Consider the following 56666-nt stretch of genomic DNA (forward strand, 5'->3'; position numbering starts at 1 on the left):
TCGGTCTCGCCGACGCTCACCCCGTCTTCGGTGAAGCCGCGGACGGTCACGCCGCGCAGGTAGAAGCCGTTCGCCCGGTCGGCGCGGATGCCGACCTGTTTCTTGCCTTCAATGATCACCGGGCCGCCGACGCCCTCGATCTGCAGGCCGGTCTGGCCGGTGACGCTGATCAGGCTCTGCAGGTGGGGGCAGGACTGCTGGTCGTCGTACGACAGGGGCGTGGCGTCGTCCAGCGATGCGCACCGGCCCTTCGGCTTACCGAGCGCGGACGGCTCGTGGTAGGTGCCGGGCAGCACGTAGATCGTCGTGCCGGGCGCGCGTACGGCGTCGACGGCGGCCTGGATCTCGTGGTAGCGGCACTCGGACGCGAGCTCGCGGGCCAGGCCGGTCAGCGAGCCGCCCGGACGGCAGACGACCAGGCGCGGCGAGGCTGCCGCCGCGCGGTAGGCGGGAACGGTGCCGGGAGACGACGTGGTCGCCCAGGCGGTCAGAGGCGTGACCGTACGCGCTTCAGCGGCCCAAGCCGATGAAGCGAACCAGACGGTGGTCACGGTGAAGACGATCGCGGCGAGAAAACGCCGCACGAACCGCCCCATTTTCCTCCCATACAGAGCCGCAGGATGCTCCCACGTGCATCATGCAGGGCCACCGGGAACATGTCGACGCCCGCTTTCGGCCACCCGAACCATGCAACCTGGTCAGAGCTTCTGGATCGGCGCGTAACGAAGAACGAAGCGCTTGACACCATAGTCACCGCCGAAGTCAACCGTGGCGGCGGCCTTCTCGCCCGCTCCGTCCACGGTCACGACGGTGCCGAGCCCGAACGCGTCGTGAACGACGCGGTCGCCGGTCGCCAGGGCGGGCACCGCGCGGTTGCCGGGCGAGCGCACGCCGGGCCGCTGGGCGACCGACGCCATCGCCGGGGCGCCCGAACTCTCCGAGCGCTCCCACTCGACCAGCGTCTCGGGGATCTCGGTGAGGAAACGTGACGCGGGGTTGTAGGACGGCGCGCCCCACGAGCTGCGCATCGTCGCACGGGAGACGTAGAGCCGGCGGCGGGCGCGGGTGATGCCGACGTACGCGAGCCGCCGCTCCTCCTCCAGCTGCTTGGGATCGCCGAGCGAGCGCAGGTGCGGGAAGACGCCGTCCTCCATGCCGGTGAGGAACACCACGGGGAACTCCAGGCCCTTCGCGGTGTGCAGGGTCATCAGCGTCACGACGCCCTCGTTCGCCCGCTCGCCGGGGGGCACGACGCCGTTGTTGCCGCCGGGGATCTGGTCGGCGTCCGCGACGAGCGCGACCTGCTCCAGGAACTCCACCAGCCGCCCCTCGGCGGGACGCTCGGCGGCCTGCGCGTCGTCGTCGCCGAGCACGCCCGTCGCCAGGCGCTCCTCGAACTCGGCCGCCACCGACTCGAGCTCGCGGAGGTTCTCGATGCGGGTCTCGTCCTGCGGGTCGCGCGAGGCCTCCAGCTCGGCGAGGTAACCGCTCTTGGTCAGGATGGCCTCGACCATCTCGGTCGGCGTGGAGGTCTCCACCATCTCGCCCAGCTCGTCGAGCAGCGCGACGAAGTCCTTGATCTGGTTGAGCGAGCGGGTGGCGATGGCGGGCGCCTCGTCGGCCCGCCGCAGCGCCTGCCAGAACGAGATGCGCTCGCGGCCGGCCAGCGCCTCGACGCAGGCCTCGGCCCGGTCGCCGATGCCGCGCTTGGGGACGTTGAGGATGCGCCGCAGGCTCACGGTGTCTTCGGGGTTGGCGAGGACCCGCAGGTAGGCCAGCAGGTCGCGGATCTCCTTGCGCTCGTAGAAGCGGACGCCTCCGACGACCTTGTACGGCAGGCCGACGCGGATGAAGACCTCTTCGAAGACACGCGACTGAGCGTTGGTGCGGTAGAAGACCGCGACGTCGCCGGGCTTGACGTCCTCGTCGTCGCTGAGCCGGTCGATCTCCTGCGCGACGAACGCCGCCTCGTCGTGCTCGTTGTCGGCGACGTACCCGGAGACCTTGGGCCCGTCGCCCTGGTCGGACCACAGCCGCTTGGGCTTGCGGTCGGCGTTGCGCTCGATGACGGCGTTGGCCGCGGACAGGATCGTCTGCGTCGAGCGGTAGTTCTGCTCCAGGAGGATGACGTTCGCGTCCGGGTAGTCGCGCTCGAACTCCAGGATGTTGCGGATCGTCGCGCCGCGGAAGGCGTAGATCGACTGGTCGGCGTCGCCGACCACGCACAGCTCGGCTGGGGCGAGCCCATCGTCGTCGCCCTGCTGCCCGACCAGCTCGCGGACCAGGACGTACTGGGCGTGGTTGGTGTCCTGGTACTCGTCCACGAGCACGTGCCGGAACCGCCGCCGGTAGTGCTCGGCGACGTCGGGGAACGCCTGCAGCAGGTTGACGGTCGTCATGATCAGATCGTCGAAGTCGAGCGCCCCGGCCTGCTGGAGCCGCGCCTGGTAGGTCTCGTACGCCTCCGCGAGCGTCTTTTCCAGATGGGTCGACGCCTGGGACTTGAAGGTCTCGTAGTCGATCAGCTCGTTCTTGAGGTTGGAGACCTGGGCGGAGAAGCCGCGGGGCGGGTAGCGCTTGGGGTCCAGGTCCAGCTCGCGGCAGACCAGGGCCATCAGGCGCTGGGAGTCGGCCTGGTCGTAGATGGAGAACCCGCTCGGGAAGCCCAGCCGCTTCGCCTCGCGGCGCAGGATGCGCACGCAGGCGGAGTGGAACGTCATCACCCACATGGCGCGGGCGCGGTTGCCGACGAGGGCCTCGACGCGCTCGCGCATCTCACCGGCGGCCTTGTTGGTGAAGGTGATCGCGAGGATCTCACCGGGCTGCGCGCCGCGCTCGCCGAGGAGGTAGGCGATGCGGTGGGTGAGCACACGAGTCTTGCCCGAACCGGCCCCGGCCACGATCAGCAGGGGGCCGCCTCGGTGCACGACCGCCGCGCGCTGGGCGTCGTTGAGACCGTCGAGCAGGGGATGGCTTACGAGCGTGGACACTCAAAGAAGCCTACGGCCTATGGCCGACAGCGCGCTGCCGGCCGCGACAACGAACCCCCGCGGGACGGGCGCGGCCGTGCTTTACGGTGAACGTTCCAGGCGCGCGGAGGTCGGCGAGTTCGCGGCAGCTTGTCAGGCCTTGCGGAACTCCCAAGCCTCGTGGGCCGCCTTGGTCACGGCGGCGACATCGGCCCCGCCGGCCGCGGCGGAGGCCGCCGCCACCGCGCCCTCCACGAAGGGCGCGTCGGCCAGCGCGACCTCGGTCCCGGCGTCCTCCCAGTCCTCCAGGAGGGTCTTGGCCGTCAGTACCGAGCTGCCCAGGTCGCCGATGAGCACGACCCCGGCGCCCTCATCGGCCTCCCGGACCGCCGCCTCCACCAGGTCCAGGCTCGTGCCCAGCCCGCCGTCCTCGGTGCCCCCGGCGGCACGTACGGCGACCTGGCCGACGCCCATCTGCCGGGCGAGTTCGGCGGCGCCCTCGGCCAGGGTCCGGCTGTGCGAGATAAGGACGATTCCCACGTTGCTCACATCACGATGATCCCTCATCACGGCCGACAGGGCGCCCATCGCACCCGCCGACGCGCGGTGTCGGCGGGCCCGACCGGTCGGAGCCGTTGAGCGTCCGTACCGCCGCCCCGTGGTCCGGACCGGTTCCGCCAGAGCGGCGGCGTCTCGCCTGGTAGAGCCGCCTAAGATCAAACTTGCGCGAAACGCGCAGACTATTGACATATTGCGTACATCGCGCACTATGCTGCCCAGCACCTCTGAGCCGGAATGCCTGTTGGCCGGGCATGAGGACCGCCGTAGTGGCCGTGGCAGACAGGAGACGTCGTGGCAGTACCGATCAAGAAGACGCTGGACCGCATCCCCGGCGGGATGATGATCGTGCCGCTACTGGTGGGAGCGATCGTCCACACCGTCTTCCCGACCGCCGGCACCTTCTTCGGTTCGTTCACCGGCGCGCTGTTCAGCGGCTCGTTGAGCATCCTCGCCGTGTTCTACGTGTGCGTGGGCGCGACCATCGAAGTGCGCAACACGCCGTACATCCTGAAAAAGGGCGGGGTGCTGCTCGGTTCGAAGATCGCCGCATCCGTGATCATCGGCGTGGTCCTCGGCCATTTCCTCGGTGAGGCCCCGGTCGGCTCCGGGATGTTCGCGGGGGTGTCGACGCTCGCCGTGGTCGCGGCCATCAACGACACGAACGGCGGCCTCTACATGGCGCTCATGGGGCAGTTCGGCAAATCCCGCGACGCCGCCGCGTACTCTCTGATGTCGATCGAGAGCGGGCCGTTCCTGACGATGGTGACCCTCGGCGTCGCGGGCCTGTCGGCCTTCCCCTGGCAGACGCTGCTCGGCGCCCTGTTGCCACTGCTGGTCGGTGCGCTGCTGGGCAACCTCGACCGCGACATGCGCGAGTTCCTGAGCCGGGCGACTCCCGTGATGATCCCGTTCTTCTCGTTCGCGCTCGGCGCCGGCATCAGCCTGTCCAGCGTGTGGAACGCGGGGCTGCTCGGCCTCGGCCTCGGCGTGGCCGTCATGATCGTCAGCGGCACGATCCTCTTCATCGCCGACAAGGTCACCGGTGGAAACGGCGTGGCGGGTCTCGCCGCGGCATCCACCGCGGGGAACGCCGCGGCGGTCCCGGCGATCGTGGCGACCGCGAACCCCGCGTACAAGGCGGCGGCCGCGCCCGCGACGGTGCTGGTCGCCGCGTCCGTGGTGGTGACCGCCATTCTGGTCCCGATCGTCACCGCCTGGCGGGCCCGGCGGGTCGCCGGTCCGGCGGCGGAGGCTGAGATCACGGAGGAGAAGGCCGAGGCGCGCTCATGACTCCGACGAAGGAGGGTTCATGACCGAGCGGAGCGAGGGAATCGAAGGCACGGCCCCGTGGGTCACGCCCTCCGACGAAGGAGGGCTCATGACCCGATTGGTCATCGTCGCGGACGACCTGACCGGCGCGGGGGACAGCGCGGCCCCGTTCACGGCGCACTTCAGCGTGGCGATAACGGTCGCGGCGGAGGCGGGCTGGCCCGCGGCCGACGTCGTCGCGGTCGACACCGACAGCCGTTACGCCACCGCCGAGGTCGCCGCCGCGCGCGTCACCGCGGCCCTGCGGCGGGCCTCCGACGGTGGCGCCCGTGTCTTCAAGAAGATCGACTCCTTGCTCCGCGGCAATGTCGGGGCCGAGGTACGGGCCGCGGTGACCGCCCTCGCCGGGTCGCGCCGTCCCGCACTGGCCGTGGTGTCGGCGGCCTTCCCGGCGACCGGCCGGACCACCCGGAACGGCGTCGTTCATGTCGACGGCCGGCCGCTGACGGGCCGCCGCGACGGTGACCTCGCCAGGGTGCTGGCCACCGCCGGCCTGACGGTACGACGGGCCGGACCGGCGCAGGTGCACGACCCCGACCTGGCTGCGCGGTTCGCGCAGTACTGGAGGGAGGGCGTCGGCGCGGTGGTGTGCGACGGTGAGACCGACGCCGATCTGGCCGCCGTGGCCGCGGCGGCCGAGGCCGCCGAGCGGGCCGGAACCCCGATACTTCTCGTGGGCACCGGCGGTCTGGCCACCGCGCTGAGCGCGAGGGCGGCCGGCCGGGCCACGACCGCACGGCCGGCCGATCCGGCGGGCGAGACCGGGCGGCGGCCTGGGAACGGCGCGGCCCTGACCGTCATCGGCAGCCATGCGAAGGAGGCACGCGCCCAACGTCTGGCTCTCATCGACGACGGCTGGATCCCCGTCGTGCTGCCCGCGGACGGCGCGGACGTTCGGGAGGCGCTGGCCCGCGGCAGGGTCGTCCTGTCACCCGACCCGGAGGCTCCGGTGGACCGCGCCGACGCCCCCCGCGTCGCGCGCGAACTGGCCGCGGCGACCGCCACGGTCGCCGGGGACCTCTCCGTCCTGGCGGTGACGGGCGGCGAGACGGCCCATGCCGTGCTCGACGCGCTGGGCACCACCGAGATCCGCGTCAACGGCGAACTGGAACCCGGCGTCGTCGCCGGGCGCCTGCCCGGATATCCGGCCCTGTTCGTCACCAAGGCGGGAGCGTTCGGCGACCCGGGAACGCTCGTCCGCGTTCTCACGCACGCAGCCGTCGCGGTGCGATAGACGGCAGAAAGGAAAGACCATGGGACGCCCGATCATCGGGATCACGATGGGCGACGCCGCCGGCGTCGGACCGGAGATCATCGTCAAGGCCCTGTCCGTATCGACGGTCTACGCGACGAGCCGGCCGCTGGTCATCGGCGACGCGGCCCGCCTGCGCAAGGCGGCCGGCATCGTGGGCGCCGATGTGGAGGTGCGCGTCACGGATGCCCCGGAGAAGGCCGCGTTCACCCACGGTGTCATCGACTGCGTCGACCTCGACTGCATCCCCGACGACCTGCTGTTCGGGCGGCTGAGCCCGGTGGCGGGCGAGGGCGCCTACCGGTTCATCGAGCGGGCCGTGAGCCTCGCGGTGGACAACCGGATCGACGCGATCTGCACGGCGCCGCTCAACAAGGAGGCGCTGCACGCGGCCGGCCATCGGTACCCCGGCCACACCGAACTGCTCGCCACGCTCACCGGCACCGAAGAAGTGTCGATGATGCTCAGCGCGCCGAAGCTGCGGGTGATCCACGTGACGACCCATATCGGCCTGGTCGACGCCGTCGAGCGCATCGACGACGGGCTGGTCGAGCGTACGGTCCGCCGTGGGCACGCCACGCTGGTCAAGGCGGGCATCGCCGAGCCGGTCATCGCGGTCTGCGGGATCAACCCGCACGCGGGTGAGAACGGCCTGTTCGGCCGGGGCGAGGAAGAAGACAAGATCGTCCCGGCGATCGAGCGGCTGCGTGCCGAGGGGATCGACGCCCATGGCCCGCTGCCGGCCGACACGGTGTTCTTCCGTGCCGTCCGGGGCGACTTCGACCTGGTCGTGGCGATGTACCACGATCAGGGGCACGGGCCGGTGAAGGTCCTCGGCCTGGAGGCGGGAGTCAACATCACCGTCGGCCTCCCGGTGATCCGCACCAGCGTGGACCACGGGACCGCGTTCGACATCGCCGGGACCGGCCGCGCCGACCACGCCAGCATGCTGGAGGCCATCCGGCAGGCGGTGGAGCTGGCACCCGATCGAGAGCGGGACAATCGACGGTCGTGAAGACCTCCGAGCGCCGTACCCGCATCCGCGACCTGCTCAGGACCCGGCCGACCAGCGTCGACGAACTGGCCGCGCTGTTCGAGGTATCGCTGTCGACGATCCGCCGCGACCTGGCGGTGCTCAGCGACCAGGGCGAGATCGTCCGCACCTACGGCGGCGCACTGTCGGCCACGCCCGGCGAGCCGACCCTGCATGAGCGGGAGACGTTCGCGCAGGCGCAGAAGGCGGCGGTCGCCCGGGAGGCCGAACGCTTCGTACGGCCTGGGCACATGCTGCTGCTCGACGCCGGCACCACGGTCGGTGCCCTGGCCGGACGGCTGTCGACCTGGAGCGGGATAACCGTCATCACCAGCGGGCTGACGAGCTTGAACGCGCTCGCCGACAGCGAGGGCGTCGAACTGATCGTGCTGGGCGGCACGGTCCGCCACGTCAGTCTCGGACTGATCGGCCCGATCGCGGAGAGCACGCTGCGAGGCGTCACCGCGGACGCGGTCTTCCTCGGCGCCGACGGTGTCACCGCGGATCGGGGTCTCTGCGAGACGACCGCCGAACAGGCGGCGCTGAAGCGTCTGATGGTCGAACAGGCCGATGAGGTCTACGTCCTGGCCGACGCGTCGAAGATCGGCCGGACCAGCGGCCACTGGTGGACGGCCCTGGACCGCCCATGGACCCTCGTCACCGACGCCGGTGCCACCGAAGAGGCGCTCGCCCCCTTCCACGCCCGGCCCGAGATCACCGTACGGATCGCCCCCCTTCCCCGGCGCTGACGTGGGCGCGCGGACGGCCGAGCGTCGCCGTCGGCCCGTCGTCTGGGAGACCGGTCGAATCGGGTGTCGATCGGGCCGGGAAGCGGCCCGGCCCGATCGATGCCTCACCGGTGCGGGCCGGCCGCCGCGGTCGGCGACGTGGAGTGCGCCTCACCCGTCGGTGGCGTCGGCGAGGGCGCGGAACAGCAGCACCGTGGAGGCGGCGCCCGGATCCAGGTGGCCGACGCTGCGTGGCCCGAGATAGCTGGCCCGGCCCTTGCGCGCCTGGAGCGGCACGGTCGCCTCGGCGCCCTTCTCGGCCGCGTCGAGGGCGGCCCGCGCCGCCGCCGCGAGACCCTCGCCGGCCGCCGCCTCGAAGGCCGCCACCGCCGGAGCCAGGGCGTCGACCATGGTCTTGTCGCCCTCCTCGGCCTTGCCCAGTTGCTGGACGCCCTCCAGCGCGGCGCGCAGGGCCGCGCCCAGCTCGGCCGCGCCGACCTCGGAGGCGTCGCCCAGGGCCTTGCCGGCGCGCCGGAGCGCGGTGCCGTACAGCGGGCCGGACGCCCCACCGGTCTTGGAGACGAGCGTCCGCCCGGCGGTGATCAGCACCTTCCCCGGCGGCAGGTCCTTGCTCAGGGCTTCGGCGGCGGCGCGCAGGCCGCGGTCGAGGTTCGAGCCGTGGTCGCCGTCGCCGATCGCCGAGTCGAGCCGGGTCAGCCGCTCGGCGTCGGCGGTCACCAGCTCCGAGAAACGGATCATCCATGCGTACGCGTCCATCAGCGCCCCCACCGCAGGCCCGGGGTCTCGACCGGCGCGTCCCACAGCTCGGTCAGCCGGGGCGTGAGCCGGCACACCGAGATCATGCAGCCCGCCATCTCCAGGCTCGTCACATAGTTGCCCACCAGCCGGCGGGAGACGGTCGCGCCGTGCCCGGCCAGCCACTTCTCCGCCGCGGCGTACGCGCCGTACAGCTCCATCAGCGGGGTCCCACCCATGCCGTTGACCATGACGAGCACCTCGGACCCGGACAGCGGCATGTCCGCCTCGATCGCCGACAGCGCGGCGTCGACGATCTCGGTGGCGGTCCGCAGCTTCGTCCGCTCGCGGCCGGGTTCGCCGTGGATGCCGATGCCCAGCTCGATCTCGTCCTCGCCCAGCTCGAACGTCGGCCGCCCGGCGGCCGGGACCGTACAGGCCGTCAGCGCGACGCCGAACGACCGGCTCCGCTCGTTGACCTCCTTGGCCACGCCGGCGACGTCGGCCAGCGCGCCACCGGACTCGGCCAGCGCACCCGCGATCTTCTCGGCGAAGACGGTGGCGCCGGTGCCGCGGCGGCCGGCCGTGTACGTGCTGTCCTGTACGGCGACGTCATCGTCGATCACCACCGGGACGACCTCGATGTCCTCGTCCTCGGCCAGCTCGGCGGCCATCTGGAAGTTGAGCACGTCGCCGGTGTAGTTCTTCACGATGTGCACGACGCCCGCACCGCCGGAGACGGCGGTCGTCGCGGCGAGGATCTGGTCGGGCACCGGTGAGGTGAACACCTCGCCCGGACACGCCGCGTCGAGCATTCCGTACCCCACGAACCCTCCGTGCAGCGGCTCGTGCCCGGAACCCCCGCCCGAGACCAGCCCCACCTTGCCCGTACGCGGGGCGTCGGCCCGTACGATCACGCGCTGCTCCAGGTCCACGCGCAAGGAGGGGTGGGCCGCGGCCATGCCGCGCATCGCGTCGACGACGACGTCGTCAACGGCATCGATCAGTTTCTTCATCTGTCCGGGATACCCCGTGGCCACGCAAAACGCCAGAGCTGTACGGGCAGAGCGCGCAAAGGGCGAAATGTCGTTGATCGTCCTAGGATGTGACGGTGATCGAAGATGTGACGCGCGCGCTCGTGGTGATGGCCCATCCCGACGACGTCGACTTCGCCGCGGCGGGCACCGTCGCGACGTGGACCGACGCAGGCATCGAGGTCACCTACCTGCTCATCACCGACGGTGACGCGGGCGGCTTCGACGACGACCTGCCGCGCGAGGAGATGGCGCCGTTGCGGCGAGCGGAGCAACTGGCCGCCGCCAAGTGCGTGGGCGTCACCGACGTCCGCTTCCTCGGGTACCCGGACGGCCGCGTGGAGGCCACCCTCGACCTGCGGCGCGACATCGCCCGGGTCGTCCGGCAGGTACGGCCCGACCGCGTGATCGTGCCGAGCCCGGAGCGCAACTACCGGCGTATGGCCCCGAGCCACCCCGACCACCGGGCGGTCGGCTCGGCGGCGCTCGACGCGATCTATCCGGACGCGCGCAACCCGTACGCCTTCCCCGAGCTGCGGGCCGAGGGCCTGGAGGCCTGGACCGCCCGCGAGGTGTGGATCTCCGGCGGCGGCCTGGCGGAGGACCATCTCGTCGACGTCACCGACGTGTTCGACCGCAAGCTGGCCGCACTGCGCTCGCACGTCAGCCAGGTCGCCGGCAACGACGACCTCGAAGGCATGCTGCGCGGCTTCCTGTCCGCCAACGCCACGCGGGGCGGCCTGCCCCCGGGCCGCCTGGCCGAGGTCTTCACGATCATCCCGGCCGAGTGAACCCCCAGGAGACTTGGTGAAACCCCGGATCCTGCTCGACTGCGACACGGGCATCGACGACGCACTCGCCCTGCTGTACCTCGCCCCGCTGATCAAGACCGGTGAGGTCGACCTCGTCGCCGCCGGTACGGTGCACGGCAACGTCGCCCCGGAGGTCGGAGCGCTCAACACCCTGCGGGTGCTCGAAGACGCGGGCGTGCGCGACGTGCCGGTCGCGGTCGGCGCGGCCCGGCCGATGGCCCAGGCGGTGAGCCTGGCCGCCGAAGTGCACGGGTCCGACGGGCTCGGCGAGATCGGCCTGGGCGATCCGGAGGGCCGGCCGATCGGGATCTCCGCGCCCGAGCAGATCGTCCGGCTGGCGCGCGAGAACCCCGGCGAGCTGACCCTCCTGGCGATCGGACCGCTGACCAACCTGGCCATCGCGCTCCTGCTGGAGCCCGCGCTGCCCCGGATGTTCCGCGAGGTCGTGATCATGGGCGGCGCGTTCGCCCACCAGGGCAACGTCACCGGCCACGCCGAGGCGAACATCTGGCACGACCCGGAGGCGGCCGAACTGGTCTTCGCGGCCGGCTGGCCGATCACCCTCGTGCCCCTCGACGTCACCCATGCGACCGTGGTCGACGGTGAGTGGCTCGACCGGCTGGCCGCGGGCGAGACCGACCGGGCGCGACTGGCCACCCGGATCCTGGTCTTCTACGCCGAGGCCTACCGTCGGCAGTTGGGCACGCGCGGCGTCGTCATCCACGACGCCCTCGCCGCCATGCTCGCCCTGGACCCGGCGCTCGGCGAGTACGCCACCCGTCCGGTCCGCGTCGAACTGCGCGGCGAACACACCCGCGGGACGACCCTGTGGGACCGCCGCCTGCACGCCGACGACGGCGACCGGCCTCCGGTGAAGGTCGCCGTGAACGTCGACGTCAAGACCTTCCGCGAACGGCTGCTCGCGAGCCTGCTCTGACGCGCTTTGACTTCGGAACATATTCCGAACTGGTGTGAGGTCGTGTCCACTCTTGTCGTCTCGTTCTCCGAACTCTCGAAGAACTCCAAACGGGTCGCCGAGGCCGTCGAGCGTGCTCAGCGCGTGCATGTCACGCGACGTGACGGCGAGGATCTCTACCTCACCACCGAGCATCACGACCGGCAGCGGGAAGAGACCGCCGACGTCACCACCCGGTTGTTCACCGCGCTGATCAGCAGTGACGAAGGTGCTCGCGCGGTCCTGCTCGCGCTTCCTCAGGTGTTCCCCTGGGCGCGGCACCTTTCGGCTGCGGAGGTGCGCGAGTTCGTCGTCGATCTCGTGGACGCCATTCGCGACGCGGCCGACCTGGATGTCCACTCCAACGTGCATCGCGTGATCGTGGAGTGGCGGGCCACCGCCAGGATTCTGGCCGATCCCGAGCTCACGGCCCGGCTCACCACACCGCTGGCCGATGAGGATCACGGCGAGGTGCCCGCCCCGTGAGCCCGAAACGCGGTGACGACGTCCCGCCGCCACCGGTCGGCGACGAATGGCGTCTCCGTTTCGCCACGAACGACGCGGCGAAAGGCTGGGCGGAGCTGTGTCACGATGCCGCGGGCAACACCCGGCGTCGCTACGAGGCGCTGCGTTACGACCCGACCTCGATGCGCGACCCCGATCGGCAACACCGACTGCGCGGCCGCCTCGCCACGGCCACGCTGGGCGGCATCGAGTACCCGCAGCGGGAATACGAGGTGACCGCCGGCGGGCGCGTACGCTACCTCGTCGACCAGGCGAGACGGACGGTCTACTTCGTCTACGCCTCACCACGGCATCCGAAGGACACGGACACGTGAGTGGATCCGGCCGCTTGCCGGGCGTTCCGGGCGAGGGCCGCCCGCTCGCGCTCTTGCTGGGTACGGCTACCCTGCGAAGAGGCTGAGCACCCCGGTAGGAGGCAGGAATGGCTGGTCCGATCCGCGTCGTCGTCGCCAAGCCCGGTCTGGACGGTCATGACCGAGGCGCGAAGGTGGTCGCCAGGGCACTGCGCGACGCCGGCATGGAGGTCATCTACACCGGGCTGCACCAGACGCCCGAGCAGATCGTCGAGGCGGCTCTGCAGGAGGACGCCGACGGCATCGGCCTTTCCATCCTGTCCGGCGCCCACATGACCCTGTGCGCCAGCCTTCTCAACCTGCTGAAAGAACGCGACGCGCTCGACATCCCGGTCTTCGTGGGCGGCATCATCCCGGACGCCGACATCCCCGAACTCGAGAAGCTCGGCGTGGCCCGTGTCTTCACCCCGGGCGCCACGACCCAGGAGATCGTCGAGTGGGTCCGCGCCAACGTGGGCGAGGACGCCCGCGAGTCCGTCGCGGAGAGCTGAACGCTCTCAGGCCGGAGGGGTCGGCAGTACGGTCTGGTTCGCGGTCAGGGCGAGGACGACCAGGGCGGAGGTCCAGCCCAGCGGGGCGACGCCGGCCTGGTTTCCGTGGGCGTCGACCTTCTCCGGGAACGACCCCAGCGTCGACCGGTTGTCGATCAGCCAGTCCAGCCAGCCCTTCGCCGCGGTGAGGTCGCCCGACGCCGCGGCCGCCAGGGCGAACAGGCCGGTCTCAGGGGTCCACGCGACGCTCGCGCCGTAGCCCTCGCCCGGCACGACGCCGCCGGTCGGCAGCCGCAGGCGGTCGCCCGTCCTCGTCACCGCGGCCAGCACGGACGGGGACGCCGGGGCGAACGGCGGCGCCAGGAACGTCACCGACGAGTCCAGCAGGCCGCCGGCGATCGGCGAACGCGGATAGCCGTACGGGCCGAAGCGGCGTTCGATGCCCTGCGCCAGACGGTCGGCGTCGCGGCTCCAGCGCTGCGCCGCGTCGTTGTCGCCCCGTACGGCCGCGAGCGACGCGGCGGCGCGCAGGCCGGCCAGCAGCGGCGCGCACACGCCGAGAGTGGCCACGTGCGGCGCCTGCTCGCGCGACGTGCCGCGCTCCCAGTAGTCCGGCGACGGCGGGGGCAGGCCGTCGGAGCGCAGGGAGTCGGCCGCCCGGTCGGCGGCGCGGCGCACCATCGGCCACAGCGTGTCCAGGTTGGCCGCCTGCGGCGCCGTCTGGTGCAGGAACCAGGTCGCCCACAGCACCCAGCCGAGGCTGTCGAGCTGCACCTGCCGCCCGTCCGCGACCGCCGTACCGTCCGGCTGGTAGCGCGCCGCCCACAGGCCGCCGTGGTCCTGGGCGCGGGCCAGGAAGTACAGGACGCGCTGGGCGTCGTCGCCGTGCCCGGTGACCGCGAACGCCGCTGCGGCGAACGCGCCGTCGCGCGGCCACATGTAGTTCCACGCGCCGTACCACGAGGCCGTCGACGCGCCGTTCGGCAGCGTCAGCATGCGCAGGTCGAGCAGGGCGCGGCCGGCGGCGTCGCGCTCGGCCGACGTCATGCCGGGGACGATGCCGTCCGCGAGCCACGCCTGGTCGGCCCGTACGGCCTCGGTCACGCGCGGGTCGTCGCGTGGCAGCGTCACCGGATCGTTCAGTCCGAACGGGATCAGCCGCGCCTTACCGTCGGGAAGGGCGAGAACGGAGCTGCCCGGGATGTACGAGGCGCCTTCGGCCTCTTCCTGCGGAACCGCGGAGCGGGAGAACGGCCAGCCGCCGCTGCCGATGAGACCCGGACTGCGCCAGTCGGGCCGCCCGTCATCCGGGATGGAGGCGGCGCAGGTCGCGGTGAGTGCGGCGACGAGCAGGAGAGAAGCGACACGGCGAACATCCCGTGCCTTGTTCCCGCTCACCGGCGACTCCCGAAAATCATGGCACCCAGTACACCAAAGACCGGCAAACACCTGTAGTTCACGTAGTCATTACCCGAGCGTCACCGTGACGCGTCCGGGGAAGTCCGGTCCGAGCTGGAATCCTTGTCCCTCAGGGCGTGAAGCGGTCGATGATGCGAAACGCTCCTTGGGACCCGGCGGTCAGCCGTGTAAGCCGTAGCGACTAGGCTGCCTGGTCGGAGCGGACCGCTGGACGCGGTCGCAACCCTGTCGATCCCGTTAAGGACGGACCCCCGTGGACCTGTTCGAACATCAGGCGAAGGAGCTCTTCGCGGAGTACGGCGTCCCGGTCCCTGCCGGCAAGATCGCTACGACGCCGGAGGAGGCTCGGGCGATCGCTGAGGAGTTCGCCGCCGCCGGCACTGCGCGCGTCGTTGTGAAGGCGCAGGTGAAGACCGGCGGCCGTGGTAAGGCCGGAGGTGTGAAGCTGGCCGATTCGCCCGCTGACGCCGAGGAGAAGGCGCGGCAGATTCTCGGCATGGACATCAAGGGCCACACGGTCCACAAGGTGTTGGTCGAAGAGGCGAGCGCCATCGCCCAGGAGTTCTACTTCTCGTTCCTGCTCGATCGTGCGAACCGGACGTTCTTGTCGATCTGTTCGGTCGAGGGTGGGATGGAGATCGAGGAGGTCGCCGCGACCAAGCCCGAGGCGGTCGCGCAGATCCCGATCAACGCGCTGGCCGGTGTCGACCGGGTCAAGGCCCGGGAGATCGCGGCCGCCGGGCGGCTGCCGGCCGAGGCGCTGGAGGGGGCCGCGGAGCTCATCGAGCGGTTGTGGGCGGCGTTCGTGGATGAGGACGCCACGCTGGTCGAGGTGAATCCGCTGATCCTCACCGCCGATGGTCGGGTCAAGGCGCTGGATGGCAAGGTCACCCTGGATGGGAACGCGGCGTTCCGTCAGCCCGAGCATGAGGCGCTGGAGGACAAGGCGTCGACCGATCCGCTGGAGGCCAAGGCCAAGGCCAAGGACCTGAACTACGTCAAGCTGGACGGCAGCGTCGGGATCATCGGTAACGGCGCGGGTCTGGTGATGTCGACCCTGGATGTGGTCGCCTACGCCGGTGAACGGTACGGCGGGCAGAAGCCGGCGAACTTTCTGGACATCGGTGGTGGTGCCTCGGCGGAGGTGATGGCCAACGGTATGGAGATCGTGCTGGGTGACCCGAGCGTGAAGAGCGTGTTCATCAACGTGTTCGGCGGCATCACTTCTGGGGATGCGGTCGCGAACGGGATCGTGCAGGCGGTCAAGCTGCTGGGTGATCGGGGCGAGACGGTGGATCGTCCGATCGTGGTGCGGCTGGACGGCAACAACGCCGAGGAGGGCCGCCGGATTCTCAATGAGGCCGCCATCTCGGTCATCGAGCAGGTCGAGACGATGGATGAGGCGGCGCGGCGCGCCGCTGAGCTGGCTTCGGCGGGGGTGTGAGATGGCGGTCTGGCTGACCGAGGACAGCAGGGTCATCGTGCAGGGGATGACCGGTTCGGAAGGGTCGAAGCACACCGCGCGGATGCTGCGGGCGGGTACGAACGTCGTGGGTGGGGTCAACGCCCGTAAGGCGGGGCAGACGGTCGCGTACGAGGGCCGGGAGTTGCCGGTGTTCGGGTCGGTCGCTGAGGCGATGGCCGCCACGGGGGCTGATGTGTCGGTGGCGTTCGTGCCGCCGAAGTTCTCCAAGGACGCGGTGATCGAGGCGATCGATGCGGAGATCGGGCTGTGCATCGTGATCACCGAGGGGATCCCGGTGCATGATTCGACGGCGGCGTGGGCGCATGCGGTGGCCAAGGGCAACAAGACCCGGATCATCGGCCCGAACTGCCCGGGGGTGGCCTCGCCGGGGAAGTCGAACGCGGGGATCATCCCGGCCGACATCACCACGCCGGGGCGGATCGGGCTGGTGAGCAAGTCGGGGACTTTGACGTATCAGATGATGTACGAGCTGCGGGACATCGGTTTTTCGACCTGTATCGGGATCGGTGGTGACCCGGTGATCGGCACCACCCACATCGATGCGCTGGAGGCGTTCCAGGCCGACCCGGAGACCGATGCGATCGTGATGATCGGGGAGATCGGCGGGGACGCCGAGGAGCGCGCGGCGGCTTACATCGAGGCGAACGTGACCAAGCCGGTGGTCGGGTATGTCGCCGGGTTCACCGCGCCGGAGGGCAAGACCATGGGTCATGCCGGTGCGATCGTGTCGGGTTCGTCCGGTACCGCCGAGGCCAAGAAGGAAGCGCTGGAGAAGGTCGGTGTCCGGGTCGGCAAGACCCCCAGCGAAACCGCCCGCCTCATGCGCGAGATCATGTCCCGCTGACGCGAACGCAGAGAGCCCCGGCCGCCGTTCTCATGGCGCCGGGGCCTCCGCGTGTTTCGCGGCTTTCGAACGCCAGTGACGGCGCCGGGGCCTGGTCGAGTGAGAGCCTGCGCGGGCCCTAAAGGTGCTCGACCAGGAACCTGGTGGTGGCGTCGATGCACGCGTCGCGTACGGACGGCACGTCGTACACGTCGTAGTGGCCGCCGCTGAGCTCAAGGAGCTGCTTGGGCTTCCGTACCCGGTCATAGATCTCCCGGGCGACCTCGGGCGGGGTCGTGGTGTCGGCCTCAGCCAAGATCATAAGCAGCGGGATGGGACTGATGTCCTCGGCGAACGCGCCCGGGTCATAGGGCACTATCCGGTCGAGTGAGTGCGCGGCGATCCAGTTGTGGAACGTCTCGTGCTCCTTTTCGTTGCGCCGATGCCAGTCGAGATCGGTCGGGCCGAGAACCGACTCGGTGTCCTCATCGGCGGTGATGGCGAGCGGGCGGGGCTCACCGGTGCGCGCGTACGCCAGCCGGTCGGCGAGGGTGGAAGCGAGGAAGCGTTCCCGTACGGCCGGTTCGCTGCGCCGGAAGTATCGCCATAGGCCGATGGCCGGCACCTGGGCCACCACGGCCGTGACCCGGCGGTCGAGAGCGGCAACGCGCAGGACGTGGCCGCCGCCGAACGACGTGCCCCACAGGCCGATCCGTTCGGCGTCGATCTCGGGCCGCTCCGACAGCCAGGTCAGGGCGTTGCGCAGGTCGTCGCACTGAGCCTCGGGCAGGACCTGCTGACGCGGCAGCCCGCCGGACTCGCCGAGGTAGCGGTAGTCGATGGTGAGCACGGCGATCCCGGCCGCGGCGAACGCGGTGGCGAAGGCGGGCAGGTACATCTGGCGGATGTTGGCGAACCCGTTGCCCATCACCAGGCCGGGCAGCGGGCCGGTGGCGTCGGCCGGCGCGTACAAGGAGCCGGCGCAGTCGACGCCCTCGCTGCGGAAGCTGATCTCCTCAACGCGCACGTTCATGCCGGCACTCCGGTCTGGCGCGTGGCCCGCCGTGCGCTCTGCTGTGCCGTCTGTTGGGCATCGACGAAGTCGGTGATTATCGAGAAGAGCCGGTCCGGGTCCTCGAACGGCAGCCCGTGCCCGCCCGGTACCTCTAGGTATCGGCTGTCGCCTATCGCCTCCGCCAGCTCTCGCTGGTGGTGAGTTGGGATGACCTGGTCTTCGGTGCTGGCGAGCACCAGCGTGGGCGCCAGAACCCGCCCGACGCTGTCGCGCAGGTCGATCCGGCCGTCCAAGTCGATCTGAGGGAGGATGTGCTCGCCGAGCGTTGCCGCGAACCCGGCGGCGAACTCGGCGAACTGCTCGTCGTTGAGCGTGCCCAACAGGCCGGGACCCGTCGCGGTCAAGATCAGATGCCGGGCCAGCAGCACCGGATCGGTGCGCAGCAGCCGCGCCCACAGGTCGACCATGAACACCTCCCGGGGCCCGGTCGTCACCCAGCCGGCGTGCAGCAGCAGTGAGGTCACTGCGCCCGGTTCGCGCGCCGCGACGGCGGTGGCGATCACCGCACCGAGCGAGTGCCCGACCAAGTGGAACCGCTCCAGGCCGGCCGTATGGACGGTGGCGAGGACCTGGTCGGCCAGCTCGTCGAGATCGAGTGGACCGTCCGGCGCGGGAGTGCCGCCCGCGCCGGGCAGGTTCGGCGCGACGATCGCGTAGCGATCGCTCGCCGCTTCGATGAGAGCTCCCCAGTTCGACGCCGCGTCGGCGCCGGTGCCGTGGATCAGGACGAGTCCCGGACCGGTGCCTGCAGCGATGTGATCAAGAACGGTGGTCATGAGAACCTCTCTGGTCGTTCATTTGCCAGGGAGCGTATATGTGACAGAGCTCTGATAACAAGTAGAGGTCTGTCAGTAGGTAGAATCCGGCTTATGAAGATGCCGCCGCACGAACGCCTCGGCATGCACATCAAGCGCGTCGAGCAGGAACTGATGGCGGCCAAGCACGCGGCGCTACGCCGGTTCGGTCTGACCGTGCCGCAGTACGGGGTCCTGTACACGCTCGCCGAGCACCCGGGGATCTCCGCCGCCGCGCTGGCCCGGGCCTGCCTCGTCACCCCGCAGACCATCGCCACCGTGCTCACGAATCTCCAGGCCAAGGCTCTGATCACCCGCCGGCCCCACCCCTGGCACCGCAAGGTGACCGAGGTGCAACTCACCGACGAAGGCCACCGCCTCCTCGAGAAGGCCGACGCCGAGGCGGCGGCGATCGAGCGAAAACTCGCCGATGCCTACACACCCGAAGAACGCGCCCAACTCGTCGAACTGCTGGCCCGAGCATCCAACCGCTTGGCCGACTCGGATCCCTCATCGCCGACCGACGCTCCTTCACCAGCCGCGACGTCGGATCAGAACTCTTAGGATTCCGACACGCCGGAGGCGCTGTCTCGGTTGGGGGGCTTGTGGCTGCGAGCATGGGTGGCGGTCTGTGCCCAGCCAGCCGAGGAGCGGTGACGACCCAATGAGCGACGTACGGGCACGCGTGTCCGGTGCGGATGCCGGTGACGAACCCGGTGGGGGCGAGCTCTCGGCCGAGCCCGCGGTACGGCCGCTCGCGGTCTCCGGCATCGTCGCCGCCGTCTGGTGCGCCGGGCTCGGGCTGACCACGCTCACCACGGTCACGCTCATCGGGTGGATCGCCGCGCCGCGTACCGCGCTCGGCACCGGGCTGCCCGGTGTGTTCCGTACCGCGGTGAACTTCTGGCTCGTCTCACACCACGCCGGTTTCTCGGTACCGCACGGCCGCGTCGGGCTGCTTCCCCTCGGTCTGACCGTGCTGCCGGGCGCGCTGCTCTTCCGTGGGGGCGGGTGGATCACCCGGACCGGCCGGGTTCGCGGGCGGTACCGCATCGGCGTCGTGCACGCCGCGCTCGCGCTCGCCGTCCCGTACGCGGTGCTGGCCTTCCTGCTCGCCCTCCTCGCTCGCTCCACGGTGGTGTCGCCGTCGGCGTGGCAGGCGCTCCTGGCGTGCTTCCTGCTCGCCCTCGTCGCGGGCGGGCTCGGTGCGGCGCGGGCCCTGGTCGCCTCGACCACGAAGCGCTCGCCGTGGGTGGCGATCTTCATGCTGCTGCCGCATCGCGCGCGGTCGCTCGCCGCCGGGGTCACCGGCGCCATGACCGTGCTCATCGCGTCCGGGTTGCTGATCTTCCTCGTCTCGCTGCTCTTCCACGTCTCGGAGCTGACCCACATCTACGGCATGCTCGGCACCGGGATCGTCGGCGGCATCCTGCTGACCATCGTCTCGATCACCTACCTGCCGAACGCCGCGATCTGGGCCGTGTCGTACGCCGTCGGCCCCGGGTTCGCGGTCGGCGCGGGCACGAGCGTGGCCCCGTCGGGCGTCTTCGTCGGCATGATCCCCTCGTTCCCGCCGCTCGCGGCGCTGCCGTCCCCCGGCCCGGCACCGCTGGTCTCACTGCTCGCCCTGGCCGTTCCGTTCGCCGCGGGCGTCGCCGGAGGCGTGCTGACCGTCCGGTCCCTGCCGAGCGCGGTGGGCGAGGCGGCGCCGCTGTGGGGCTTCGTCTGCGGCGTGCTGACCGGCGGCGTGGTGGCGTTCCTGGCGGCGCTGTCCGGCGGGCCCGTCGGCGGTCACCGCATGGCGGTCATGGGGCCCTCCGCCTGGCAGGTCGGCCTGATGGCGGCCCTCGAGGTCGGCGTCTCGGCCGCCATCGCCGCCTGGGCGGCCAACTGGCACCTGCTGCGCCGCATGCCGCCGGCCGAGGACGACGCGCCCGCGCCCGAGCCCGCCGCCGAACCCGCCAAGCCCTCCGACAAGGTGCAGTTCGAGGATCCGGAGCCGGTGCTGGCCACGGTAGAGGTCCCGCCGCCGTTGCCCGACGGTGTGACGCCGATCGGCGAGCGTCAGCGGCTGCCCGGAGTGCCGCGCCCGCGCAAGGAGGCCGAGCCCGGCTCGGTCTCCCCGATCCGCAAGCGCCCACCGCGCGACCGCCCACGCTGACGGCACGCGAAGGTCAGAACATCGAGCGGTAGCGGTCCATCGACCCCGCCGGCAGGTGGAGCTTGTGCTCGATCTTCGGGAAGTAGCGGTCCTGGCAGGTCTGCTTGTCGGTGATGGTCAGCGCGGAGGAGCGGCAGTTCTCGTAGTCGCTGAACTCCGTCGCGACCATCGCGCCGATGGCGATGCCGGCCACGGCGAAGCACAGCCCGACCGCCCCGACGATGATGCCCCCGATGGCGCCCGGCGCGCGGGTGAGGACGCGCTTGGCGCGGCGGCGGGCGCGTACGCCGGTGACGACGCCTGCGATCAGCAGCGCCAGGCCGAGCAGGGCGAGCCCCGGGATCGGCAGGAACAGCAGCAGCAGGCCGATGATGCTCAGCGACAGCGCGCGCATTCCGCCGCGCTCCACCGGGGTGGGCGGCAGCGGGGGCGGGGGTGCGGAAGGTGGCGGCCCGGGAAGCTGCGTCTGCGGTCCGCTCTCGCCCGGTCCTTGGGCGTCGCTCACGATGTCTCCTGGTTCGATCCGGCTGCTCTTGGGGGTCACGCTATGGCCTGCGGCTGGGGTGCGGGCGCCCGCGGGTGGCCGATCCCGGGCGGTGTGCGGCGCGTGAGGAGGGATTCACCTCGGTCACGGCTGCTGCCTCCTGGTGTCGGCTGAACCCGGCCGAGCACCGGCCGATAGGCTGGTACGGCCCGCCAACCCGTCTGTATCTCCTGGGAGTCACGGTGTCCGCCCGGCTCGTCGTCCTCGTCTCCGGCGCGGGGACCAACCTACAGGCGCTTCTCGACGCGTGTACCGATCCAGCCTACGGTGCCCGGGTCGTTGCCGTCGGCGCCGACCGTGACGGCATCGAAGGCCTGGCGAGGGCCGACCGTGCCGGAATACCGACGTTCGTGGCGCGGGTCAAGGACCACGAGACGCGCGAGCAGTGGGACGCCGCTCTGACCGAGGCGGTCGACAAGTACGACCCCGACCTGGTCGTGTCGGCCGGTTTCATGAAGATCCTCGGCGCGCGTTTCCTCGACCGCTTCGGCGGCCGGGTGATCAACACCCATCCGGCGCTGCTGCCCGCGTTCCCGGGTACGCACGCCGCGCGCGACGCTCTCGAGCACGGCGTCAAGGTGACGGGCTGCACCGCGCATTTCGTGGACTCCGGCGTCGACACCGGCCCGATCATCGCCCAGGAGGCGGTGCCGGTCCTCGACGACGATGACGAAGACACGCTGCACGAGCGGATCAAGGACGTCGAGCGTCCGCTGCTCGTGCGGACCGTGGGCCGCCTGGTCCGCGAGGGATGGACCATCGAGAGCAGCAGGAGAGTGAGGATCGGGTGACCCGGATCGCGATCAAGCGCGCGCTGATCAGCGTCTATGACAAGTCGGGCCTGGAAGAGCTGGCCACCGGCCTGCACCGGGCGGGTGTCGAGATCGTTTCCACGGGGTCGACGGCGGCCCGCATCGCCGCCGCGGGCGTACCGGTCATGAAGGTGGAGAAGCTCACCGGCTTCCCCGAGTGCCTTGACGGGCGGGTCAAGACCCTGCACCCGAAGGTGCACGCCGGGCTTCTCGCCGACCGGCGCAACGCCGACCACGTCCAGCAGCTCGAGGACCTGCACGTCGAGCCCTTCGACCTGCTGATCTCCAACCTCTACCCCTTCGCGGAGACGGTCGCCTCCGGCGCCGGCCCCGACGAGATCGTGGAGCAGATCGACATCGGCGGGCCCGCGATGGTCCGCGCCGCGGCCAAGAACCACCAGAGTGTCGCCGTCGTCGTCGACCCCGCCTCGTACGGCGAGGTCCTGGACGCCGTGCGCCGCGGCGGCTTCGAGGCGACCGAGCGCAAGCGGCTCGCCGCGGCGGCGTACGCGCACACCGCCGCCTACGACGCCGCGGTCGCCTCCTGGTTCGCCAATTCCTACGCGCCCGACGAGGTCGCCGAGGAGAGCGGCTGGGCGCCGATCGTCGCGAGCGTGTGGGACCGCAAGGCCGTCCTCCGGTACGGCGAGAACCCCCACCAGCGGGCCGCGCTCTACACCTCCCACGCCGGGGGGCTGGCCGAGGCCGAGCAGCTCCACGGCAAGGAGATGTCCTACAACAACTACGTCGACGCCGACGCCGCGCGCCGCGCGGCGTACGACTTCACCGAGCCGTGCGTGGCGATCATCAAGCACGCCAACCCCTGCGGCATCGCCGTGGGCGCCGACATCGCCGAGGCGCACCGTAAGGCGCACGCCTGTGACTCGCTGTCCGCGTACGGCGGCGTGATCGCCACCAACCGGCCCGTCTCGGCGGAGATGGCGCGCCAGGTCGCCGACATCTTCACCGAGGTGCTGGTCGCCCCCGCCTTCGACGACGAGGCGCTCTCGCTGCTCACCGTGAAGAAGAACATCCGGCTGCTCGTCTGCCCGGAGGGCCCCGCGGGCGTCACGGAGTTCCGGCGCATCGACGGCGGCCTGCTGACCCAGAGCACGGACAAGATCGACGCGGCCGGCGACGACCCCTCCACCTGGGAGCTGAAGGCGGGCGCCGCGGCCGACGAGGCGACGCTGCGCGACCTGGCGTTCGCGTGGCGGGCGTGCCGTTCGGTGAAGTCCAACGCGATCCTGCTGGCGGCCGACGGCGCGACCGTCGGCGTCGGCATGGGCCAGGTCAACCGGGTCGACTCCGCACGGCTGGCGGTCACGCGAGCCGGTGACCGCGCGGCGGGCTCGGTCGGCGCCTCCGACGCGTTCTTCCCGTTCGCGGACGGGCTGGAGGTGCTCACCGAGGCGGGCGTGCGTGCCATCGTCGAGCCGGGCGGCTCCGTACGCGACGCCGACGTGATCGAGGCCGCGGAGAAGGCCGGGGTCACGCTGTACTTCACCGGCGTCCGGCACTTCTTCCACTGATGTGCGTCTCGGCGGCGCCGGCGCGGTTCACCGACACGATCCTGTATCACGGCCGCGTCCGGCACGCCGAGCACGGGCTCGTGCACGTGCTCGGGTACCAGAACGTCGCGGCCAACTACGCCACCGGCCCGAACGCCATGCTGCTGCACCTGCCCGGCGTCGGCATGACGCAGGACAACTTCGTCGACACGAGCGGCGCCCGTTACATCCTGCGGAACATGGTCCACGCGCTCGAACCGCCCATGCTGGCGTTCGCCGCGGCGCCGGGAAGTGCGCCGGCGGGCGCCGGGCCCCCGCCGGTGCAGGTGTTCGAGCACGACATCTACACCGTCGTGCTCGCGACGGACGCCTCGCTGATCCCCGACGCGCTCCGTCTCGTACCCGAGCATCGCCGCATCCCGGTCAACCGCCCGCTGTTCGACTTCTACGCCCAGAGCTATCCCGAGCACGCCATCGCGCTGTGCTGCTTCGACAACCGCGACGCGGCCCGCTCGGACCCGCTCCTGGTCTGGTACGTTCCGCGCGACCCCGACCGCCTCGAACTGCCCGCGGTCGACTCCCATACCGGCGGCATCCCGCAGATCGGCGCATCGGCGTGGACCGACCACTGGGTGATTCTCGGCATCGACGAACCGGTGCCGTCCTCGGGGGCCTGGAAGTCCGCCCCGATGTACTGGCTGGACGCCGAACTCCACGGCCCGGCGGGCGCCTTCCTGCCCCGCGCGATCGTCGGCCGGCCGTACTCGGGGATGCTCCCGAACGGCGACTTCATGATTCCGTACGCCGACCTGGCCGCGGGCCGGCTGGAGGCGATGAGCCGGATCGGGCCCGACGGGGAATCCCTGCCGCCGCTGCCCCCGCCCTCACCCCCGAACGTGCCTCCGCCGCCGCCCCCGCCGTCTCCGCCGCCCCCGCCTCTGCCGTACGCGGCTCCGCCTCCGCCGCCCCCGTTCGCGCCTCCGCCCTCGTTCCCGCCGCGGCGTCGCCGTCGCAGGTGGCCGTTCGGCCGCTGATCGCCGCCTGGAAGAATGGCGCACGTGACCGCACAGATACTGGACGGCAAGGCGACCGCGGCGGAGATCCGTACGCGGCTCAAGGAGCGGGTCGCGGCCCTGCGCGAGCGCGGCATCGTCCCGGGGCTGGGCACGGTGCTCGTCGGCGACGACCCGGGCAGCCACGCGTACGTCGCGGGCAAGCACCGCGACTGCGCGGAGGTCGGCATCGCGAGCATCCGGCGCGACCTGCCCGCCACGGCGACGCAGGCGGACGTCGAGGCCGCCGTCGACGAGCTGAACGCCGATCCGGCCTGCACCGGCTACATCGTGCAGCTTCCGCTGCCCAAGGGTTTGGACGAGCAGCGCGTGCTGGAGCGGATCGACCCGGCCAAGGACGCCGACGGCCTGCACCCGGTCAACCTGGGCCGGCTCGTGCTGATGCAGCCGGGCGCGCTGCCGTGCACGCCGCGTGGCATCGTCGAGCTGCTGCGCCGCTTCGACGTGCCGATCCGCGGCGCCGACGTCACCGTCATCGGCCGCGGCGTCACCGTCGGCCGGGCGCTCGGCCTGCTGCTCGGCCGCCGCACCGAGAACGCCACGGTGACGACCTGCCACACCGGCACCAAGGACCTCGCGGCGCACACGCGCGGGGCCGACATCGTCGTGGTGGCCGCGGGCGTGCCCGGCCTCATCAAGCCGGACATGATCAAGTCCGGAGCGGCCGTGCTCGACGTCGGCATCACCCGTACGGACGCGGGGCTGACCGGCGACGTGGACCCCGGCGTCCGCGAGGTGGCGGGCTGGCTGGCGCCGATGCCCGGAGGCGTGGGCCCGATGACCCGCGCCATGCTGCTCACGAACGTCGTGGAAGCCGCCGAGAAGGCCGTCTAGGCCTGTCTCAGTAGCGTGTTGAGTCAGACCTAGCTCGCCGCCCGGCGGTTGGGGGCGCCGGGTGCGGCGGGGCGCCTGGGGGCGGGCTGACGTGGGGCTCCGGTCGTTCCGCCACCCGGCCGGGGGCCGTCCGGGCGCCGCGCGGTCTCCGGCGTACGGCCGCCCTGGGGTGGCACGTGCACCGGCGGCAGCGGGCGTACGAGACCGAGCGCGATGACCTCGTTGGCCAGCCGGGTGCGCCGGTTGGCGCCCTCCGGGATGCGGAACTTCTGGTAGAGCCGCAGCAGGTGCTGCTTGACCGCGGCCTCGGTCACGACCAGGTCGGTCGCGATCTCGCGCGCCGTGGCGGGCGCCACGAACGCCTCGTCGGACAGCGCCGGCCGGCACAGCGACGTGAGCACGTCGATCTCGCGCCGGGTCAGGTCGGGTGCGACGGCCCGGCGAAGTTCGACGTCGGGATCGACGTCTTCGCGCGGGATGCCGCCCATCCGGCAGCGGGCGGCGCCGAAGCTCACGACGTCGCCGTCTTCGAGGACGCGCCGGGCGATCGGCCGTCCGTTGACACGTGTGCCGTTGCGTGAGAGTCCGAGGTCCACCACGTAGACGTACGGGCCACGCCGGATCAACTCCGCGTGCAGCCGGGAGACGCTGGGCTCGTCGAGCCGGATGTCGACACCCCGCCCCCGCCCGATCGTGGTCACCTCGGGTCGCAGCGGCAGTACGGTGCCGCTCTCCTCGATCCGTATGAACGGGCCCTCCACGGCGGTCCCTCCCAGCTAGTTAGCGACCCCTGTCTGGCGGGTTACCCGGACCGGCCATGGTCACACCATCCTACTCGTCGGTAGGTAAGAGTACGGCGGGAATCTTGGGGCATGACGAGCATTTTGGACCGGTAAGTGACGGCCGCATTGACACCCTCGTGACAACCGAGACAGGACCTCCCGACCGTATTGTCAGGGCCGCGCGGCGGACGCGGCCCGCCCGGCGCTGCCAAGATAGGAGCCATGTCAGAGCCGTACGGTCCGCCTGAACCGGGCGGGTCGACCCAGCAGCCGTACGTCCCGGAGCCGCGCTCGGGGGCGGCCGATTCCGGCGGGCCTGGAGGGGATCCGGTCGGCCCGCACCCGATGCCGGGGCCCTCGACTCCACCGTCCGCGCGCGGCGGTGACCGGGCGCGGCCACGTCCGGCGGTGCCGCGCTGGCTCGGCCGGCTTCCGTACGCCTTCGTCCTGTGCGGCGTGGCGGCGGGTCTCGTCGTCGTGGCCACTAATCACTTCCGGCGAGGGAGCATGCTCATCGCCGCATCGGTGTTCATCGCGGCGCTGGCGCGGCTGGTGCTGCCCGAGAGCCAGGTGGGCATGCTCGCGGTGCGCCGCAGGTGGTTCGACGTGTTCCTCATGACGGCCGCCGCGGTCGGTATCACACTTGTCGCATTTGTCGCAAAGGGGTCCAGCGGCTGAATTACGCCGGCGCTCCGATAGCCTCATCAGCGAGCCCTACGAAGGACTGCTGACCAGTGTGGAGCGCAAGAGCCGATCGTGCCCTCGCTACCACGACGTAAGAAGGGACAGCTACAGCATGCCCAAGATCAAGGTAGCGGGCCCCGTCGTCGAACTCGACGGCGACGAGATGACGCGGATCATCTGGCAATTCATCAAGGACCAGTTGATCCTGCCCTACCTGGACGTCGACCTGCGGTACTACGACCTGGGGATGGAGCATCGGGACGCGACCGACGACCAGGTCACCATCGACGCCGCCAACGCCATCAAGGAGCACGGCGTCGGCGTCAAGTGCGCGACCATCACCCCCGACGAGGCCCGGGTCGAGGAGTTCGGCCTGAAGAAGATGTGGCGGTCGCCTAACGGCACCATCCGTAACATCCTCGGCGGCGTCGTCTTCCGCGAGCCGATCGTCGTCTCCAACATCCCCCGTCTCGTCCCCGGCTGGACCAAGCCCATCATCATCGGCCGCCACGCCCACGGCGACCAGTACCGCGCCACCGACTTCGTCGTCCCCGGCCCCGGCAAGGTGACGGTCGCGTTCGAGCCCGCCGACGGCTCCGAGCCGATGGAGTTCCAGGTCGCCGACTTCCCCGGCGGCGGCATCGCGATGGGCATGTACAACTACGACTCCTCGATCCGCGACTTCGCCCGCGCGACGATGCGGTACGCCCTCGACCGCAAGTTCCCCCTCTACCTCTCGACCAAGAACACGATCCTCAAGGCCTACGACGGCCGCTTCAAGGACCTGTTCGCCGAGGTCTTCGAAGCGGAGTTCGAGGCAGAGTTCAAAGATGCAGGCATCACCTACGAGCACCGCCTCATCGACGACATGGTCGCGCAGGCCCTCAAGTGGGACGGCGGCTTCGTCTGGGCGGCGAAGAACTACGACGGCGACGTGCAGTCCGACGTCGTCGCGCAGGGCTTCGGCTCGCTGGGCCTGATGACGTCCGTGCTGATGACCCCCGACGGCCGTACGGTCGAGGCCGAGGCCGCCCACGGCACCGTCACCCGCCACTACCGCCAGCACCAGCAGGGCAAGCCGACGTCGACCAACCCGATCGCGTCGATCTTCGCCTGGAGCCGGGGCCTGGCCCACCGCGGCAAGCTCGACAACACCCCCGCGGTGACCGAGTTCGCCAACACGCTGGAGAGGGTCTGCATCGAGACCGTCGAGGGCGGCCAGATGACCAAGGACCTGGCGCTGCTCGTCGGCGGCGACCAGGGATGGCTGACCACCCAGGAGTTCCTCACCGCGCTGGACGAGAACCTCCACAAGAAGCTGGCCTGAGCGTGCAAAGCCCCCTCACCTGCGCCTTCGCCGTAGGTGAGGGGGCGCTCGTTACTCTGGGTCGTCTATGGGCTGCCACGTGTAGTGGATAGCGCCCTAAGGACGACACTCGTCATCGCCTCTCGGGTTGCCAGGTCATCTGGGCGATGTCGTGATCTCGAGGCGCACGTACTGCTTGCCGGCTCGGTCGACAACACTTTTTCCGCGAGCGTTGATCAACCCCTCATAGCCGGCGAGCTGGCCGACGGAGGTGTCGGCCTGCTTCTGGGTCAGCCCGCCAACGCCGAGTCCGTCGTTTACCCAGGCCTGGTCCGGGAGGGTCGGGCACTGGTTCTCCGTCAGGCGCCAATGGCCCACGCCGGACCAGAACCAGTTCTCGGACTTGCCCTGGCACCAGGTCGCCCACGCCACCTCCGTCTTGCCATCCTTCGCGATCACATGAGTTCACGCGCATCGGCGGTCGCGGTGGCGCCCGGTCCGCTCTTGGTCGCCGTGGCCGAGGGCGTGGCCCACGGATCACGCGGAGGCCTCGGGTTCACTTGATCGTCTTGACCGTCTCGGAGCGGACCTGCAGCGTGAACCGCGCGTAGAACCGCAGATCCACCTGGGAGGCATCCTGTGCGGCCGTCTTCGCGGTCATCGGGGCGACCAGGGCCCCCGTGTTGTCGTCCGTCCAGGCGCACACTGGATAGGTCATGCTCGTGCCGAGCTTCTTCTGCTGTAGCACTTCGCAGCTGACCGTGGGCGAGCCACTCTGGGTGAAGTCCTTCGGTCCCACGGCCACGGTCACGCCATCGGCCTCACCGGCGCCCTTGAGCATGTTGCCGCGGGCCTCGTCGGTGTTCTTGAACCGGCCGTACATGCCGGAGAGCACCAGCCCGCCCTTGGTCTGATCGCCGCCCAGGCTGTACTGGCCGACCACGGCGTCGGTGACCTTGGCGTCCCAGGCGCCGTTCGCCTCGTCCTTGATCTTCTGCCCCTTGGAGTCGGACAGGTCCTGGGCGAGTTCGAAGCGGCCGCCGATCAGGGTCTTGGGCAGCGTCAGGGCGAACTTCGCCTCCGGAAAGCCGCCTTCGGCGTTCAGGCCGATCAGCGCGACCACCACGATTGCCACGACCACGCCGACGCCGCCGCTCACGATGCCGAGGACGGGCCCGACCCGGCGTTTCTTTGAGGGCGGCGGCACCATCGGCGGGGCGCCCCAGGCCGGGTTGGGCTGCTGGGGGTACTGGGCGCCGTACGGCTGAGGGGCGGGCTGCTGGGGGTAGGGCGCCTGGTACGGCGACGGGGCGGGCTGCCCGCCGTATGGGGGCTGAGGCGGCGGAGGTGTGGACACGCCAGAACGCTACTTCACCCCTGCGAGCGGTCAGCGGAATTCGATGTCAACAATCTTTCAATAAGGATCGCCCGTGTGCAGATCGGCGGTCAGCAGGTGCACGGTGCTGTTGCTGAAGATCAGATGTTTGGTCACCAGGGGTCCATCGTGAGTTCGCCGTGGCAACGTGATCTCGGCCACGATGAGCCGGCCACATGTTCAGAGCTCGCGATCCCGATAACGGGTGCGTGGAACCGGCCCGGAGTCCACGGGGAGTTCCCCGACGTGCAGGTTCGCGAGGAACCGTAGGCCCAGGAAGGGGATAGCGGTGTCCCTGACGGATCTTTCTGGGGCCTTAGCAAGGGCTTGGCGGCCCTCTTCGCCAGATCCGACTCGAAGGCCTTTCTCACAGGCTTGGACTCGAACGCCTTGTTCACCGACTCTTCGAGGCTGTCGCCTGTGACGTGGGATACGCCGAGCGTGATCAAACTCATCATTGACTCGAGTGGTGCGGGATGTCGCTTTATGTGGACATCCAGGCGGTGGGTCGCAATGAGCGATGGTCCAAGCTCCGGCTACGCAAAGACACAGACCGCCGTCAGGGTGCTTTGGGCCGTGGAAGGGCGGCCGGGGGCGGCGGTCAACGACCGATGGCAACCGCTCGTACGCAGGTCAGCGCCTAGCGAACGTGTGGTGCCGCACGTGGCGGACTCCAATGATCGGTTCCTCCAGAAGAAGTCCGGCCTGACCTGGCTTCTCGCACTGCCGGGGACGCCGCGTCCGCCGCGGCGTCCCCGTTCGCGTACCCACGGAGACCGCCGGAAACGCCGCACGATAACCTGACTGGTGGAATGTCTCGACGGCGAGAGACCTCCACGGAGTTTCTGCGCTCGGCGAGGACCTCGTACCGCAGGAGAAACCAACGATGACCGTCAATGTGACCGTGACCGGCGCCGCGGGCCAGATCGGCTACGCGCTGCTCTTCCGCATCGCCTCGGGGCAGCTTCTGGGACCCGACACTCCCGTACGGCTGCGTCTGCTGGAGATCCCCGCGGCCGTCAAGGCCGCCGAGGGCACGGCGATGGAGCTGGACGACAGCGCGTTCCCGCTGCTGGAGGGCATCGACGTCACCGACGACGCCAAGCGTGCCTTCGACGGCACCAACGTCGCGCTCCTCGTCGGCGCCCGCCCGCGGACGAAGGGCATGGAGCGCGGCGACCTGCTCGAGGCCAACGGCGGCATCTTCAAGCCGCAGGGCGAGGCGATCAACTCCGGTGCCGCGAGCGACGTGCGCGTCCTGGTGGTCGGCAACCCGGCCAACACCAACGCCCTGATCGCCAAGAGCCACGCGCCCGACGTGCCGGCCGAGCGCTTCACCGCGATGACCCGCCTCGACCACAACCGCGCCATCGCGCAGCTGTCCAAGCGGCTCGGCGCCGCGGTCGCCGACGTCAAGAAGATGACGATCTGGGGCAACCACTCCGCGACGCAGTACCCCGACATCTTCCACGCCGAGGTCGGTGGCCAGAACGCCGCGCAGGCGGTGAACGACGCCGACTGGCTGCGCGACACCTTCATCCCGACCGTCGCCAAGCGCGGCGCCGCGATCATCGAGGCGCGGGGCGCGTCCTCGGCGGCCTCCGCCGCCTCGGCCGCGATCGACCACGTGCACACCTGGGTCCACGGCACCCCCGAGGGCGACTGGACCTCCATGGCGGTCGTCTCGGACGGTTCGTACGGAGTGCCGGAGGGCCTCATGTCCTCCTTCCCGGTCGTCTGCAAGGACGGCAAGTGGGAGATCGTCCAGGGCCTGGAGATCAACCAGTTCTCCCGCGAGCGCATCGACGCCTCGGTGCGCGAGCTGGAGGAGGAGCGCGACGCCGTGCGCAAGCTCGGCCTCGTCTGACGTCGCCGCGATCGTAGAGCGGGTAGGCCGCCGGGTCCGTCTGTTGGACCCGGCGGCCTCTTCGTTACCGGGGCGCGCGATCAGTGCGCGCGTCGGCGTGCCTGGAGGGATCACCGACCGGACAGGATGGAACGACCTGGTCGGCGACGCCGCGGGCGAACACGGGACTCTGGCGGTGATCGGCCGCGCGGGGGCCGTTCGCGTCATTCGGCCTGGTCGGCCGCTGCCCTGGCCCGGCGTGCGCGGCGCAGAAGGTAGACCGCGGTGACGAGCGGCCCGGCGATCGCCAGCACGAGCAGGGGGATCCCGACCCAGCCGGGGATCGTCGTGCCCGTGCAGTTCCCGACGCGGTCGGACGGGCCGTCGACGTAGACGCACGTCCGGGTCGGCGAGAAGGCGATGATCCCGACCGCGACGGCGAGCCCGCCGGGCCACACGAGCAGGCCGACGAGCTTGTCGCGGAGCGTCCACCGCCGCGAGACGAGCAGCATGACCGCCCCGGCCACCCAGCCGGCCACCGGGACGATCACACCTCCGACAAGGAGAAGGAACACCGTCAACGCGTCATACCGCCGCATGCGTCCCAGCATGGCGGCTCCAGCTCACCGGCCACGCCGGTTTCCAGTGATCGGCCGGCACGGAGAGAAGGCGGTCATTCTCGCGACCGCCCGTCCGATCCCGCGTGAACCCTGAGCGCCAATGCGCCGCCGGTCAGGGAGCGTCGGTGCGGGCCGCGGTGACCACCACGGTGGTGTAGTGCATCGTGAAGCCGCCTCCGAGCGCGTCGATGGCGGCGCCGACGGCCTCCAGCACCACCGCCAGCTTGTCCGCCGGGAGGCGGGTGACCGAGCCCTGGGTGGGGATCTGCTCCAGCCACTCGTCCCGGGTGTAGAACCGCTCCCACTCGAACGGCCACTGCTCCGGCTCGCCGAACGCGCCCGCCTGCCGGATGCTCTCGGCGGCCTTGTCGAACCCTCTCTGGTAGACGTCCAGGGTTCGCGTCGTCGCGGTGAAGTCGAACGGTGCGTCGGGCACGACCTGCTTGTAGGCCGTGCCGAACGCCTCCGCCACCTCGGGCGGAAGCTGGAACACGTGCCAGAACGGCGCCAGCCGGCCGCCGGGCCGCAGCACCTGCGCCGCCTTGGCCGCGCCGGCGACCGGATCCACCCAGTGCCAGGCGGTGCCGGCGATGACCGCGTCGAACTTCCGGCCGGCGGGATCCCAGTCCTCGAACTTCGCCACCTCGACCTCGAATCCGCCGCGCCGCGCGAAGTCGGCCATCCGCGCGTCGGGTTCGACGCCGAGCACCGTGCAGCCGGCCGACCTGAACTGCCGGGCCGCCGTGCCGGTGCCGCAGCCGACGTCGAGCATGGCCGGGCCGGGGCTGGCGGCGATGATCGCCTCCACCATGGCGTCGGGATAGCCGGGCCGGGTCCGGTCGTATCGCTCGGCGTCCGTGCCGAACGACTCCGCCATCTCCCGTGCCTGATGGGCCTCGCGAGGGGAAGCAGGTGATTGCTCAGAAGGTACAGTGGGCATGCGCCCACTGTAAGTGGGCGCATGCCCACTCGTCAACGGAGCGGCGTTCGACGCCGCGAGAGGGGAGACGCGGTGCCGACAGGCGTGGCAATCCGTGACGTGCGCGAGCAGCTGTTCGAGGCCGCCGAGCGAATCCTGCTCCGGGACGGGCCGAGCGCGCTGACCAGCCGGGCGGTCACCACGGAGGCGGGCTGTGCCAAGGGCGTCCTGCACCGGCACTTCGCCGACTTCGACGACTTCCTCGCCGAGCTGGTGCTCGATCGCGCGGGCCGGATGGCCGCCCAGGCGACCGCTCTGCGCGGTGCGGCCGGGACCGGCACGGTCGTGGGCAACATCGCCGACGCGCTCACGACGATCTTCCGATCGGTCGCCGTGGCGCTCGTCGCGCTGATCACCTTCCGGGACGAACTGCGCGCCCGGCTGCGCCGGACCTGGCCGGCCGGCGTCCCGCTCCTCGCGGAGGCGGTGATCATGGTCGCCGACTACCTCATGGCAGAGCGCGACCTGGGCCGCGTCGCGCCCGGCGCCGACGTCGGGATGCTGGCTCCCACGCTGATCGGGGCCGGGCACCTGCTGTTCGCCGATCGCCAGGCGTCCCCACCGGAGCCCGAGGCCGTCCGCACCATGGTGAGCACGGTCCTGTCCGGGGTGCTGCCGAACCCTCCGGCCTCCGGCGGTGGGTGACGCCGACGGCGGCAGCCGCGCCGTCCGGTCGGCGCTCAGCGCAGGCGGCGGGCTCCGGCGGACGGGGCGGCCTCCAGGAAACGCGGCTCGGCCCAGCCGCGTCGCGCGTAGGCCTCCGTCACCGCCTCGCGTACCCGTTCGGCGCGGGCGGCCGGCGCGAGGGCGATCACCGAGCCGCCGAAGCCCCCGCCGACCATGCGGGCGCCGCGGGCCCCCGCGCGTACCGACTCCTCGACCGCCACGTCGGCCTCCGGCCACGAGACCTCGAACTGGTCGCGCAGCGACAGGTGCGACGCCGTCAGCAGCGCCCCGACCTCCCCGACCACTCCCGCGCGCAGCAGGCCGACCGTGGCCTCCACGCGGTGGTTCTCGGTCACCACGTGCTGGGTACGGCGGCGCAGCACCGGGTCGCCGAGCCGGGACAGGGCCTCGCCCAGGTCGGTGACGTCCCGCAGGGCGGGCACCCCGAGCAGTTCGGCGGCCTTCTCACATGCCGCGCGGCGGTCGGCGTACCCGCCGTCCACCAGCTCGTGTTCGGCCCGCGTGTCGATGACCAGCAACGTCAGGCCGGTCAGGTCGAGCGGCGCCTGCGTCGACAGGCCGCTGCGGCAGTCGAGCATCAGCGCGTGGCCCTCGGTGCACAGCAGCGACGCCGACTGGTCCATGATCCCGCACGGCACGCCGACGAAGTCGTTCTCCGCGCGCTGGGCGATGCGGGCGAGCTCCGGCCGCGGCATCTCGACGCCGTACAGGTCGCACAGCGCCACTGCGACCGCGCACTCCAGCGCCGCCGAGGACGACAGGCCCGCGCCCTGCGGCAGGTCCGCGTCGACGAGCAGCGATGCGCCGCCGACCTGGTATCCGGCCTCGCGCAGCGACCACGCGACGCCGGCGGCGTACGCGGCCCAGCCGTCCACCGACCCCGGCGCCGGGTCCGTCACCTCGGCGGTCGCGGGCGACTGCAACGAGCGCAGCGCGAACACCCCGTCGTCACGCCGGGCGGCGGCCACCGTGACGCCCTGACGCAGCGCGAAGGGCAGCACCAGGCCGTCGTTGTAGTCGGTGTGCTCACCGATCAGGTTGACCCGGCCCGGTGCGTGCCAGACCCCGTCCGGCTCGCGCCCATAGGTCTCTCGGAAGCCCATTTCACCGCTCCTCGAATCGAGGAGCGATCATAGCGGCAGGCCGGCGGGGCCGGCGTGGCCCGCTCCGAGGTGACGCGCCCATTGACTCGGGCACTGACGGGGTCATCATCGAAGAAACTTCCATTGATAAGTGGGGGGCGGGCATGCCGGTCAGGTTGGCGGTGGCAGGGGCGGGCATCCGCGGCCGGAGCTATGCGCGCCACGCCGCGGCGGGCGGGCGCGCCCGGCTGGTCGCGGTGGCCGAGCCGGACGAGAGCCGCCGTACGGCCATCGCCGCCGAGCACGGCCTGCCACCCGAGAACGTCTTCACCGACTGGCGGGACCTCGCCGCCCGGCCCAGGCTCGCCGACGCGGTGATCGTCGCGACGCAGGACGCCCAGCACGTCGAGCCCGCGGTCGCCTTCGCCGATCTCGGCTACCACCTGCTGCTCGAGAAGCCGATGGCGCCCACCGAGGCCGGGTCGCGAAAGATCGCCGAGGCCGCCGAGCGGTCCGGCGTCATGCTCGCCGTCTGCCACGTCATGCGCTACTCCGCCTACACCCGCGCGCTCAAGGACCTGCTCGACCGGCGGCGGATCGGCGACGTGGTCAACGTCCAGCACCTGGAGCCGGTCGGCTGGTGGCACTTCGCCCACTCGTTCGTGCGCGGCAACTGGCGCAGCGAGAGCCTGTCCTCGCCGATGCTGCTCGCCAAGTGCTGCCACGACGTCGACTGGCTCGCCCACATCATCGGGCGGCCGGCGCGGCGCGTGTCCTCCTTCGGAAGCCTGACCCACTTCCGGCCGGAGAACCGCCCCGCCGGGGCCGCCGACCGCTGCCTGGACTGCGCGGTCGAGCCCGGCTGCCCGTACTCCGCCCCGCGCATCTACTTCCGCCTGGCCGGTGTCCCGGAGCGTGGAGACTGGCCGCACACCGCGCTCACCGCCGACACCTCGCCGGAGGGCGTACGCGAGGCGCTGCGCACCGGCCCGTACGGGCGCTGCGTGTACAGCGGGGACAACGACGTGGCCGACCAGCAGGTCGTCATGATCGAGTACGAGGGCGGCGTCACCGCCTCGCTCACCGTCACGGCGTTCACGCCCATGAGCTCCCGCCGCACCCGCGTCTTCGGCACACGAGGCGCCATCGAGGGCGACGGACACCGCCTGACGGTCCACGACTTCGTCACCGGGCGGCACGAGACCGTCGAGACCGGCGACGGCGAGGCGGTCCTCGACGGTGACCACGGCGACGCCGACCGGGCGCTGGTGAAGGCGTTCGTCGCGGCCCTCGCCGCCGGCGACCCGGCACCGCTGCTCACCGACGCGCGCGCCTCCCTCGACAGCCACCGGCTCGTCTGGGCCGCCGAGCGCGCGCGGCGTACGGGGACCGTCGTCACCATCCCCGAGCAGGCGCCCGAACCCGACGTCCCCCGATCGGAGTGACCATGAGCCCTGCACGCTGGGCCGCGGCGGGAGCGGCACTGGCCGTCCTCCTGGCCGGCGGCTGCTCGTCCGGATCGTCGGCGGACTCCTCCGGTCGCGGGCCGATCACCTGGGCCATGTTCAAGGAGCCGACCGGGGCGCTGACGAAGATCGTCGATGTGTGGAACCGCGCCCGGCCGCGCGAGAAGGTCAGGGTGGTCGAGCTGCCCGAGGCCGCCGACGCCCAGCGGCAGCAGCTCGTCCAGAACGCCCAGATCAAGTCCGACGCGTTCGACGTGGTCACGCTCGACGCCGTCTGGACCGCCGAGTTCGCCGCGAACCGCTGGGTCGAACCGATCGACACGAAGACGCTGCCCACCGGCGCTTTCCTCACGCCGTCGCTGCGCACCGGGGAGTACCGCGGCCGGCTGTACGCCGCGCCCTGGCTGACCGGCGCGGGACTGCTCTACTACCGCACCGACCTGCTGAAGAAGGCCGGCATCAGCCGGCCTCCGGTCACCTGGGGCGAGCTGACCGCCGACTGCGCCAAGGTCCGCAAGATCAAGGACATCGGCTGCTACGCCGGCCAGTACGACAAGTACGAGGGCCTCACCGTGAACTTCACCGAGGCGGTCGCCGGCGCCGGCGGCCAGGTGATCGACGCCTCGGGACGCCCGGCCCTCGGCACGCCCGAGGCGCTCAAGGGCCTGGAGTTCCTCGCGAACGGCTTCAAGGACGGCATGATCCCGCGTGCCGCCATCGGGTACCAGGAGGAGAACGGCCGCCGCGACTTCGAGGCCGGCAAGCTGCTGTTCCACCGCAACTGGGGCTATGTGTACTCCACCGCCGGCAAGAAGAACGGCACCAGCAAGGTGGTCGGCCGGTTCGGAGTGGCGCCGCTGCCCGGCCTGAACGGCCCGGGCACCTCCACCCTCGGCGGCAACAACCTCGCCGTGTCGGCCTTCTCCAGGCACCAGCGGACGGCCCTGGACTTCCTGGCGTACGCGACCGGGAAGGAGGCCGAGAAGAACTTCGGGCTCACGAGCGCCTACCCGATGTCCCTCACGGCGCTGTACTCCGACCCCGATCTGGTCAAGGCGCAGCCGTACCTGCCGACGATGCTGAGGTCGATCCAGGGCGCCCGGCCACGACCGCAGGTCGTCCGGTACGGCGACGTCACCGCGGCGATCCAGAAGGAGGCCTACGCCGCCCTGCACGGCGACGCGAGCCCCCAGCAGGCCCTGACACGGCTCCAGGCCGAGCTGGGCCCGCTGACTCGCTGACGAGCGTGATCAGGACCGGATGAACTCCCACGCGTCGGCCACCATCGCCCGCAGGTCGCGCTCGGGCTTCCAGCCCAGCCGGTCGGCGATCTTGGTGGAGGAGGCGATCAGCACGGCGGGGTCGCCGGGCCGCCGGGGGCTCTCGACCGCGGGGATCGGCTCGCCGGTGACCTCGCGGCAGACGTCGATGACCTCGCGCACGGAGTAGCCCGAGCCGCTGCCCAGGTTGAAGATCTCGTGTTCGCCGGGCGCGCAGGCGTCGAGGGCGAGCAGGTGCGCCACGGTCAGGTCCACGACGTGGATGTAGTCGCGGACGCAGGTGCCGTCGGCGGTCGGGTAGTCGGTGCCGAAGATCGAGACCGACTCGCGCCGCCCGAGGGGGACGGCCAGCACGTTGGGGATCAGGTGCGTCTCGACGGTGTGCCGCTCGCCGTACGTGCCGTACGCCCCGGCGACGTTGAAGTAGCGCAGGCTGACCCCGCCGATCCCGTACATGCGGGCGTACTCGGCGAGGGTCGTGTCGATGGCGAGCTTGGACGCGCCGTACGGGTTGGTCGGCCGGGTGGGGTCGGTCTCGAGGATCGGAGTGCGCTCCGGCTCGCCGTACGTCGCCGCCGTGGAGGAGAAGACGATGCGCGGGGTCCGGTGCGCGCGCATGGCGTCGAGCAGGGCGAGCGACTCGCCAAGGTTCTTGTCCCAGTACAGGCCGGGCTTTTCCACCGACTCGCCCACCAGCGACTTGGCCGCGAAGTGAAGGACGCCGTCGAAGCCCTCGGACAGCACGTCGCCGGCCGCCTCACGGAGCGTCGCGCGGACCAGCGGAACGCCTTCCGGAACGGCGTCGGCGTGCCCGGTGGAGCAGTCGTCCAGCACGACGACCTCGTGCCCGGCCTCCAGCAGTTTCGCCGCGACGACACTGCCGATGTAGCCGGCGCCCCCCGTGACGAGAAGCTTCATCAGGACCTCCGGTAATCAGATGCGGGTACGCTTACAGGCCTAGTCTTTCCGACAACCCACCAGGACATGGACGCCCCACATAGACACTGGCGTCTCCCATGACGGGGACGCTCGCGAGCGCCGCCATCGTCTTGGCGCTCATTCTGATCGAGGCGCTGTTCGTCGCGTCCGAGATCGCTCTTGTCTCACTCCGCGACAGCCAGGTCCGCCGGATCGGCGAGCGTGGTCGCCGCGGCGTCGCCGTGGCCCGGCTGGTCAGCGACCCCAACCGATTCCTGGCGGTCGTGCAGATCGGCGTCACGCTGACGGCCCTGCTGTCCTCGGCGTACGGCGCCGTGACCCTGTCCGACACCGCCAAGAAGGCCCTGGTCGAGCACACCGGGATGTCCGAAGGGCTCGCGGGCTTCGTGGGGGTCGTCGGAGTCACGCTGATCATCTCCTACGTCACGCTGGTCATCGGCGAGCTGGCGCCCAAACGCCTGGCCCTCCAGCGGGCCGAGGGCGCGGCGCTGCTCGTCGGACCGTTCCTCGACCGTATGGCATTCGTCTCGCGCCCGGTCATCTGGCTGCTGTCCAAGTCCACCAACCTCGTGGTGCGGATGCTCGGCGGCGACCCGGCGACCTCCCGCGAGAAGATCACCGCCGAGGAGGTGCGCGCGCTGGTGGCGGGCACCACCGAGATCGCCCCGGACGAGCGGAACCTGATCGAGGAGGTGTTCGCGGCCGGCGAGCGCCAGCTGCGCGAGGTGCTGGTGCCGCGTACCGAGGTGGAGTTCCTCGACGCCACCACGCCGCTGTGCAAGGCGGCCCAGATCGCGGCCGGCAGCCCGCACTCGCGCTACCCGGTCTACCGCGAGTCCCACGACGATGTCGTCGGGTTCGTGCACGTCCGTGACCTGCTCGACCCGCAGCAGTCCGGCCTCACGACCCCCGTCGGCGACGTCGTACGGCCCGTGCTCTACCTGCCGGCCGGCAAGCGCGTGCTGGCCGTGCTGTCGGAGATGCGGCGCGAGGGCCACCACCTGGCGATCGTCGTGGACGAGTACGGCGGCACGGCCGGGATCGTGACCCTGGAGGACCTCGTCGAGGAGCTGATCGGCGACATCCGCGACGAGTACGACGTCGAGGACGCCCAGGCGCGGCGGCTGCACGGCGGCGCGCTGGACGTCGACGGCCTGCTGAACATCGACGACTTCGCCGACGAAACCGGCGTTGAGCTGCCCGAAGGCCCGTACGAGACGGTCGCCGGCTACCTCATGGCCGTTCTCGGTCATCTGCCCCAGGTAGGGGAGATGACCATGGTCGGCGGGCATCGTCTCTCTGTCACCGAGGTGGACGGGAGGCGGGTCGCACGGGTGCGCGTCACACCGCCACCGGTCGCCGAGCCGGTCCCTGAGCCGGAGCCCGACGAGTCCTGAGAGAATTCACCTATGCCCACCGAGCCGAATCCGCCGACGACCCGGCCGGACGGCGTGCGTCCGCGCGTCCTGTCCGGCATCCAGCCGACCGCTGACTCGTTCCACCTCGGCAACTACCTCGGCGCGCTGCGCCAGTGGGTCGCCCTGCAGGACACGCACGACGCGTTCTACTGCGTCGTCGACCTGCACGCGATCACGGTCCCGTACGACCCGGAGGTGCTGCGGCGGCGCACGCGGGTGGCGGCCGCGCAGCTGTTCGCGATCGGGATCGACCCCGAGCGCAGCACGCTGTTCGTGCAGAGCCACGTGCGCGAGCACGCCGAGCTGGCGTGGGTCCTCGGCTGCCTGACCGGGTTCGGCGAGGCGAGCCGGATGACGCAGTTCAAGGACAAGTCGGCCAAGCAGGGCACCTCCGCGACCTCGGTCGGCCTGTTCACCTACCCGGTGCTCCAAGCCGCCGACATCCTGCTCTACCAGGCCGACCAGGTGCCGGTGGGCGAGGACCAGCGGCAGCACCTGGAGCTGACCCGCACGCTCGCGCAGCGCTTCAACCACCGGTTCGGCGAGACGTTCGTGACGCCGGAGGCCTACATCCCCGAGGCCACCGCGAAGATCACCGACCTGCAGGAGCCGACGGCCAAGATGAGCAAGTCCTCATCGTCGCCGCAGGGCATCCTCGACCTGCTCGACGACCCGGGCCCGCTGCGCAAGAAGGTGATGCGCGCGGTGACCGACACGGGCACCGAGATCGTCGCCGACGAAGAGAACAAACCCGGCGTTACTAACCTTTTGCGCATTTACTCCGCGTTGAGCGAGACGCCGATCCCGGACCTGGAGAGCCGGTACGCGGGTCAGGGGTACGGCGCGCTGAAGAAGGACCTCGCCCAGGCGGTGCTCGACACCTTCACGCCCATTCGCGAGCGCACCGAAAAGCTCCTCGCCGACGAAGAACAGCTCGATCGCCTGCTGGCCCGCGGTGCCGACCGCGCGAGCGCGGTCGCCCGGCAGACCATGGACGCCGTTCGCGATCGGGTCGGGTTCCTGGGCCGTGCCTGACCCGGCGGAGCGGACCATCGGGGTGGCCATCCCGATACCCCACCCGTACGGCCGGGAGCTCCAGCGGTCGCGTGAGTCCTTCGGCGATCCGCTCGCCCGCTCGATCCCGACGCACATCACGCTGGTGCCACCCCTGCGCATCGCCTCGACGGCGCTGGAGGGGATCGAGGAGCACCTGCGCGCGGTGGCGGCGGGGGAGCGGCCGTTCCGGATCATGCTGCGGGGTACGGGAACGTTCCGCCCGGTCTCGCCGGTGGTCTTCGTCGCGCTGGCCACCGGCATCAGCGAGTGCGAGCACCTGGAGCTGCGCGTACGCCGCGGCCCGCTCGACCACACGCTGAACTTCCCCTACCACCCGCACGTCACGGTCGCCCACCACCTGTCCGACGACCTGCTCGACCGGGCCTTCAAGGAGCTGTCCGAATACCAGGCGGAGTTTCCGGTCCGGGGATTCTCGCTTTACGAGCACGGCGTCGACGGCGTCTGGCGACCACGGCGCGACTTCGCGTTCGGCGCCGCCGGTTCGGGATGATTCCGAAGTCGGGTTTCGGCTTTTTGCATTTTTGTGCCCTGCCGGGGTAGTCCGTCGAGATGACGGCGGTCCTGGACAGCGTGCGCCGGTGGGCCACCGCGGGCGAGGATGCCGTGAAGCGCGTGCTGCGCCGGGCGCGCGCCCGCTGGCGGACGGTCGACCACCTCGGCCGCGCCTACATCCGGTACCGCGACCAGCGCGGCGACCGGATGGCCGCCGCGCTCACCTTCTACGGCTTCCTGTCGTTCTTTCCGCTGGTCGCCCTGGCGTTCGCCGTCACCGGTTACGTCGTGGCGATCAGCCCGCACGCGCGCGACGCCGTCGCCAAGGCGCTCGACCAGCTCCTGCCCGGGCTGTCCCACCGGCTGCCGGTCGAGCAGATCGCCGCGGCCAAGGCGGGCGCGAGCGTGTTCGCCCTGCTCGGGCTCGCCTGGAGCGGTCTCGGCTGGATCGGGGTCTGGCGCGAGTCGCTGCGCACGATCTGGCAGGGCGCCGAGAGCGAGGGCAACCCGGTCGTCAACCGGCTGCGCGACCTCGGCGTGCTGTTCCTGCTCGGCCTGGTGCTGCTCGCCTCGGTGATCCTCTCCTCCACGGCCTCCTCGACCACGCACGCCGTCCTCGGCTGGTTCGGCCTCACGGACGTGACCGGTGCCGGCATCATCCTGCGGGTCATCGCCCTGGCCGTCGCGGTCGTCGCCGACGGCGTGATCTTCTTCATCCTGTTCACCACGCTCGCCGGTACCAGGGCGTCCTGGCGTCACCTGTTGCGCGGATGCCTGTTCGGCGCCATCGGGTTCGAGGCGCTCAAGATCGTTGGTGCGCTGTTCATCGCCCACACCATGCGCAACCCGGTGTACGCCTCCTTCGCCGTGATCGTCGGGCTGCTGGTGTGGATCAACCTCGCCTCGCGGTTCATCCTGTTCGCCGCCGCGTGGACGGCGACCCGCCGGGTGATCCTCGCGGTGGACGCCAAGCCCTCCGAGGAAGAGGGCAAGGACGAGGACGAGAAGGACGACAAGGACAAGGACGACGGCGGGGACACCTGACGGTCAGGGGCGCGCGGGTTCGTCGCCGTGCGGCTTGTCGCCGTCGGGAGGTTCGAACGGCCCGCGGTGGCTCCGGCCGTCGACCACGGTGTCCTCCGCGTCGTCCCGCACCGTGTCCTCGGCCCGGTCCTCGGCCGTCGCACCGTTGGAGGCGGCGTCGGCGACCGTGTCCTCGCCGGACGGTGTCCCCGGCTCGTCGGCCGGACCGTTCTGCGTCGGGTTCGGCACCGTCGACCACGAGTCCGGGCGTGGGCGGTCGCCCGGGTTCAGGGGCGCACCGGCCACCTTCACGTCGCCGGGCGGCGTGCGCCGGGTGCGCGGCGGGTTCGCGTCCGGGCTCTCGGGTGCTGCCCAGGCGCCGTCGCCCGCGTCGTGCGGCGGCGCGTCGTCCGCGGACGGTGTGTACGGGTCCGGCCCGGCCGCGGCGGGACGGCGTCGGCGCCGCAGGCCCAGCGTCAGGCCGGCGATGATCGCGACGGCCGCGCCCACGGGCAGACCGATCTTCCACCAGTCGAGGTCGCCGGAGGACGTGGTCCGTCCGCCGGCCGCCTGCTTGTGCGCGACCGCCTTCGGCGTGGGCTTGGCGGGCGGCGGGATCGGGTCCACGAGGGTGCCGACCGGCTCGGCCTTGTCACGCTCGGCGAAGCCCCAGTCGAGCAGGGCGCGGGCGTCGGGCCAGAAGTCGGACTGGGCGTGCATGAGGGAGATGATGATCGTGTGCCCGTTACGCCGGGCGGCGCCGACGAAGCTGCCCAGCGCGTGGCTCGTCCAGCCGTTCTTGCCGCCGATCATGCCGCGGTAGCGGTTGCCGACCAGGAGATGGTCGTGCGTGCCGATCTCCCAGCCGCCGGTCTTCTTGCCCTTCTTGCGCTCCTCCTTGGTCGGCGGCGCCGGCCAGTGGTAGGTCGTCGCCTTCACGTACTTGATGAAGTCCGGCAGGGTGAGTCCCTGCTTCATGATCAACGCCAGGTCGTACGCGGAGCTGTGCTGCTGCGCCAGGGTGAGCGGCGGGTCGTCGTCGAGGCCGTTGGGCGTACGGGCCACCGTGTCGTTCGCCCGGATCCGCTTCGCCTCGGCGTTCATCGCCGCGAGTGTCGTCTTCATCCCGCCGCCGGCCTCGGCCAGGGCGATGGCGGCGTCGTTGCCGGACTGCATCAGCAGGCCGTGGAACAGCTGGTCGACCGTGTAGGACATCTTCGTGTCCAGGCCGACCGCCGAGCCGGACGCGTTGACGGCGGCCAACGAGGGCTGGACCTTCTTCTTCGGGTCGAGCCGGGGGATCAGCGTGATGGCGGTGAGCGTCTTCAGCGTGCTCGCCGGGCGATAGTGGCCGTGCGGGTTCTTGGCCGCCAGCACGCGACCGGTCTCCAGGTCCGCGATGACGTACGAGGACGCCTCGATATGCGGCGGCTCCGGCACGCTCTTGTCCCGTATGTACCCGTGGCTCGCCAGCCTGTCGCCGCCGACGGTGTCCCCGGCGGGAGGAGCGGCGGCGGGCACGGCGCCTGCGGGTGCGGCACCGGCGGGAACCGCGAACCCGCACAGACACCCCGCAGTGCCACAGAGAGCGAACAAAGAGACGACTTTTCTCATGGCGGCCCATCACTAGACGACCGGTACTTGAGTGACCACTTCGGTCTACCCGCGATAATGGTGCCTGATGAACATCTCTCGGCGCGCATCAGGATTTGTACTTGGTCTTGCCGCATTCATGATCTTTGAATGGCTCATGCTCGCGAAGAATCTGGGTAGCGGCCCGGGCCGGCCCACGGCGTACTACGTCGTGCACGGGATCCTGGTATGTGTGAACATCGTGCTGGCGGTCATCCTCGGCGTCATCAGCTGGCGTGCGTGGGCCTCCCCGCGGCGCGGACAACACCAGGAACCGGAGCGGCGAGCCGACGAGCGAGTGGAGCGGCCGGTGAGGGACGAGCCGTCCGCGTAGCGAGTGAGGAGGCGAGCGCGACCATGAGCAGGGAGAGGCGAGCCCGACCATGGAGACGAGTGGAAGGGTGAGGGGCATGGATTCGGAGTCGGGACTGCCGATCCAACCGGTCTACGGCCCGGGAGCGCCGGCCGGCTGGGATCCCGCGACCGCGTTGGGCGAGCCGGGCGGATTCCCCTACACCCGTGGCGTCTACCCCACGATGTACACCAGCCGCCCGTGGACGATGCGCCAGTACGCCGGGTTCGGCACGGCGGCCGAGTCCAACCGGCGCTACCACCAGCTGATCGAGGCCGGCACCGCCGGCCTGTCGGTCGCCTTCGACCTGCCCACCCAGATGGGCTACGACTCCGACGCGAAGATGGCGTACGGCGAGGTCGGCAAGGTCGGCGTCGCGATCGACTCCATCGAGGACATGCGCCTGCTGTTCGACGGCATCCCGCTCGACCGGGTGTCGACGTCGATGACCATCAACGCGCCCGCGGCGGTGCTCCTGCTGCTCTACCAGCTCGTCGCCGAGGAGCAGGGCGTCTCCGGCGACCGGCTCACCGGCACGATCCAGAACGACATCCTCAAGGAGTACATCGCCCGGGGCACCTACATCTTCCCGCCCAAGCCGAGCCTGCGGATGGTCGCCGACACCTTCCGCTACTGCCGCGACGAGATCCCGCGCTGGAACACCATCTCGATCTCCGGCTACCACATGGCCGAGGCGGGTGCGACGCCCGTACAGGAGATCGCCTTCACGCTGGCCAACGCCAAGGAGTACGTCCGCGCGGCGGTCGAGTCCGGCCTCGACGTCGACTCCTTCGCGCCCCGGCTGTCGTTCTTCTTCGTGGCCCGCACCACGCTGCTGGAAGAGGTCGCCAAGTTCCGCGCGGCCCGCCGTATCTGGGCGCACATCATGCATGATGAGTTCGGCGCGAAGAACCCCAAGTCGCAGATGCTGCGCTTCCACACCCAGACGGCCGGCGTCCAGCTCACGGCGCAGCAGCCCGAGGTCAACATGGTGCGCGTCGCGATCCAGGCGCTCGGCGCGGTCCTGGGCGGCACCCAGTCGCTGCACACCAACTCCTACGACGAGGCCATCGCGCTGCCCACCGAGAAGGCGGCGCGGCTCGCCCTGCGCACCCAGCAGGTGATCGCGAACGAGTCCGACCTGACGAGGACCGTCGACCCGTTCGCGGGCTCGTACGCCGTCGAGTCGATGACCGACGACATCGAAGAGGCGACCCGGGCGCTGATCGACCAGGTCGAGGAGCTCGGCGGCGCCGTGAACGCGATCGAGAAGGGCTTCCAGAAGGCCGAGATCGAACGCTCCGCCTACCGCACCGCGCTGGAGATCGACAACGGCGAGCGCGTCGTGGTCGGGGTCAACAAGTTCCGCATCGAGGACGACGAGCCGTACGAACCGCTCCGCGTCGACCCGGCGATCGGCGAGGCGCAGGCCGCCAAGCTGGCCAAGCTGCGCGAGGAGCGCGACGGCGCGGAGGTGAGCCGGCGGCTCGACGAGCTGCGCGCGCTCGCCGAGAAGGAGGGCGCGCAGGCCGAGGGCGGCGACCTGTCCGCCGGCCACGCCAACCTCCTGTATCCGCTGCGCGAGGCCCTGCGTGCCCGTGCCACGGTCGGCGAGGTGTGCGACGCTCTGCGCGACGTCTGGGGCGTGTACGTTCCGCCGGACGCGTACTGATTCCGGAGCGGCGAGCCGACGAGCGAGCGGAGCGGCCGGTGAGGGACGAGCCGTCCGCGTAGCGAGTGAGGAGGCGAGCGCGACCATGAACAGGGAGCGGCGAGCCGACGAGCGAGCGGAGCGGCCGGTGAGGGACGAGCCGTCCGCGTAGCGAGTGAGGAGGCGAGCGCGACCATGAACAGGGAGCGGCGAGCGCGACCATCGAATACTGGAGGCGGGAATGGCCGAGACGGCCTGGCAGGCGAACATCGACGGCTTCGAGCAGGCGGCACGGTCCATGATCGCGCTGGCGGGTGAACTGAGCCCGGCCGACTGGGACCGCCCGACGGAGTGTCCGGGCTGGTCGGTCAAGGATCAGTACTCCCATATTCTGGGAGTCGAACGCTGGCTGCTCGGCGACGCCGACGACGGTGAGGTCCGCACCACGGCCAACACCGGCCTCGATGTCGAGGCACGCCGCGCCGACCCGCCGGGTGAGATCCTCGGCGACCTGCGCGACGTCATCGAGCGCCGCGTCGCCCAGCTGCGCTCCGGAGCGGTCGACCTGGGCGAGGTCATCACGACTCCGTTCGGGGCGTCCATGCCCTACGGCGACTTCATGCGTCACCGCGCCTTCGACGTGTGGATGCACGAGCAGGACGTGCGCCGGGCGGTCGGGCGGCCGGGCAACCTCGACGGGCTCGCGGCGGACTGCTCGCGGCTGATCCTCGAACGCTCCCTGCCGTACGTGGTCGGCAAGCGCGCGGCGGCCGAACCCGGGCAGGCCGTGGTGGTCGAGACGCCGGAGCACCGCTGGTGCGTCGTCGTCGGCGACGACCGGCGGGCGCGGTTCCACGACGACGGTGTCGATCCGACCGTACGGCTGCGCATGGAGTGGGAGACGTTCTTCCGGCTCGGCGGTGGCCGCGTGACGGGCGACGCGGCCGACGTGGAGGTCAGTGGCGACCCCGATCTGGCGCGCCGCGTGCTGGCGGGCATGGCGATCACGCCCTGACCTGATCAATTTGATCATTAGTAGGGATTGCGCGTAGCCGAAACGGGTGGCGGCGATGAGCGGACGGGTGCTCAGCTTGAGTCAACCGCTCATCGCGGGGCAAAGACGTCGGGAGGCCGGGCGCCATCGGCGGCATCATGGTCACCTGATCCGGCGTGGGGCGCGGTCGCTGCCGCGCGTCGGACGTCCTGGCCGGATTGTGCCACGTACGCGGCATTAACCTGCAAGGATTGAGATCGGAGGTTGGCCGTGGCCATCGAGTTCAACGCATCACGAGGGGCGACTCTCGGCGTCGAGTGGGAGCTTCAGCTCGTCGACGCCGAGACCATGCGCCTGCGCCAGGACGCGCGTGAGGTGCTGGCCGCGCTGCCCGGCCCCAGCGATGCGCGGGAGAACCCGAAAATCCGGCACGAGCTCATGGAGTCGACCGTCGAGATCGTCACCGGCATCTGCGACACGGTCTCGGAGGCCCGCGCAGACCTCGCCGCGACAATCGCCGACCTGCGGTCCGTGACCGACCCGCGGGGCACCGCGCTCGCCTGCACCGGCACCCACCCGATCAGCGACTGGCGCGACGCCGTCATGGCACCGGTCCAGCGCTACGCCGAGCTCGTCGAGCAGATGCAGTGGCTCGCGCGGCGCATCCAGACCTACGGCGTGCACGTCCACGTCGGCGTCCGCTCCCCGGAGAAGGCCGTGCCGATGGTGAACGCGCTGTCGGCCTACCTGCCGCACTTCCTCGCGCTGACCGCCTCCAGCCCCTTCTGGAGCGGCCACGACACCGGCCTCGCCTCGAGCCGGGCGATCGTGTTCGGCCAGCTCCCCACGGCCGGGCCGCCGCACCTGCTCGCCGACTGGGGCGAGTTCGAGGACTACATGGACACGCTGCTGCGGGCCGGCACGATCCGCAGCATCAAAGAGGTGTGGTGGGACATCCGCCCGCATCCGGACTTCGGCACCATCGAGATCCGGATGTTCGACGGCATCCCGACCCTTCGCGAGGTCGGCATGGCGGCGGCGCTCTGCCAGTCGCTCGTCGAGCTCTTCGACCACCAGCTCGACCGGGGCTACACCCTGCCGAGTCCGGCCACCTGGGTCGTACGCGACAACAAGTGGCGTGCGACGAGGTACGGCCTGGACGCCATCGTCATCACCGACGACCAGGGCACGACGGCCCCGCTCCGCGACGAGCTGTACGAACTGGTGCACGAGCTGGAGCCCATCGCGGACCGGCTCGGCTGCGCCGAAGACCTGAAGGTCGTCTCGGAGGTGCTCGACCACGGCGCTCCGTACGAGCGTCAGCGCGGCATCATCGCCGCCGGCGGCTCGCTCGAGGACGTCGTCGGCGCCGGCATCACAGAGTTCCGGGAGGACAGATTCGTGAATCCACGGGAGGTGACACATGCGGGGATCTGAACTCCGCGGCGGTGAGCCCACGGACGGGCCTGGGACGGGAGGGTTGCGGGCGCAGCTCGACTCCTACCTCACCGGTCAGGAAGACCGGCTGATCGCCTTCCGGCGCGACATCCACATGCACCCCGAGCTCGGCTACGCCGAGCACCGCACGACCGCCCGCATCGCGGAGGAGCTGACCGCGGCCGGGCTGCACCCGGTGCCGCTCCCCAAGGGCACCGGCCTGATCTGCGAGGTCGGCTGCGGCGACGGGCCGGTCGTGGCCCTGCGCGCCGACATCGACGCGCTGCCCCTGCCGGACGAGAAGGACGTCCCCTACCGCTCGACGGTGCCGGGCGTCACGCACGCCTGCGGACACGACGTCCACACCACCGTCATGCTGGGCGTGGCGCAGTTCTTCGCCCAGCAGGCGAAGGCCGGCCAGCTGCCCGGCCGCGTGCGCCTGATCTTCCAGCCGGCCGAGGAGAACCCCGGCGGCGCCCTCGACGTCATGGCGGCCGGCGGCATCGCCGGCGTCGACCGGATCTTCGCCCTCCACTGCGACCCGCGCGTGGAGGTCGGGCAGGTCGGCCTGCGGGTGGGCCCGATCACCGCGGCGTGTGACAAGGTCACGGTCCGCGTCACCGGCCCGGGCGGGCACACCGCGCGCCCCCACCTGACCGCCGACCTCGTGTACGCCCTGGCGAAGATCGTCACGGAGCTTCCGGCCGCGTTCTCCCGGCGGGTCGATCCCCGCTCCAGCCTCAGCCTCGTGTGGGGGCGGGTGTCGGCGGGCTCGGTCGCCAACGCGATTCCGGACGAGGGCATCGCGCAGGGCACCGTGCGCTGCTTCGACGACGAGGCGTGGCACGCGGCACCCGACCTGATGAAGGCGCTTCTGGACTCCGTCGCGAGCGCGTACGACGTGAAGTCCGAGCTCGACTACGTCCGTGGTGTTCCGCCGACGATCAACGAGAGGTCGACCGTCGATCTCCTCCGCCAGGCCGCGAAGAGCGCCCTCGGCGAGGACAGCGTGGTGCCGACGCCGCAGAGTCTCGCCGGTGAGGACTTCGCCTGGTACCTGGAGTCGATTCCGGGGGCGCTCGCCCGGCTCGGCGTCGCCCCGCCCGGTATGGCCGGGGCCTACGACCTGCACCGTGGGACGTTCGACGTGGACGAGCGCTGCATCGCGAACGGCGTGCGGTTCATGGCCGCCGCGGCGTTGCTGGCGCTCGGCGAGGCCCACAACAGCGCTGTCGAGCCGGAGGCCGTCGAGAGCGCCGCGACCGTATGACGCCGGTCCTGCGGCGCGCCGACGAGAACGCGCCGCAGGTGACCGTCGGCGACTCACGGTTCTCCGCTCGTGGCGAGGCAGGCGCCCGGACGGCGCTCATAGGCCCTGACCTGTGACGATGCGCTTTCGCCTTGATAACGGACACGTTGCGACACGGTAGGTTTGTTTCGTCCGGTCCCCGGGGCCCAATAGGGTCCAAAAGATTCGTGCCAGTGGCACATTTCGGGCGGGGCTGGGACAAACGGAGGAGCTACCTTGCGCCGTGGAGTGAAGATAGTCGCCATCGCGGCGAGCGCGGTCATGGCGCTCAGCGCCGCCGGCTGTGGCGGGAAGAAGGCGACCACCGGTGGCGGCGGTGGCGACGGCAAGAAGACCCTGAAGGTCGGCCTCGCCTACGACGTCGGCGGGCGGGGTGACAAGTCGTTCAACGACGCCGCGTACGCCGGCCTGCAGAAGGTCCAGAAGGAGCTGAAGCTCGACGTCAAGGACCTCGAGGCCAAAGAGGGCGAGAGCGACAACGACAAGATCCAGCGGCTCGAGCTGCTGGCCAAGTCGGGTTACAACCCGGTCGTCGCGGTCGGCTTCGTGTACGCCACGGCCCTCGGCAAGGTCGCTCCGAAGTACCCGAACACCAAGTTCGCGATCGTCGACGACGACACCATCCAGCAGCCGAACGTGACCGACCTGCTCTTCGCCGAGCAGGAGGGCTCCTACCTCGTGGGTGCGGCGGCGGCCAAGAAGTCCCAGACCGGCAACATCGGCTTCATCGGCGGCGTGCAGACCCCGCTGATCAAGAAGTTCGAGGCCGGGTACGTCGCGGGCGCCAAGAAGATCAACCCGAAGATCAAGGTCCAGATCAAGTACATCTCCCAGCCGCCGGACTTCAGCGGCTTCAAGGACCCGGCCAAGGGGAAGACGATCGCCCAGGGCATGTACGACCAGGGCGCCGACGTGGTCTACGCCTCGGCGGGCCTGTCAGGCACCGGCTCCCTCGAGGCGGCGACGGCCGCGAAGAAGTGGTTCATCGGCGTCGACTCCGACCAGTGGCAGACGGCGTCGGCGGCCGAGAAGCCGTACGTGCTGACCTCGATGCTCAAGCGCGTGGACACCGCGGTGTTCAACTTCGTCAAGAGCGTCGGCGACGGCACCGTCCAGAAGGGCGACGTCCGCTTCAGCCTCAAGAACGACGGCATCGACTACTCCACGTCCAACCCGCAGGCGCTGGGCGACATGACGACCACGCTGAACGACCTCAAGCAGCAGATCATCTCCGGAAAGATCACGCCGCCCGAGAAGTGACGGCGTTCAGTGTTCGGGCCCGGGAGGCCGGCCGACTCGGTCGCTCTCCCGGGCTCACTGGCGTAGGAGCAGCCCATGTCCACCACTGAGCCGGCGGTCGAGCTGCACGGCATCACCAAACGTTTTCCCGGTGTCGTGGCCAACCACGACATCGACATCGAGGTCGCGGCGGGCACGGTGCACGCGATCGTCGGGGAGAACGGCGCGGGCAAGTCCACCCTGATGAAGATCCTCTACGGCATGCAGCGGCCGGACGAGGGGACGATCAAGGTGGCCGGCGTGGAGGTCGCCCTCCACAGCCCGTCCGACGCCATCGCCCGCGGCATCGGCATGGTGCACCAGCACTTCATGCTCGCCGACAACCTCAGCGTGCTGGAGAACGTCGTCCTCGGCGCGGAGAAACTCCACGGCATCGGCGGGAGGGCTCGGCGGCGGATCAGGGAGATCTCCGACCAGTACGGCCTCGGCGTCGAGCCCGACCGCCTCGTGGAGCAGCTCGGCGTCGGCGCCCGCCAGCGCGTCGAGATCCTCAAGGTGCTCTACCGCGGCGCGAAGATCCTCATCCTCGACGAGCCCACCGCGGTCCTGGTGCCGCAGGAGGTCGAGGAGCTGTTCGGCAACCTGCGTGAGCTCAAGCGTGAGGGACTCACCGTCATCTTCATCTCGCACAAGCTGGATGAGGTGCTGTCGGTGGCCGACACGATCACGGTGATCCGGCGGGGCACCACCGTCGACACCGTACGGCCCGGCGACGTCACCGCCCGGCAGCTCGCCGAGCTCATGGTCGGCAGCGAACTGCCCGTGCCGGAGCTGCGCGAGTCGACCGTGACCGACGTCCCCGTCCTGACCATGGACGGCGTGACCGTACGCGACGCCACCGGCCGCGCGGTCGTCGACGACGTCTCCCTGACCATTCACGAGGGCGAGATCCTCGGCATCGCCGGAGTCGAGGGCAACGGCCAGGCGGAGCTGGTCGAGGCGATCATGGGCATGCTGTCCCTCGACGCCGGCGTCATCCGGCTCGGCGACACCGAGCTGACCGGCATGGCCACCCGGCGGCGCCGCGAGGCCGGCATCGGCTTCATCCCCGAGGACCGGCACCGGCACGGCCTGCTGCTGGAGTCCCCGCTGTGGGAGAACCGCATCCTCGGCCACCAGACCCAGCCGCCCAACGTCAAGGGCGTGCTGATCGACCGGCAGGGCTCCCGGAGCGACACCGAGCGGATCGTTCGCGAATACGACGTACGGACGCCGAACATCGACGTCACCGCCGCCTCGCTGTCCGGCGGCAACCAGCAGAAACTGATCGTCGGCCGGGAGATGTCGAACGACCCCAAGCTGCTCATCGCCGCCCACCCGACACGCGGCGTCGACGTGGGCGCGCAGTCGGCGATCTGGGACCACCTGCGGCACGCGAGAGCCGAGGGCCTCGCGGTGCTGCTCATCTCGGCCGACCTCGACGAGCTGATCGGCATGTCCGACACGCTGCGGGTGATCCTGCGCGGCCGGCTCGTCGGCGAGGCCGATCCCGCCACCATCACACCGGACCAGCTCGGCTCCCTCATGACCGGCGCCGGAGAGGGGAGCGCCGCGTGATCTACCGCCTGTTCGCGAGGTCCTGGACCCGCACCCTCGTCGCGGCGTTCGTCGCGCTCGTCTTCTCGATCGCCCTCACCTCGATCGTGCTGTCGATCAGCGGGTTCAACCCGCCGTCGACGTTTCAGGCGATGTTCGAGTTCGGCAAGGAGCCGGACAGCATCGTCAACACGCTGAACAAGGCGTCGAGCTACTACCTGTCCGCGCTCGCCGTGGCGGTCGGGTTCCGGATGAACCTGTTCAACATCGGCGTCGACGGGCAGTACCGGCTGGCCGCGATGCTCGCCGCCGCGGCGGGCGGCGCGTGGAACCTGCCCGTCGTGCTCCACCAGATCGTCATCGTCGCCGTCGCGGTGCTGGTCGGCGGCCTCTGGGCGGCCGTTCCCGCCCTGCTGAAGGTGACCCGCGGGGTGAGCGAGGTCATCTCGACGATCATGTTGAACTTCATCGCCACCGGCATCATCGCCTACCTGCTGAATCCCGGCCGACTCGCGGTGCAGCTCGGCCCGAACAACATCGGCACCAAGACGATCTCCCACTCCGGGCGGGTACCCGGCACCCCCTTCCCCGGCACCGACCTGAAGCTTTACAGCCTCCTGGTGCTCGCCGTCCTGGCCGGCATCGGCTTCTGGTTCATGATCAACCGCACGAGGTTCGGCTTCGACCTGCGGGCGACCGGTCTGTCTCAGAGCGCGGCCGTGGCCAGCGGTGTCGACGCCCGGCGCATGGTCGTCATGGCCATGGTCATCTCCGGCGCGATCGCGGGCCTGATCGGCATGCCGCAGCTGCTCGGCGAGTCCTACACCTACTCCCTGAACTTCCCGACCGGCATCGGGCTCACCGGGATCGGCATCGCGCTGCTCGGCCGCAACGGCCCGGTCGGCATCGCGTTCGCGTCACTGCTGTGGGCGTTCCTGGACGTGTCATCGCAGATCCTGGACTTCAACGACATTCCCAAGGAGATCGTGGCGATCACCCAGGCCGCGGTGCTCCTGTCGGTGGTCGTCGTCTACGAGGTCGTCAACCGGGTCGGCCAGCGCATCGACCAGCGGCATGTCGCCGCCCAGCTCGGAGAGGTCGCCGCATGATCGAGCAGGAGATCCGGACTCCGGCGCCGGACACCGGCGACCGCGAGCGGCGCCGTACGCGGATACTGGTCGTCGGCGGGGGCATCTTCGTCGCGCTGATCCTGCTGCGGCTGATCACCGGCGAGTCCGACATCACCTCCAGCGGCACCATGGGCGCGACCCTGGCCCTCGCGGTGCCGATCGGCATGGCCGCGCTCGGCGGCATGTGGTCCGAACGCTCCGGCGTCATCAACATCGGCCTCGAAGGCATGATGACCTTCGGCACCTGGGGCGCTGCCTTCGCGTCGTACTTCAGCGGCAACCCGTGGCTCGGGCTGCTCGGTGGCATCGTCGCCGGAGCCGTCGGCGGGCTGCTGCACGCGGTCGCGACGGTGACGTTCGGCGTCGACCACATCGTGTCCGGCGTCGCGATCAACATCCTCGCGCCCGGCGTGACGCGATACCTGTCGGACCTGCTGTTCACCGACGAGAAGGGCGGCGGGGCGACCCAGTCGCCGCCGCTGCCGAGCTTTCCGACGTGGAGCGTGCCCGGGGTCGGCAAGCCGCTCGGCTCGCTGGAGAAGCACCACTGGATCCTCGTCTCGGACCTGGCGGGCCTGGTCCGCGGTGTGCTGACGAACCTCTCGCCGATCACGCTGGTCGGCATCCTCCTCGTGCCGGTGTCGTACTACCTGCTCTGGCGGACCGCGTTCGGGTTGCGGCTGCGCTCCTGCGGGGAGAATCCGGTCGCCGCCGAGTCGCTCGGCGTGAAGGTCTACCGGATGAAGTACTCCGCCGTGGTCATCTCGGGCGCGCTCGCCGGTATCGGCGGGGTGTTCCTGGCCATGGTGGCGTCCTCGAACTACCAGGAGGGGCAGGTCAACGGCCGCGGCTACATCGGCCTCGCCGCGATGATCTTCGGCAACTGGCGGCCGGGCATGGTCGCCGGCGGCGCCGGCCTGTTCGGGTACACCGACGCGCTGCAGCTGCGCGGCGGCGCCGGCGCGGTGCACGCCATGCTGTTGCTGATCGGCATCGGGCTGCTGGCGCTGGCGGTCTGGCGTGGGTACCGGCGACGGGTCCTCGCGGCGGTGATCTCGACCGTGGTCGCCGTCGGCGTGCTCGTGTGGTTCTTCCTGACCGACGCGCTGCCGCGGGAGATCGTCACGTACAGCCCGCACATCACGACGCTGCTCGTCCTCGCGTTCGCCGCGCAACGGCTGCGGATGCCCGCCGCCGACGGCATGCGTTATCGACGAGGCGGAGGACACTGATGGCCGACATCGACTGGCCCGCGCTGCGGGAGGCGGCCCGCGCGGCCATGGCCCGCGCGTACGCGCCGTACTCCGGCTATCCGGTCGGCGCCGCGGGCCTGACCGACGACGGCCGGATCGTGACCGGCTGCAACGTGGAGAACGCCTCGTACGGGGTGGGGCTCTGCGCGGAGTGCGGCCTGGTCTCGGCGCTGCACGGCACCGGCGGCGGGCGCCTCGTCGCGGTCTCGGTGGTCGAGGGCCACGGCGACCCGGTGATGCCCTGCGGGCGCTGCCGCCAGCTGCTGTGGGAGCACGGCGGGCCGTCGATGCTGCTGGAGACCACACGCGGCGTACGGCCGATGAGCGAGGTACTGCCGGACGCGTTCGGTCCTGACGACCTGGAGAAATGACTATGAGTACGGAGCGGCGAGCCGACGAGCGAGCGGAGTGGTCGGCGAGGGACGAGCTGGCCGCGGAGCGAGTGAGGAGGGGAGCGCGACCATGAGCGCGGAGCGGCGAGCCGACGAGCGAGCGGAGTGGTCGGCGAGGGAGGAGTCGGCCGCGGAGCGAGTGAGGAGGGGAGCGCGACCATGAGCGCGGAGCGGCGAGCCGACGAGCGAGCGGAGTGGTCGGCGAGGGAGGAGTCGGCCGCGGAGCGAGTGAGGAGGGGAGCGCGACCATGAAGTTCGACGCGGTCGACGTCATCCGCACCAAGCGCGACGGCGGTTCGCTGAGCCCGGAGCAGATCGACTGGGCGGTCGCCGCGTACACCCGCGGTGAGATCGCCGAGGAGCAGATGGCCGCTCTGGCCATGGCGATCCTGCTGCGGGGGATGACCCGGGCCGAGGTCGCGCGGTGGACCGAGGCGATGATCCGCTCAGGCGAGCGGATGGACTGGTCCCGGCTCGACCGGCCGACCACCGACAAGCACTCCACCGGCGGCGTCGGCGACAAGATCACGCTCCCGCTGGCGCCGACGGTCGCCGCCTGCGGCGCGGCCGTCCCGCAGCTGTCCGGACGCGGCCTGGGCCACACCGGCGGAACGCTCGACAAGCTGGAGTCGATCCCGGGCTGGCGGGCGTCGCTGTCGAACGAGGAGATGCTGGGCGTTCTGGGCAAGGCGGGAGCGGTGGTGTGCGCCGCCGGCTCGGGCCTGGCCCCGGCCGACCGCAAGCTGTACGCCCTGCGCGACGTCACCGGCACGGTCGAGTCGATCCCGCTGATCGCCAGCTCGATCATGTCCAAGAAGATCGCCGAGGGCACGGGCGCGCTGGTGCTGGACGTGAAGGCGGGCTCGGGCGCGTTCATGAAGAACGTCGGCGACGCGCGCGAACTGGCCCGGACCATGGTCGGTATCGGCAGCGACCACGGCGTGAACACGGTGGCCCTGCTGACCGCGATGGACACTCCGCTCGGCCTCGCCGTCGGCAACGCGGTGGAGGTGGCGGAGTCGGTGGAGGTCCTGGGCGGCGGCGGCCCGGCGGACGTGGTCGAACTGACCGTGGCGCTGGCCCGCGAGATGCTCGCGGCGGCCGGCCTGACCGGCGCGAAGGACCCGGCCGAGGCCCTGCGCGACGGCTCGGCGATGGACGTCTGGCGTTCGATGATCAGCGCCCAGGGCGGCGACCCGGACGCCGCGCTGCCGGTCGCGAACGAGACCTGTCAGGTGACGGCCCCGGCGACGGGCGTCCTGACCCGGCTGGACGCGTACGGAGTGGGCGTGGCG

At 70.8% G+C, this 56666-nt stretch carries 56 protein-coding genes (2 of these 56 cut by a window edge); 38 read left to right on the forward strand and 18 right to left on the reverse strand.

What is annotated here, in order from left to right; all coding sequences use genetic code 11:
* The 3 genes from OG417_RS06110 to dhaM all read right to left on the reverse strand — a co-directional run.
* Positions 1 to 596 carry the 5' portion of a right-handed parallel beta-helix repeat-containing protein gene (locus OG417_RS06110; protein WP_329250953.1) on the reverse strand. 871 nt of this gene lie to the left of the window's left edge, so the window shows 596 of its 1467 coding nt (coding positions 1–596); its start codon is at positions 594 to 596; its stop codon lies off the left edge, out of view.
* 102 nt (positions 597 to 698) lie between these two features.
* Entirely contained in the window at positions 699 to 2990 is a 2292-nt protein-coding gene (pcrA, locus tag OG417_RS06115) for a DNA helicase PcrA (RefSeq protein WP_329250956.1), read from the reverse strand.
* Between the two features lie 132 nt (positions 2991 to 3122).
* The gene (gene dhaM / locus OG417_RS06120) at positions 3123 to 3518 is read right to left on the reverse strand and encodes a dihydroxyacetone kinase phosphoryl donor subunit DhaM (protein ID WP_329250959.1); all 396 of its coding nucleotides are present in this window, start codon (positions 3516 to 3518) and stop codon (positions 3123 to 3125) included.
* A 303-nt stretch (positions 3519 to 3821) separates the two neighbouring features.
* Between dhaM and OG417_RS06125 the strand changes: the two genes are divergently transcribed.
* The 4 genes from OG417_RS06125 to OG417_RS06140 all read left to right on the forward strand — a co-directional run bounded on the left by OG417_RS06125 (position 3822) and on the right by OG417_RS06140 (position 7893).
* Positions 3822 to 4820, forward strand: coding sequence for a 2-keto-3-deoxygluconate permease (locus OG417_RS06125; protein ID WP_329250962.1), 999 nt, complete (start codon positions 3822 to 3824; stop codon positions 4818 to 4820).
* 88 nt (positions 4821 to 4908) lie between these two features.
* On the forward strand, positions 4909 to 6093 hold the full coding sequence (locus OG417_RS06130; protein WP_329250964.1) for a four-carbon acid sugar kinase family protein: 1185 nt from the start codon (positions 4909 to 4911) through the stop codon (positions 6091 to 6093).
* Positions 6094 to 6112: 19 nt separating this feature from the next.
* Complete coding sequence (gene pdxA / locus OG417_RS06135; protein ID WP_329250966.1) at positions 6113 to 7126, forward strand: 4-hydroxythreonine-4-phosphate dehydrogenase PdxA; 1014 nt, start codon at positions 6113 to 6115, stop codon at positions 7124 to 7126.
* Complete coding sequence (locus OG417_RS06140) at positions 7123 to 7893, forward strand: DeoR/GlpR family DNA-binding transcription regulator (RefSeq protein ID WP_329250968.1); 771 nt, start codon at positions 7123 to 7125, stop codon at positions 7891 to 7893. Before pdxA ends, OG417_RS06140 begins: the two co-directional genes overlap by 4 nt.
* Before the next feature lie 150 nt (positions 7894 to 8043).
* On the opposite strand, the gene dhaL is transcribed toward OG417_RS06140, so the two are convergent.
* Complete coding sequence (gene dhaL / locus OG417_RS06145) at positions 8044 to 8631, reverse strand: dihydroxyacetone kinase subunit DhaL (protein ID WP_329250970.1); 588 nt, start codon at positions 8629 to 8631, stop codon at positions 8044 to 8046.
* Positions 8632 to 8648: 17 nt separating this feature from the next.
* Positions 8649 to 9644: a dihydroxyacetone kinase subunit DhaK gene (dhaK, locus tag OG417_RS06150; RefSeq protein ID WP_329250973.1), complete on the reverse strand. Its 996-nt coding sequence runs from the start codon at positions 9642 to 9644 to the stop codon at positions 8649 to 8651.
* A 128-nt stretch (positions 9645 to 9772) separates the two neighbouring features.
* On the opposite strand from dhaK, the gene OG417_RS06155 reads away from it, so the two are divergent.
* The 5 genes from OG417_RS06155 to OG417_RS06175 all read left to right on the forward strand — a co-directional run bounded on the left by OG417_RS06155 (position 9773) and on the right by OG417_RS06175 (position 12798).
* Positions 9773 to 10453, forward strand: coding sequence for a PIG-L deacetylase family protein (locus tag OG417_RS06155; protein ID WP_329262133.1), 681 nt, complete (start codon positions 9773 to 9775; stop codon positions 10451 to 10453).
* Between the two features lie 16 nt (positions 10454 to 10469).
* Complete coding sequence (locus tag OG417_RS06160) at positions 10470 to 11411, forward strand: nucleoside hydrolase (RefSeq protein ID WP_329250976.1); 942 nt, start codon at positions 10470 to 10472, stop codon at positions 11409 to 11411.
* Positions 11412 to 11453: 42 nt separating this feature from the next.
* Entirely contained in the window at positions 11454 to 11915 is a 462-nt protein-coding gene (locus OG417_RS06165; protein WP_329250979.1) for a hypothetical protein, read from the forward strand.
* A complete protein-coding gene (locus tag OG417_RS06170; protein WP_329250982.1) occupies positions 11912 to 12268 on the forward strand; it encodes a hypothetical protein in 357 nt (118 codons plus the stop codon). Before OG417_RS06165 ends, OG417_RS06170 begins: the two co-directional genes overlap by 4 nt.
* 107 nt (positions 12269 to 12375) lie before the next feature.
* Positions 12376 to 12798, forward strand: a complete 423-nt coding sequence (locus OG417_RS06175; RefSeq protein ID WP_329250984.1) for a cobalamin B12-binding domain-containing protein — start codon at positions 12376 to 12378, stop codon at positions 12796 to 12798.
* Between the two features lie 6 nt (positions 12799 to 12804).
* Here OG417_RS06175 and OG417_RS06180 read toward each other — a convergent pair whose 3' ends face one another.
* Positions 12805 to 14196, reverse strand: coding sequence for a glycoside hydrolase family 15 protein (locus OG417_RS06180; protein WP_329250987.1), 1392 nt, complete (start codon positions 14194 to 14196; stop codon positions 12805 to 12807).
* Between the two features lie 274 nt (positions 14197 to 14470).
* Between OG417_RS06180 and sucC the strand changes: the two genes are divergently transcribed.
* Positions 14471 to 15661 (forward strand): ADP-forming succinate--CoA ligase subunit beta, encoded by a 1191-nt coding sequence (gene sucC / locus OG417_RS06185; RefSeq protein WP_329234273.1) that lies wholly within the window; start codon positions 14471 to 14473, stop codon positions 15659 to 15661.
* Between the two features lies 1 nt (position 15662).
* Positions 15663 to 16547: a succinate--CoA ligase subunit alpha gene (gene sucD, locus OG417_RS06190; RefSeq protein WP_329250989.1), complete on the forward strand. Its 885-nt coding sequence runs from the start codon at positions 15663 to 15665 to the stop codon at positions 16545 to 16547.
* 118 nt (positions 16548 to 16665) lie between these two features.
* Here the strand turns inward: sucD and OG417_RS06195 are convergent, their stop codons facing one another.
* Entirely contained in the window at positions 16666 to 17559 is an 894-nt protein-coding gene (locus tag OG417_RS06195; RefSeq protein WP_329250992.1) for an alpha/beta hydrolase, read from the reverse strand.
* Entirely contained in the window at positions 17556 to 18377 is an 822-nt protein-coding gene (locus OG417_RS06200; RefSeq protein ID WP_329250994.1) for an alpha/beta fold hydrolase, read from the reverse strand. The genes OG417_RS06195 and OG417_RS06200 overlap by 4 nt, the downstream gene beginning before the upstream one ends.
* Positions 18378 to 18470: 93 nt before the next feature.
* Between OG417_RS06200 and OG417_RS06205 the strand changes: the two genes are divergently transcribed.
* Together OG417_RS06205 and OG417_RS06210 are read left to right on the forward strand one after the other, a co-directional pair.
* Positions 18471 to 18959, forward strand: a complete 489-nt coding sequence (locus OG417_RS06205; protein ID WP_329250997.1) for a MarR family winged helix-turn-helix transcriptional regulator — start codon at positions 18471 to 18473, stop codon at positions 18957 to 18959.
* 100 nt (positions 18960 to 19059) lie between these two features.
* On the forward strand, positions 19060 to 20556 hold the full coding sequence (locus OG417_RS06210; RefSeq protein ID WP_329250999.1) for a cell division protein PerM: 1497 nt from the start codon (positions 19060 to 19062) through the stop codon (positions 20554 to 20556).
* Positions 20557 to 20569: 13 nt separating this feature from the next.
* On the opposite strand, the gene OG417_RS06215 is transcribed toward OG417_RS06210, so the two are convergent.
* Entirely contained in the window at positions 20570 to 21061 is a 492-nt protein-coding gene (locus OG417_RS06215; RefSeq protein ID WP_329251003.1) for a hypothetical protein, read from the reverse strand.
* 221 nt (positions 21062 to 21282) lie between these two features.
* Between OG417_RS06215 and purN the strand changes: the two genes are divergently transcribed.
* Genes purN through OG417_RS06235 form a run of 4 tightly spaced genes read left to right on the forward strand, consistent with a single transcriptional unit; the run spans position 21283 to position 25330 of the window.
* Positions 21283 to 21891 carry a phosphoribosylglycinamide formyltransferase gene (purN, locus tag OG417_RS06220; RefSeq protein ID WP_329251005.1) on the forward strand — a complete coding sequence of 203 codons (609 nt, stop codon included), beginning with the start codon at positions 21283 to 21285 and terminating at the stop codon, positions 21889 to 21891.
* Entirely contained in the window at positions 21888 to 23444 is a 1557-nt protein-coding gene (gene purH, locus OG417_RS06225; protein ID WP_329251007.1) for a bifunctional phosphoribosylaminoimidazolecarboxamide formyltransferase/IMP cyclohydrolase, read from the forward strand. Before purN ends, purH begins: the two co-directional genes overlap by 4 nt.
* Entirely contained in the window at positions 23444 to 24457 is a 1014-nt protein-coding gene (locus tag OG417_RS06230; RefSeq protein WP_329251010.1) for a hypothetical protein, read from the forward strand. The genes purH and OG417_RS06230 overlap by 1 nt, the downstream gene beginning before the upstream one ends.
* 24 nt (positions 24458 to 24481) lie before the next feature.
* Positions 24482 to 25330, forward strand: coding sequence for a bifunctional methylenetetrahydrofolate dehydrogenase/methenyltetrahydrofolate cyclohydrolase (locus OG417_RS06235; RefSeq protein ID WP_329251013.1), 849 nt, complete (start codon positions 24482 to 24484; stop codon positions 25328 to 25330).
* Between the two features lie 29 nt (positions 25331 to 25359).
* Here OG417_RS06235 and OG417_RS06240 read toward each other — a convergent pair whose 3' ends face one another.
* Entirely contained in the window at positions 25360 to 26091 is a 732-nt protein-coding gene (locus OG417_RS06240) for an FHA domain-containing protein (RefSeq protein ID WP_329251016.1), read from the reverse strand.
* A 429-nt stretch (positions 26092 to 26520) separates the two neighbouring features.
* Between OG417_RS06240 and OG417_RS06245 the strand changes: the two genes are divergently transcribed.
* On the forward strand, positions 26521 to 26790 hold the full coding sequence (locus OG417_RS06245) for a DUF3017 domain-containing protein (protein ID WP_329251018.1): 270 nt from the start codon (positions 26521 to 26523) through the stop codon (positions 26788 to 26790).
* A gap of 118 nt (positions 26791 to 26908) precedes the next feature.
* Positions 26909 to 28123 carry an NADP-dependent isocitrate dehydrogenase gene (locus OG417_RS06250; RefSeq protein ID WP_329251021.1) on the forward strand — a complete coding sequence of 405 codons (1215 nt, stop codon included), beginning with the start codon at positions 26909 to 26911 and terminating at the stop codon, positions 28121 to 28123.
* Positions 28124 to 28258: 135 nt separating this feature from the next.
* Here the strand turns inward: OG417_RS06250 and OG417_RS06255 are convergent, their stop codons facing one another.
* The 3 genes from OG417_RS06255 to OG417_RS06265 form a co-directional block, all read right to left on the reverse strand.
* Entirely contained in the window at positions 28259 to 28561 is a 303-nt protein-coding gene (locus OG417_RS06255; protein ID WP_329251024.1) for a hypothetical protein, read from the reverse strand.
* Between the two features lie 97 nt (positions 28562 to 28658).
* Positions 28659 to 29459 (reverse strand): hypothetical protein, encoded by an 801-nt coding sequence (locus OG417_RS06260; RefSeq protein WP_329251027.1) that lies wholly within the window; start codon positions 29457 to 29459, stop codon positions 28659 to 28661.
* Between the two features lie 57 nt (positions 29460 to 29516).
* Positions 29517 to 29639: a hypothetical protein gene (locus OG417_RS06265; RefSeq protein ID WP_329251028.1), complete on the reverse strand. Its 123-nt coding sequence runs from the start codon at positions 29637 to 29639 to the stop codon at positions 29517 to 29519.
* A gap of 724 nt (positions 29640 to 30363) precedes the next feature.
* Between OG417_RS06265 and OG417_RS06270 the strand changes: the two genes are divergently transcribed.
* Positions 30364 to 31344, forward strand: coding sequence for a malate dehydrogenase (locus OG417_RS06270; RefSeq protein WP_329251031.1), 981 nt, complete (start codon positions 30364 to 30366; stop codon positions 31342 to 31344).
* A 203-nt stretch (positions 31345 to 31547) separates the two neighbouring features.
* Here OG417_RS06270 and OG417_RS06275 read toward each other — a convergent pair whose 3' ends face one another.
* Positions 31548 to 31922 (reverse strand): hypothetical protein, encoded by a 375-nt coding sequence (locus OG417_RS06275; RefSeq protein ID WP_329251033.1) that lies wholly within the window; start codon positions 31920 to 31922, stop codon positions 31548 to 31550.
* 133 nt (positions 31923 to 32055) lie between these two features.
* A complete protein-coding gene (locus OG417_RS06280) occupies positions 32056 to 32820 on the reverse strand; it encodes a class I SAM-dependent methyltransferase (RefSeq protein ID WP_329251036.1) in 765 nt (254 codons plus the stop codon).
* Positions 32821 to 32955: 135 nt separating this feature from the next.
* On the opposite strand from OG417_RS06280, the gene OG417_RS06285 reads away from it, so the two are divergent.
* Positions 32956 to 33567, forward strand: a complete 612-nt coding sequence (locus OG417_RS06285; protein WP_329251039.1) for a TetR/AcrR family transcriptional regulator — start codon at positions 32956 to 32958, stop codon at positions 33565 to 33567.
* 35 nt (positions 33568 to 33602) lie between these two features.
* On the opposite strand, the gene galK is transcribed toward OG417_RS06285, so the two are convergent.
* Positions 33603 to 34712: a galactokinase gene (galK, locus tag OG417_RS06290; RefSeq protein WP_329251042.1), complete on the reverse strand. Its 1110-nt coding sequence runs from the start codon at positions 34710 to 34712 to the stop codon at positions 33603 to 33605.
* 143 nt (positions 34713 to 34855) lie between these two features.
* Between galK and OG417_RS06295 the strand changes: the two genes are divergently transcribed.
* Complete coding sequence (locus OG417_RS06295) at positions 34856 to 36136, forward strand: Gfo/Idh/MocA family protein (RefSeq protein WP_329251045.1); 1281 nt, start codon at positions 34856 to 34858, stop codon at positions 36134 to 36136.
* Positions 36137 to 36138: 2 nt separating this feature from the next.
* Positions 36139 to 37398, forward strand: coding sequence for an ABC transporter substrate-binding protein (locus OG417_RS06300; RefSeq protein ID WP_329251047.1), 1260 nt, complete (start codon positions 36139 to 36141; stop codon positions 37396 to 37398).
* Between the two features lie 9 nt (positions 37399 to 37407).
* On the opposite strand, the gene galE is transcribed toward OG417_RS06300, so the two are convergent.
* Positions 37408 to 38355 carry a UDP-glucose 4-epimerase GalE gene (gene galE, locus OG417_RS06305; protein ID WP_329251050.1) on the reverse strand — a complete coding sequence of 316 codons (948 nt, stop codon included), beginning with the start codon at positions 38353 to 38355 and terminating at the stop codon, positions 37408 to 37410.
* A 98-nt stretch (positions 38356 to 38453) separates the two neighbouring features.
* On the opposite strand from galE, the gene OG417_RS06310 reads away from it, so the two are divergent.
* The 4 genes from OG417_RS06310 to OG417_RS06325 are packed head-to-tail and all read left to right on the forward strand — an operon-like array spanning position 38454 to position 42407.
* Positions 38454 to 39773, forward strand: a complete 1320-nt coding sequence (locus OG417_RS06310; protein WP_329251053.1) for a hemolysin family protein — start codon at positions 38454 to 38456, stop codon at positions 39771 to 39773.
* 12 nt (positions 39774 to 39785) lie between these two features.
* Entirely contained in the window at positions 39786 to 40829 is a 1044-nt protein-coding gene (gene trpS / locus OG417_RS06315) for a tryptophan--tRNA ligase (RefSeq protein WP_329251056.1), read from the forward strand.
* Positions 40822 to 41361, forward strand: coding sequence for a 2'-5' RNA ligase family protein (locus OG417_RS06320; RefSeq protein ID WP_329251059.1), 540 nt, complete (start codon positions 40822 to 40824; stop codon positions 41359 to 41361). The genes trpS and OG417_RS06320 overlap by 8 nt, the downstream gene beginning before the upstream one ends.
* A 59-nt stretch (positions 41362 to 41420) precedes the next feature.
* Positions 41421 to 42407, forward strand: coding sequence for a YihY/virulence factor BrkB family protein (locus OG417_RS06325; RefSeq protein ID WP_329251061.1), 987 nt, complete (start codon positions 41421 to 41423; stop codon positions 42405 to 42407).
* 3 nt (positions 42408 to 42410) lie between these two features.
* On the opposite strand, the gene OG417_RS06330 is transcribed toward OG417_RS06325, so the two are convergent.
* Positions 42411 to 43907, reverse strand: coding sequence for a D-alanyl-D-alanine carboxypeptidase (locus tag OG417_RS06330; RefSeq protein ID WP_329251064.1), 1497 nt, complete (start codon positions 43905 to 43907; stop codon positions 42411 to 42413).
* A 160-nt stretch (positions 43908 to 44067) separates the two neighbouring features.
* Here OG417_RS06330 and OG417_RS06335 point away from each other — a divergent pair, with 160 nt between their 5' ends.
* From OG417_RS06335 to OG417_RS06385, 11 genes are all read left to right on the forward strand, one after another.
* Positions 44068 to 44352, forward strand: a complete 285-nt coding sequence (locus OG417_RS06335) for an SCO4848 family membrane protein (RefSeq protein WP_442875659.1) — start codon at positions 44068 to 44070, stop codon at positions 44350 to 44352.
* 76 nt (positions 44353 to 44428) lie between these two features.
* Positions 44429 to 46042: an acyl-CoA mutase large subunit family protein gene (locus tag OG417_RS06340; protein ID WP_329251069.1), complete on the forward strand. Its 1614-nt coding sequence runs from the start codon at positions 44429 to 44431 to the stop codon at positions 46040 to 46042.
* Between the two features lie 220 nt (positions 46043 to 46262).
* Positions 46263 to 47036 carry a maleylpyruvate isomerase family mycothiol-dependent enzyme gene (locus tag OG417_RS06345; protein ID WP_329251072.1) on the forward strand — a complete coding sequence of 258 codons (774 nt, stop codon included), beginning with the start codon at positions 46263 to 46265 and terminating at the stop codon, positions 47034 to 47036.
* Between the two features lie 249 nt (positions 47037 to 47285).
* Entirely contained in the window at positions 47286 to 48452 is a 1167-nt protein-coding gene (locus OG417_RS06350) for a glutamate--cysteine ligase (protein ID WP_329251075.1), read from the forward strand.
* On the forward strand, positions 48439 to 49722 hold the full coding sequence (locus tag OG417_RS06355) for an amidohydrolase (RefSeq protein WP_329251078.1): 1284 nt from the start codon (positions 48439 to 48441) through the stop codon (positions 49720 to 49722). The genes OG417_RS06350 and OG417_RS06355 overlap by 14 nt, the downstream gene beginning before the upstream one ends.
* A gap of 255 nt (positions 49723 to 49977) precedes the next feature.
* Positions 49978 to 51021, forward strand: a complete 1044-nt coding sequence (locus tag OG417_RS06360; protein ID WP_329251081.1) for a BMP family lipoprotein — start codon at positions 49978 to 49980, stop codon at positions 51019 to 51021.
* A gap of 75 nt (positions 51022 to 51096) precedes the next feature.
* A complete protein-coding gene (locus OG417_RS06365; protein WP_329251084.1) occupies positions 51097 to 52617 on the forward strand; it encodes an ABC transporter ATP-binding protein in 1521 nt (506 codons plus the stop codon).
* The gene (locus OG417_RS06370; RefSeq protein ID WP_329251087.1) at positions 52614 to 53705 is read left to right on the forward strand and encodes an ABC transporter permease; all 1092 of its coding nucleotides are present in this window, start codon (positions 52614 to 52616) and stop codon (positions 53703 to 53705) included. The genes OG417_RS06365 and OG417_RS06370 overlap by 4 nt, the downstream gene beginning before the upstream one ends.
* On the forward strand, positions 53702 to 54958 hold the full coding sequence (locus OG417_RS06375; protein WP_329251090.1) for an ABC transporter permease: 1257 nt from the start codon (positions 53702 to 53704) through the stop codon (positions 54956 to 54958). Before OG417_RS06370 ends, OG417_RS06375 begins: the two co-directional genes overlap by 4 nt.
* Positions 54958 to 55350, forward strand: coding sequence for a cytidine deaminase (locus OG417_RS06380; protein WP_329251093.1), 393 nt, complete (start codon positions 54958 to 54960; stop codon positions 55348 to 55350). The genes OG417_RS06375 and OG417_RS06380 overlap by 1 nt, the downstream gene beginning before the upstream one ends.
* A gap of 269 nt (positions 55351 to 55619) precedes the next feature.
* Positions 55620 to 56666: the 5' portion of a thymidine phosphorylase gene (locus OG417_RS06385; protein ID WP_329251096.1), read on the forward strand. 231 nt of this gene lie beyond the right edge of the window; the window shows 1047 of its 1278 coding nt (coding positions 1–1047); its start codon is at positions 55620 to 55622; its stop codon lies off the right edge, out of view.

The sequence above is a fragment of the Actinoallomurus sp. NBC_01490 genome (assembly GCF_036227085.1).
Classification (GTDB): domain Bacteria; phylum Actinomycetota; class Actinomycetes; order Streptosporangiales; family Streptosporangiaceae; genus Actinoallomurus; species Actinoallomurus oryzae.

Excerpts from the sequence above, each read along its gene's own strand:
- OG417_RS06130 (WP_329250964.1), top strand. The coding sequence starts at position 4,909 with ATGACCCGATTGGTCATCGTCGCGGACGACCTGACCGGCGCGGGGGAC.
- pdxA (WP_329250966.1), top strand. The coding sequence starts at position 6,113 with ATGGGACGCCCGATCATCGGGATCACGATGGGCGACGCCGCCGGCGTC.
- dhaL (WP_329250970.1), bottom strand. The coding sequence starts at position 8,631 with ATGATCCGTTTCTCGGAGCTGGTGACCGCCGACGCCGAGCGGCTGACC.
- dhaK (WP_329250973.1), bottom strand. The coding sequence starts at position 9,644 with ATGAAGAAACTGATCGATGCCGTTGACGACGTCGTCGTCGACGCGATG.
- OG417_RS06155 (WP_329262133.1), top strand. The coding sequence starts at position 9,773 with ATGGCCCATCCCGACGACGTCGACTTCGCCGCGGCGGGCACCGTCGCG.
- OG417_RS06175 (WP_329250984.1), top strand. The coding sequence starts at position 12,376 with ATGGCTGGTCCGATCCGCGTCGTCGTCGCCAAGCCCGGTCTGGACGGT.
- sucD (WP_329250989.1), top strand. The coding sequence starts at position 15,663 with ATGGCGGTCTGGCTGACCGAGGACAGCAGGGTCATCGTGCAGGGGATG.
- OG417_RS06195 (WP_329250992.1), bottom strand. The coding sequence starts at position 17,559 with ATGAACGTGCGCGTTGAGGAGATCAGCTTCCGCAGCGAGGGCGTCGAC.
- OG417_RS06200 (WP_329250994.1), bottom strand. The coding sequence starts at position 18,377 with ATGACCACCGTTCTTGATCACATCGCTGCAGGCACCGGTCCGGGACTC.
- OG417_RS06205 (WP_329250997.1), top strand. The coding sequence starts at position 18,471 with ATGAAGATGCCGCCGCACGAACGCCTCGGCATGCACATCAAGCGCGTC.
- OG417_RS06210 (WP_329250999.1), top strand. The coding sequence starts at position 19,060 with ATGAGCGACGTACGGGCACGCGTGTCCGGTGCGGATGCCGGTGACGAA.
- OG417_RS06230 (WP_329251010.1), top strand. The coding sequence starts at position 23,444 with ATGTGCGTCTCGGCGGCGCCGGCGCGGTTCACCGACACGATCCTGTAT.
- OG417_RS06250 (WP_329251021.1), top strand. The coding sequence starts at position 26,909 with ATGCCCAAGATCAAGGTAGCGGGCCCCGTCGTCGAACTCGACGGCGAC.
- OG417_RS06270 (WP_329251031.1), top strand. The coding sequence starts at position 30,364 with ATGACCGTCAATGTGACCGTGACCGGCGCCGCGGGCCAGATCGGCTAC.
- OG417_RS06275 (WP_329251033.1), bottom strand. The coding sequence starts at position 31,922 with ATGCGGCGGTATGACGCGTTGACGGTGTTCCTTCTCCTTGTCGGAGGT.
- OG417_RS06280 (WP_329251036.1), bottom strand. The coding sequence starts at position 32,820 with ATGGCGGAGTCGTTCGGCACGGACGCCGAGCGATACGACCGGACCCGG.
- galK (WP_329251042.1), bottom strand. The coding sequence starts at position 34,712 with ATGGGCTTCCGAGAGACCTATGGGCGCGAGCCGGACGGGGTCTGGCAC.
- OG417_RS06295 (WP_329251045.1), top strand. The coding sequence starts at position 34,856 with ATGCCGGTCAGGTTGGCGGTGGCAGGGGCGGGCATCCGCGGCCGGAGC.
- OG417_RS06300 (WP_329251047.1), top strand. The coding sequence starts at position 36,139 with ATGAGCCCTGCACGCTGGGCCGCGGCGGGAGCGGCACTGGCCGTCCTC.
- galE (WP_329251050.1), bottom strand. The coding sequence starts at position 38,355 with ATGAAGCTTCTCGTCACGGGGGGCGCCGGCTACATCGGCAGTGTCGTC.
- OG417_RS06310 (WP_329251053.1), top strand. The coding sequence starts at position 38,454 with ATGACGGGGACGCTCGCGAGCGCCGCCATCGTCTTGGCGCTCATTCTG.
- trpS (WP_329251056.1), top strand. The coding sequence starts at position 39,786 with ATGCCCACCGAGCCGAATCCGCCGACGACCCGGCCGGACGGCGTGCGT.
- OG417_RS06325 (WP_329251061.1), top strand. The coding sequence starts at position 41,421 with ATGACGGCGGTCCTGGACAGCGTGCGCCGGTGGGCCACCGCGGGCGAG.
- OG417_RS06335 (WP_442875659.1), top strand. The coding sequence starts at position 44,068 with ATGAACATCTCTCGGCGCGCATCAGGATTTGTACTTGGTCTTGCCGCA.
- OG417_RS06340 (WP_329251069.1), top strand. The coding sequence starts at position 44,429 with ATGGATTCGGAGTCGGGACTGCCGATCCAACCGGTCTACGGCCCGGGA.
- OG417_RS06345 (WP_329251072.1), top strand. The coding sequence starts at position 46,263 with ATGGCCGAGACGGCCTGGCAGGCGAACATCGACGGCTTCGAGCAGGCG.
- OG417_RS06355 (WP_329251078.1), top strand. The coding sequence starts at position 48,439 with ATGCGGGGATCTGAACTCCGCGGCGGTGAGCCCACGGACGGGCCTGGG.
- OG417_RS06365 (WP_329251084.1), top strand. The coding sequence starts at position 51,097 with ATGTCCACCACTGAGCCGGCGGTCGAGCTGCACGGCATCACCAAACGT.
- OG417_RS06375 (WP_329251090.1), top strand. The coding sequence starts at position 53,702 with ATGATCGAGCAGGAGATCCGGACTCCGGCGCCGGACACCGGCGACCGC.
- OG417_RS06380 (WP_329251093.1), top strand. The coding sequence starts at position 54,958 with ATGGCCGACATCGACTGGCCCGCGCTGCGGGAGGCGGCCCGCGCGGCC.